Annotated in this window: 39 protein-coding genes (2 of these 39 running past the window's edge); 22 read left to right on the plus strand and 17 right to left on the minus strand. The window is 45.0% G+C overall.

The window, feature by feature from the left end:
* The 8 genes from dusB to JK628_RS20045 form a co-directional block, all read left to right on the plus strand.
* On the plus strand, nucleotides 1–191 hold the final stretch of the coding sequence (gene dusB, locus JK628_RS20010; protein ID WP_202286670.1) for a tRNA dihydrouridine synthase DusB. 778 nt of this gene lie to the left of the window's left edge; the window shows 191 of its 969 coding nt (coding positions 779–969); its start codon lies beyond the left edge, outside the window; its stop codon occupies nucleotides 189–191.
* Between the two features lie 17 nt (nucleotides 192–208).
* Nucleotides 209–514 carry a DNA-binding transcriptional regulator Fis gene (gene fis / locus JK628_RS20015; RefSeq protein ID WP_012153658.1) on the plus strand — a complete coding sequence of 102 codons (306 nt, stop codon included), beginning with the start codon at nucleotides 209–211 and terminating at the stop codon, nucleotides 512–514.
* Between the two features lie 321 nt (nucleotides 515–835).
* Nucleotides 836–1,810 (plus strand): LysR family transcriptional regulator, encoded by a 975-nt coding sequence (locus JK628_RS20020; RefSeq protein WP_202286671.1) that lies wholly within the window; start codon nucleotides 836–838, stop codon nucleotides 1,808–1,810.
* Nucleotides 1,811–2,009: 199 nt separating this feature from the next.
* A complete protein-coding gene (gene eat / locus JK628_RS20025; RefSeq protein WP_202286672.1) occupies nucleotides 2,010–3,470 on the plus strand; it encodes an ethanolamine permease in 1,461 nt (486 codons plus the stop codon).
* A gap of 191 nt (nucleotides 3,471–3,661) precedes the next feature.
* Nucleotides 3,662–5,029, plus strand: coding sequence for a glutamine synthetase family protein (locus JK628_RS20030; protein ID WP_202286673.1), 1,368 nt, complete (start codon nucleotides 3,662–3,664; stop codon nucleotides 5,027–5,029).
* Nucleotides 5,030–5,123: 94 nt separating this feature from the next.
* Nucleotides 5,124–6,539: an aldehyde dehydrogenase family protein gene (locus JK628_RS20035; protein WP_202286674.1), complete on the plus strand. Its 1,416-nt coding sequence runs from the start codon at nucleotides 5,124–5,126 to the stop codon at nucleotides 6,537–6,539.
* Nucleotides 6,540–6,578: 39 nt separating this feature from the next.
* The gene (locus tag JK628_RS20040; protein WP_202286675.1) at nucleotides 6,579–7,763 is read left to right on the plus strand and encodes an iron-containing alcohol dehydrogenase; all 1,185 of its coding nucleotides are present in this window, start codon (nucleotides 6,579–6,581) and stop codon (nucleotides 7,761–7,763) included.
* Between the two features lie 52 nt (nucleotides 7,764–7,815).
* Nucleotides 7,816–8,514, plus strand: coding sequence for a glutamine amidotransferase-related protein (locus JK628_RS20045; protein WP_202286676.1), 699 nt, complete (start codon nucleotides 7,816–7,818; stop codon nucleotides 8,512–8,514).
* A 1,132-nt stretch (nucleotides 8,515–9,646) separates the two neighbouring features.
* On the opposite strand, the gene JK628_RS20050 is transcribed toward JK628_RS20045, so the two are convergent.
* Complete coding sequence (locus JK628_RS20050; protein ID WP_202286677.1) at nucleotides 9,647–12,673, minus strand: UvrD-helicase domain-containing protein; 3,027 nt, start codon at nucleotides 12,671–12,673, stop codon at nucleotides 9,647–9,649.
* A 415-nt stretch (nucleotides 12,674–13,088) separates the two neighbouring features.
* Complete coding sequence (gene uvrB, locus JK628_RS20055; protein WP_202286678.1) at nucleotides 13,089–15,065, minus strand: excinuclease ABC subunit UvrB; 1,977 nt, start codon at nucleotides 15,063–15,065, stop codon at nucleotides 13,089–13,091.
* Between the two features lie 350 nt (nucleotides 15,066–15,415).
* On the opposite strand from uvrB, the gene JK628_RS20060 reads away from it, so the two are divergent.
* The 3 genes from JK628_RS20060 (at nucleotide 15,416) to JK628_RS20070 (ending at nucleotide 17,210) form a co-directional block, all read left to right on the plus strand.
* Nucleotides 15,416–16,033 (plus strand): cytochrome c oxidase subunit 3 family protein, encoded by a 618-nt coding sequence (locus tag JK628_RS20060; RefSeq protein WP_202286679.1) that lies wholly within the window; start codon nucleotides 15,416–15,418, stop codon nucleotides 16,031–16,033.
* A gap of 6 nt (nucleotides 16,034–16,039) precedes the next feature.
* The gene (locus JK628_RS20065; RefSeq protein ID WP_202286680.1) at nucleotides 16,040–16,294 is read left to right on the plus strand and encodes a cytochrome C oxidase subunit IV family protein; all 255 of its coding nucleotides are present in this window, start codon (nucleotides 16,040–16,042) and stop codon (nucleotides 16,292–16,294) included.
* Nucleotides 16,295–16,400: 106 nt separating this feature from the next.
* Nucleotides 16,401–17,210 (plus strand): CbbQ/NirQ/NorQ/GpvN family protein, encoded by an 810-nt coding sequence (locus JK628_RS20070; protein WP_202286681.1) that lies wholly within the window; start codon nucleotides 16,401–16,403, stop codon nucleotides 17,208–17,210.
* 198 nt (nucleotides 17,211–17,408) lie between these two features.
* Here JK628_RS20070 and JK628_RS20075 read toward each other — a convergent pair whose 3' ends face one another.
* The 8 genes from JK628_RS20075 to JK628_RS20105 form a co-directional block, all read right to left on the minus strand.
* Entirely contained in the window at nucleotides 17,409–17,864 is a 456-nt protein-coding gene (locus JK628_RS20075) for a hypothetical protein (RefSeq protein ID WP_237524073.1), read from the minus strand.
* Between the two features lie 199 nt (nucleotides 17,865–18,063).
* Nucleotides 18,064–19,866 carry a nitric oxide reductase activation protein NorD gene (locus JK628_RS20080; protein ID WP_237524074.1) on the minus strand — a complete coding sequence of 601 codons (1,803 nt, stop codon included), beginning with the start codon at nucleotides 19,864–19,866 and terminating at the stop codon, nucleotides 18,064–18,066.
* Nucleotides 19,867–19,885: 19 nt separating this feature from the next.
* Entirely contained in the window at nucleotides 19,886–20,011 is a 126-nt protein-coding gene (locus JK628_RS23495; protein ID WP_272931634.1) for a hypothetical protein, read from the minus strand.
* Complete coding sequence (locus JK628_RS20085) at nucleotides 20,004–21,410, minus strand: cbb3-type cytochrome c oxidase subunit I (protein WP_202286683.1); 1,407 nt, start codon at nucleotides 21,408–21,410, stop codon at nucleotides 20,004–20,006. The genes JK628_RS23495 and JK628_RS20085 overlap by 8 nt, the downstream gene beginning before the upstream one ends.
* Nucleotides 21,411–21,413: 3 nt before the next feature.
* Entirely contained in the window at nucleotides 21,414–21,860 is a 447-nt protein-coding gene (locus tag JK628_RS20090) for a c-type cytochrome (RefSeq protein ID WP_202286684.1), read from the minus strand.
* Between the two features lie 386 nt (nucleotides 21,861–22,246).
* A complete protein-coding gene (locus JK628_RS20095) occupies nucleotides 22,247–23,041 on the minus strand; it encodes a PepSY domain-containing protein (RefSeq protein WP_202286685.1) in 795 nt (264 codons plus the stop codon).
* The gene (locus JK628_RS20100) at nucleotides 23,041–23,703 is read right to left on the minus strand and encodes a peptidase (protein ID WP_202286686.1); all 663 of its coding nucleotides are present in this window, start codon (nucleotides 23,701–23,703) and stop codon (nucleotides 23,041–23,043) included. Before JK628_RS20100 ends, JK628_RS20095 begins: the two co-directional genes overlap by 1 nt.
* 236 nt (nucleotides 23,704–23,939) lie before the next feature.
* Nucleotides 23,940–24,125, minus strand: coding sequence for a TonB-dependent receptor (locus JK628_RS20105; RefSeq protein ID WP_202286687.1), 186 nt, complete (start codon nucleotides 24,123–24,125; stop codon nucleotides 23,940–23,942).
* Nucleotides 24,126–24,336: 211 nt separating this feature from the next.
* Between JK628_RS20105 and ric the strand changes: the two genes are divergently transcribed.
* The gene (gene ric, locus JK628_RS20110) at nucleotides 24,337–25,044 is read left to right on the plus strand and encodes an iron-sulfur cluster repair di-iron protein (RefSeq protein ID WP_237524075.1); all 708 of its coding nucleotides are present in this window, start codon (nucleotides 24,337–24,339) and stop codon (nucleotides 25,042–25,044) included.
* A 16-nt stretch (nucleotides 25,045–25,060) separates the two neighbouring features.
* Here the strand turns inward: ric and JK628_RS20115 are convergent, their stop codons facing one another.
* From JK628_RS20115 to JK628_RS20140, 6 genes are all read right to left on the minus strand, one after another.
* Complete coding sequence (locus tag JK628_RS20115) at nucleotides 25,061–25,792, minus strand: HAD-IA family hydrolase (protein WP_202286689.1); 732 nt, start codon at nucleotides 25,790–25,792, stop codon at nucleotides 25,061–25,063.
* Nucleotides 25,789–26,703 carry a tyrosine recombinase XerC gene (xerC, locus tag JK628_RS20120; RefSeq protein ID WP_202286690.1) on the minus strand — a complete coding sequence of 305 codons (915 nt, stop codon included), beginning with the start codon at nucleotides 26,701–26,703 and terminating at the stop codon, nucleotides 25,789–25,791. The genes JK628_RS20115 and xerC overlap by 4 nt, the downstream gene beginning before the upstream one ends.
* Nucleotides 26,704–26,716: 13 nt before the next feature.
* A complete protein-coding gene (locus JK628_RS20125; RefSeq protein WP_202286691.1) occupies nucleotides 26,717–27,349 on the minus strand; it encodes a DUF484 family protein in 633 nt (210 codons plus the stop codon).
* Nucleotides 27,346–28,173 carry a diaminopimelate epimerase gene (gene dapF, locus JK628_RS20130; protein WP_202286692.1) on the minus strand — a complete coding sequence of 276 codons (828 nt, stop codon included), beginning with the start codon at nucleotides 28,171–28,173 and terminating at the stop codon, nucleotides 27,346–27,348. The genes JK628_RS20125 and dapF overlap by 4 nt, the downstream gene beginning before the upstream one ends.
* Before the next feature lie 66 nt (nucleotides 28,174–28,239).
* Entirely contained in the window at nucleotides 28,240–29,484 is a 1,245-nt protein-coding gene (gene lysA, locus JK628_RS20135) for a diaminopimelate decarboxylase (protein ID WP_202286693.1), read from the minus strand.
* 5 nt (nucleotides 29,485–29,489) lie between these two features.
* Nucleotides 29,490–29,666 carry a hypothetical protein gene (locus JK628_RS20140; protein ID WP_202286694.1) on the minus strand — a complete coding sequence of 59 codons (177 nt, stop codon included), beginning with the start codon at nucleotides 29,664–29,666 and terminating at the stop codon, nucleotides 29,490–29,492.
* Between the two features lie 446 nt (nucleotides 29,667–30,112).
* Here JK628_RS20140 and cyaY point away from each other — a divergent pair, with 446 nt between their 5' ends.
* Nucleotides 30,113–30,445 carry an iron donor protein CyaY gene (gene cyaY / locus JK628_RS20145; protein ID WP_202286695.1) on the plus strand — a complete coding sequence of 111 codons (333 nt, stop codon included), beginning with the start codon at nucleotides 30,113–30,115 and terminating at the stop codon, nucleotides 30,443–30,445.
* 56 nt (nucleotides 30,446–30,501) lie between these two features.
* On the opposite strand, the gene JK628_RS20150 is transcribed toward cyaY, so the two are convergent.
* The gene (locus tag JK628_RS20150; protein WP_202286696.1) at nucleotides 30,502–32,925 is read right to left on the minus strand and encodes a class I adenylate cyclase; all 2,424 of its coding nucleotides are present in this window, start codon (nucleotides 32,923–32,925) and stop codon (nucleotides 30,502–30,504) included.
* A 199-nt stretch (nucleotides 32,926–33,124) separates the two neighbouring features.
* Between JK628_RS20150 and hemC the strand changes: the two genes are divergently transcribed.
* From hemC to JK628_RS20195, 9 genes are all read left to right on the plus strand, one after another.
* A complete protein-coding gene (hemC, locus tag JK628_RS20155) occupies nucleotides 33,125–34,057 on the plus strand; it encodes a hydroxymethylbilane synthase (RefSeq protein WP_202286697.1) in 933 nt (310 codons plus the stop codon).
* Nucleotides 34,058–34,066: 9 nt separating this feature from the next.
* On the plus strand, nucleotides 34,067–34,795 hold the full coding sequence (locus JK628_RS20160; RefSeq protein WP_202286698.1) for a uroporphyrinogen-III synthase: 729 nt from the start codon (nucleotides 34,067–34,069) through the stop codon (nucleotides 34,793–34,795).
* A gap of 66 nt (nucleotides 34,796–34,861) precedes the next feature.
* Nucleotides 34,862–36,013, plus strand: a complete 1,152-nt coding sequence (locus JK628_RS20165; protein ID WP_202286699.1) for a uroporphyrinogen-III C-methyltransferase — start codon at nucleotides 34,862–34,864, stop codon at nucleotides 36,011–36,013.
* Complete coding sequence (locus JK628_RS20170) at nucleotides 36,013–37,179, plus strand: heme biosynthesis HemY N-terminal domain-containing protein (RefSeq protein WP_202286700.1); 1,167 nt, start codon at nucleotides 36,013–36,015, stop codon at nucleotides 37,177–37,179. The genes JK628_RS20165 and JK628_RS20170 overlap by 1 nt, the downstream gene beginning before the upstream one ends.
* A gap of 281 nt (nucleotides 37,180–37,460) precedes the next feature.
* Nucleotides 37,461–43,277, plus strand: a complete 5,817-nt coding sequence (locus JK628_RS20175) for a retention module-containing protein (RefSeq protein WP_202286701.1) — start codon at nucleotides 37,461–37,463, stop codon at nucleotides 43,275–43,277.
* A gap of 255 nt (nucleotides 43,278–43,532) precedes the next feature.
* The gene (locus JK628_RS20180) at nucleotides 43,533–53,705 is read left to right on the plus strand and encodes an Ig-like domain-containing protein (protein ID WP_202286702.1); all 10,173 of its coding nucleotides are present in this window, start codon (nucleotides 43,533–43,535) and stop codon (nucleotides 53,703–53,705) included.
* A gap of 91 nt (nucleotides 53,706–53,796) precedes the next feature.
* Nucleotides 53,797–55,974, plus strand: a complete 2,178-nt coding sequence (locus JK628_RS20185) for a type I secretion system permease/ATPase (RefSeq protein ID WP_202286703.1) — start codon at nucleotides 53,797–53,799, stop codon at nucleotides 55,972–55,974.
* Nucleotides 55,971–57,353 (plus strand): HlyD family type I secretion periplasmic adaptor subunit, encoded by a 1,383-nt coding sequence (locus tag JK628_RS20190; RefSeq protein WP_202286704.1) that lies wholly within the window; start codon nucleotides 55,971–55,973, stop codon nucleotides 57,351–57,353. The genes JK628_RS20185 and JK628_RS20190 overlap by 4 nt, the downstream gene beginning before the upstream one ends.
* 32 nt (nucleotides 57,354–57,385) lie before the next feature.
* Nucleotides 57,386–57,671, plus strand: the beginning of a protein-coding gene (locus tag JK628_RS20195; RefSeq protein WP_202286705.1) for a TolC family outer membrane protein. 1,136 nt of this gene lie beyond the right edge of the window; 286 of the gene's 1,422 nt are visible here — the first part of the coding sequence; the start codon lies at nucleotides 57,386–57,388; its stop codon lies off the right edge, out of view.

Here is a 57,671-nt window from a genome sequence, read left to right on the forward strand (position 1 = left end):
TTGAACACCTTAAAATGCTGTACTCATTGTATGGTGATTATAAGGGCATTCGTTTCGCAAGAAAGCACGTTGGATGGTATCTAAACCAAGAATCACAACGCGCTTTTCGAGCTGAGTTTAATCAGCTCGTGACCGTTGAAGAACAATGTTCCATGGTGGAACACTATTTTGATGAATTTGCAGCAAATTAATAAAGAGCAGAATACGAATGTTTGATCAAACAACTCACACTGAAGTTCACCCACTGACTGTTGGCAAAATTGAAACCGCAAGTGGCGCAATTAAGCCACAGCTATTACGCGATGCCGTAAAACGTGCAGTAACAAACTTTTTCGCTCAAATGGACGGGCAAGAAGCAGAAGAAGTCTATGAAATGGTGTTAAGCGAAGTTGAAGCACCTCTATTAGACATCATCATGCAACACACTCGCGGTAACCAGACTCGTGCTGCAAACATGCTAGGTATCAACCGTGGTACTTTGCGTAAAAAATTGAAAAAATACGGCATGAACTAAGGCTCACGTCTTAAACTGTTGTATTGAAACGGGCTTTCCAGCAATGGAAAGCCCGTTTTTGTTTGTATGCCCCCTCATATGTACCCCCGTTGTCTAGCTGCACTCAATTAAAATAATCAACAACCCCTCTATTGTTTCCCCAAAAATATTTCATGTATCACCTTGCTACTATTTATTAGCGATGCGCAAATTAGTCGCTAGCAATAACTCACTTCGAAGACACTCAATTACTCATTGTGCTCAAAAAAGCTTCTAACCGAGTGATATTCATGCCATATTTTTGTTCTATCTATCATTTTGCAGAGCTAAATAGGGACGTCATTGCGCACATTTGATTTTGACTTGAAAAGCTTACAGGTATTTGTAATTGCAGCTCAAACCGGCAGTATGACTGAAACAGCCAAGCGTTTAGGGCTTACCCAATCTTCAGTATCTCAAACCTTGTCTATGTTGGAAAACAACTTGAAGATAGAGTTATTAGATCGCAGCATGCGGCCGTTAGGTCTCACGATAGCTGGGCGGTATTTCTTCGACCAGTCTAGCCATCTTCTATCCCAAGCAGAGCAAACCCAAAAAGTATTTACCCAAGGCACATTCGAACAACTCCATTTAGTCCGTATTGCTATGGTTGATTCTTTGGCAACTTCCTTAGGCAAGCCGCTGATTGAGGTGGTAAAGAAGCGCACCGAAAACTGGAGCCTAACAACTGGTCGCTCCCATATGCATGCAGATGCACTGGTTTCGCGTCAAGTCGATATTATTATTTCAGATGATGCACTCGAAGACTGTGATGACCTGTGCCGCTACCCAATATTGAGTGAGCCTTTTGTGTTAGTCGCTCCGCTAAATTTTGGCTGGGAACATGGGAAGTTACACTCGATTTCTGACATTGAACGTTTGCTGCAAAGGCTCGACTTTGTGCGCTATACCAATGACTCTCTCATTGGTACCAGCATCGAGAGATATTTAAGACGCGTTGGAATTGAGCCAGCCATGAGATTACAGCTAGATAACACCTTTGCAGTCCTTTCTATGGTGGCCTCTGGTCTAGGCTGGACGATTACAACACCGTTATGCCTGTATCAGAGTGGGATCCCGTTAGAACAAGTAAGCTGTCAACCATTGCCCGCTGACGATGGTTTTAATAGACGATTGACCTTGGTAACACGCAGGCATGAATTGAGCGAGCTTGCTGAGCAGATGGCTGCCGACAGTTGCCAAATCATGTCCCAGAGCTTTCTGCCGGAACTTGAAAAAGATCTGCCTTGGCTGGTATCAGCCATCGATATTGGATAGCCAACGGCATTGGCTTTCTGCTTCAAAAAACTAAAAATCGGGAGTAGTTATTTTCATAGTATTAAAAATATTAATACTACAGCGTTAGTACAAATGATTGTTGTTGTCGTTTAGCCAGGAGGCTATTAGGTTCGGTCAAGGTATTAATTCATAGCGAATTATCCGGGCCATTTCGCAAACCAAGATAAAGGGAAGTGTCATGTCACAAGAATCAAAGCTACAACATGCACCTAAAACAAAAAATAAAAGCATCGAGTATAAAGCCGTTTCCGATGAATACATGAGCCAACGTCAACTCAAAAAAGGAGTTGCAGGCTGGATACTACTCGCCAGTCTAGGGATCTCATATGTGATTTCAGGCGATTTTGCAGGATGGAACTTCGGCCTTGAGCTCGGTGGATTTGGCGGCATGCTTATCGCCACTATGGTGATGGGCTTAATGTATATCTGCCTCGTTCTCAGTTTAGCGGAGATGTCATCTTCACTACCAACTGCCGGCGGTGGGTACAGCTTTGCTAGGCGCACTATGGGGCCCTGGGGCGGATTTCTCACGGGTACCGCAATTTTACTTGAATACGCCATTGCACCAGCTGCTATCGCGATCTTTATTGGCGGTTATGTCAATGAGCTAGTCGGTATTGATGGACCGATTGTTTACGCCGCTTTCTATGTGGTGTTTGTTGGTTTACACCTCTGGGGCGCTGGCGAGGCTCTGAGGATAATGATGGGGATCACCTTGCTTGCCGTGATTGCCATTGGCGTCTTTATGGTCGGTATGGTGCCACATTTTGATTCAGCCAATCTATTTGATATTGCTGCTAACCCCGATGTCGCGGGGTCCAGCAGTTTCCTACCTGAAGGTTATATGGGGATCTGGGCAGCACTGCCATTTGCAATGTGGCTGTTCCTTGCCGTAGAAGGTGTGCCACTGGCCGCAGAAGAAGCGAAAAACCCAGCGAAAGATATGCCTAAGGGGATTATTGCCTCTATGCTGGTCTTAATTGTATTTGCTGCAGCAGTGCTTCTTTTGGTTCCTGGAGGCGCTGGCGCCGAAGCGATGAAAACCCATGGTGCTCCTTTAGTGGGGGCACTGCAGTCTGTTTACGGTCTGGATTCACTTGCCGCCAAATTTGTTAATCTAGTCGGCCTATTTGGCTTAATAGCGAGTTTCTTCTCGATTATTTACGCTTACTCTCGTCAGGTATTTGCTCTATCTCGCGCCGGTTATCTACCGCGCTTTTTGTCGCTTTCAGGAAAACGTAAAGTGCCCGTATGGGCGTTAATCGTTCCCGGCGTATTAGGCTTTCTGTTGTCGCTAACGGGTGAAGGAGACTTGATGATCACCATGGCGGTGTTTGGCGCAACAATCTCCTACGCTATGATGAGTTTATCGCATATTTTACTGCGTAAAAAAGAACCCAGTTTGGAGCGTCCATACAAAACCCCTGGCGGTATTTTTACCTCATCTATTGCGTTAATACTCTCACTTGTTGCACTAGCATCAACCTTTGTCGTCAGCCTGCAAGCTGCCATGTGGTCTGCACTCTTTTATCTAATCATGGTGACTTACTTTGTGCTCTATAGTCGCCATCGATTAGTGGCTTCGGCACCTGAGGAGGAGTTTGACATGATCGCCTCTGCTGAGTCAGAGCTGAATTAGTGTCTATCTTGTTATTCCGACGGAAGCCGGAAAAGGCTGATGGTGAGTCATTTAAATTTGTCCGCCAATATTATCAATAAATTTAGCGACTAAGATTAAAAATATAATAACTGAAATATGATGTCTGACGATGAACAGTAGCGCTAAGCCAAGTTCATCTTATCAAGAGAAGTTAATAAGGAAGCGCGAATATGCAAGCGAGACAAGTTAACAGCATTGCCGATGCCATTGCCATCATCGAAGAACGGGGTTTGTCCCATATTAAGGTCGGTCTATTCGATAATGATGGGGTGATGCGCGGCAAATATATGTCTAAGGCTAAGTTTGTCGCCTCCTTAGAAAAAGGCTTTGCCTTTTGCGATGTGGTACTGGGTTGGGATGTTAAAGATCAGCTGTACGACAATGCCAAATATACCGGTTGGCACACAGGCTACCCCGATGCGCCAGTGAGAATATTACCCCACACCTGCCGTGATGTTGTTGGTGAAGAGGGAATGCTGCTGTTTATCGCTGAGTTTGCCGAAGAAGCAGAAGCAGTTTGCCCACGGGGAACACTAAGACGGGTAATAGAGAAAGCGCAGAGCATGGGCTTTAATCCATTTGCGGCATTGGAGTATGAGTTTTTTCTATTTAAAGAGACGCCACAATCTATCCGCGAAAAGAACTTCCGCAATCTGGAGACGATTACCCCAGACTGGTTCGGCTACTCGATGATCCGTAACTCAGTACACTCTGACCTTTATCAGGACATTTTGTCGATGTCTGAGACCATGGATTTTCCGATTGAAGGGATCCATTCAGAAACGGGTCCAGGAGTCATTGAAGCAGCGATTGCTGTTGATTGTGCAGAGTCCGCCGCCGATAAAGGCGCACTGTTTAAGACCTTTATGAAAGTGTTGGCGCAGAAACGCGACTTGATGGCGACTTTTATGGCGAAGTGGTCCGGTGATTATCCAGGGCAAAGCGGCCATATTCACCTATCACTACAAAACAAAGATGGCACTTCTGCATTTTATGACCCCAGCCAGACTCACTGCATGAGCAAAATACAGCGACACTTTTTGGCAGGTCAACAGGCGTTAATGCCGGAGTTTCTTTGTATGATAGCCCCCACCATTAACAGTTACTCCCGTATGATCCCCGGCTTTTGGGCCCCCACTGATGCTACTTGGGGGGTAGAAAATAGAACGACCGCTCTGCGGGTTATTCCCGGTTCGGCATCATCTCAGCGCGTTGAATATCGATTGGGAGCTGCCGACGCCAACCCTTACCTTGCACTTGCAGCAGCGCTTGCCAGCGGCCTTTATGGCATAGAGCACGAGCTAGAACCAAAAGCACAAGTCAAAGGCAACGCTTATGAGCAAACTCATGACGCTTCACTCGCACTGCCCGCCACATTGTGGGATGCGGCGCAGCGGTTCAAGCAATCAACAGCGGCCAAAAGCTGCTTTGGTGAAACCTTTGTCGAACATTACGCTATTAGTCGCGAATGGGAAGAACGTGAGTTTAGAAAGCACGTGACTGATTGGGAGATGGAGCGTTATTTCGAGATTATTTAGGCCCACAAATCGACTTTATATGATGCAGTCATAGCGAGTTGAGATTGAAAGTGCAGTTGAAAGTGAAATTCAAAGCATTGGAGTTGAGTTATTTATGCAATTACCACCAAAAATAGAGACGCAAGACACCGTATCTCCAATAGATGGCAGTGTGTTTGTTAGCCGTCAGCTCGCCAATGAGCATCAAGTATTGGCCTATGTTGAGCAAGCAGTTGCGGCCTATAATGGTTCCAATAACAGTTGGAAACAGACCCCGCTAGCGCAGCGTAAAGCCTTGTGTCAAAAAGCCATTGAGCAACTATTGAGTCATAAAGATGATATAGCCAAAGAGCTAAGCTGGATGATGGGCCGCCCGATACGTTACGGCGAAGGAGAGCTTGCCGGCGTTGCCGAGCGTAGCGACTATATGGCCAACGTATGTGAGCAAGCCTTAGCGGATATTAATATTGAAGATAAGCCTGGATTTACTCGTTATATAAAACGTGAATCCTTAGGTGTTGTTGTAGTCATCGCCCCGTGGAACTATCCTTTTTTGACCGCGATAAATGCCATTATCCCGGCTTTATTGGCGGGAAATTGCGTGATCCTCAAACACTCAGCGCAAACCCCCTTATGTGCAGAACGCTTATACCAAGCATTTACAGATGCAGGATTACCGGCAGGCGTTTTTCAATATCTGCATATGAGTCACGATAATACCGCCAAGCTTATTGCCAACGAGCAAATCGATTATGTCGCCTTTACTGGCTCGGTTTATGGTGGCGAAATGGTAGAGAAAGCCGCTAGTGGCCGCTTTATTGGTGTCGGTCTAGAGCTTGGTGGCAAAGATCCCGCCTATGTGCGCGAGGATGCTGATATAGACAGCGCTGTTGCAACCTTAGTCGACGGTGCCTTTTTCAATTCAGGCCAATCTTGCTGCGGTATCGAGCGCATCTATGTTCATCACAGTATTTTTGATGAATTTGTCAGTAAGGCCGTGTCCTTAACCAAACAATACCAGCTGGGACGGGCTGATGATCCAACCACCACACTAGGCCCTATGGTGCGCACCTCAGCTGCAGATTTTGTCCGGCAACAGATAGCTGATGCGATTGCTAAAGGTGCCATAGCGCATATAGACGAAACGCTATTTCCCTTGAGTCAACAAGGCACGCCCTATCTTGCCCCTCAAATCCTCACCCAAGTGGATCACTCAATGAGTGTGATGACACAAGAATCATTTGGTCCCGTGGTCGGAATAATGAAAGTCTCAGCAGATGAGCAAGCAATTACCTTGATGAACGACAGTGATTTTGGCTTAACGGCCAGCATTTTCACCCAAGATATCGACCAAGGCATTGCATTAGGCGAGCAATTGCAAACGGGGACTTTTTTCCTCAATCGCTGTGATTACTTAGATCCTGCGTTAGCCTGGACAGGGGTCAAGCAATCTGGACGGGGCTGCACCTTATCTCAATTAGGATTTGAACAGCTAACTCGCCCTAAGTCATTTCATATTAAACATCCTTAACTCAGAACTCGTAAAGGCTAGTTCCAAAAAGGAGTCATCATGGATTTACATGCAAGTTGGAATTTCCCCACGGCAATCACCGTGGGTGCAGGCTGTTTAATGCAGCTGGGGGAGCGCTGCAAATCCCTCAATATGACCAAGGTGTTGTTGATCACCGATCCCGGTTTAGCCGCTCTGCCTATGGTCAAAGAGGCCATTGGATACTGTACAGCTGCTGGGCTTGAAGCTGCTGTTTTTGCTGATATTCAAGGCAATCCAACGGGCAACAATGTTCGCGATGGGGTGCAGTTTTTAAACGCAGGCGATTTTGATGGTGTGGTGGCACTCGGTGGTGGTTCGAGTTTAGATGCTGCTAAAGCCATTGCCATGATAGCCAAGCAAGCAGTCACGCTATGGCAAGCGGAAGATATTGGCAGTAATTGGACCCGTGTCGATGCAAGCTTAATGCTGCCCGTTGTAGCCGTTCCGACCACCGCGGGCACAGGTTCTGAAGTCGGCCGCGCATCGGTCATCACCGATACCGATGGTCAGCACCCAATTAAACGCATTATCTTTCACCCGAACATGCTACCCGCGAGTGTTTTGCTCGACCCGACACTCACCTTAAGTTTGCCAGCTCATATCACCGCGGCAACAGGTTTAGATGCCTTATCCCATAACTTGGAAGCCTATTGCGCGTCTTTTTATCACCCGATGGCAGAGGGCATAGCGATTGAAGGGATACGCTTAGTGAAAGACTATCTACCCAGAGCAGTGTCCAATGGTGAAGACGTTACGGCCAGAACCCAGATGCTAGTAGCCTCAAGCATGGGCGCCACCAGCTTTCAACGAGGGTTAGGCGGCATGCATGCCATCGCGCACTCACTTGGCGCCCTGTATAACAAGCATCATGGATTATTAAATGCGATTTTAATGCCCTACGTGCTGCTCCGAAACCGCAGCGCGATAGAGGAGCGCATCATACGGTTATCCAAATATCTTGAACTTGATGATGCCAGTTTCGATGGTTTTCTAGCTTGGGTGTTAACACTTAGAGCGCAGCTAGATATTCCACACACCTTAGCTGAAATTGGCATAGAGCTAACTGATGAGGTTTTAATTGGCCAAATGGCAGCCAAAAATGCGGCTGCAGCCGGAAACCCCATCATATTAACCGATGTAGAATATTCATTACTGTTTAGCGATGCGGTAAACGGTCGACTGCTAAACACCCTTCCTACCTAAGGATGCTGAATTCAGTGGAATGAAAATAGATTTTGCGACAAGGAGATGTGTGATGAAAATAGGCATTTTACAATGCGATGATGTCACTAGCTCACTGCAAGCTAAACATGGTAATTACCCTATGATGTTTACGCGTCTGTTTGAGGGCTTTGACGCTGAAATGAGCTTTTCAGTGTACCGTGTAATCGATGGTATTTACCCAAGTTCAATGGATGAATGTGACGCCTATATCACCACGGGGAGCCGTTACGGTGTTAATGATGATGAGGCTTGGGTGCGCCAGCTTAAACATTATATTGCTGAACTCTATGCAGCTAAGAAAAAGTTTATTGGGATCTGTTTTGGTCATCAAATGATGGTTAAAGCCTTAGGGGGTCAGGTCATTAAATCTCCAAAAGGTTGGGGGGTTGGCGTGGCAACATCCCAAGTAACTCAGATCAAGCCTTGGATGAATGAAGCTGTGATGGCGATATCCTTGGTCGTGAGCCATCAAGATCAAGTCAGTGAACTGCCCATTGATACCCAGATCATTGCCGCTAGTGATTTTTGCCCCTTTGCTATGATCCAGATAAACGACCACTTTTTAGGTGTCCAAGGACATCCAGAATTTAGCAAGCGTTACTCAAAAGATCTTATGAATGCTCGCCGCGACAGGATCCCCCATCAACGAGTCAAAATCGGTATTGAATCACTGTCGCAGCCAGTTGATGACAAACTCGTGACGCGTTGGATAGTGAACTTTTTGAAATAATAAAGTCTGATTATTTACATGCTAGATCTCAGCATTAACCTTTGTTATTTTTATCGGCCTACACGTCATTTAGTCGGGAGGTGTGGGCCTATTTCGGCACATAAGTGTGTTGGTCGATGTATCCATAATTGCTGCATACAAAGTCTAAGTCTAAATCAAAGTCGTGGCGCTTCGCCCACACCCGAGCAAGAAGGACTGCTCGTCCTATCCTCCTTGCATCCACCATAACGCCCGACGAAGTTACATGCGTTGAGTACAGGCCTCATACTTATGGATAAATCGCTAACGCTTCCGATGGGGCGTCCAGCCCCCCGAAAGCTAGCCAGACATCCATGTCTGGACTTACACGATTGATTCCAACGTACTTCGGCAACTTCGATGGGGAGTGAGTGTTTTCTGTTAGTTTGATTTGCACATTTAATTTTTGAGTTCATATTTTTAACGCAAATGCCAAATAATTGTGCTTTTCACCCCCAGTGCGGATACGGTTGAGGGCTTCGGTTTCATGGATGAAACCGCAGAGCGGCCATGGACGGCGTAAAGCGTCTCTCAGCAGTATCTGCACATACGCCGACCGCAGGTCATTGGAACCACTTAAGGTGGAGGCTAACCCAGTCCTGCCCCATAAGTGAGTTGCTGTCGGTAAGCAGCTCTGATAAATAACAAGCCAGTTGGCCTACCTTTACTAATCCATTAATGGCACTCACTGATTACTTCCGGTAAGACATGCTCGTTATTTCAGCGCCATTTTGATAGGGTGCTTATTAATCAATAGCTTTGATAAAAGTATGCGGAGTATCAATTGCCCCTTTTTGCTGAATATGAAAAACAACAGAAATGGAGAAGTTGGGATAATTACCTTAAGTTTATACCGTTAAGTAAAAGTGACACTGTAGTTGACCTTGGCTGCTCCGTAGGTGATGTATCTCGTACTGATGATGTTAATAGACTACTGCACATCAATCAAAAAATTCATCATACTTTTTTCTTATCTGAGCCACTCACACCAGAGTAAATCCTCTAGTGTGTTTTTATCCAAAAACGATTTACAAACGATCAAACGTTACCAACTCAATACTCAATAGAAGAACTAACCTCTGCCGTTTATGATCAATTCTAGTATCCTCCGCTCCTAACTCGGTAATGCTATCTTAGATTTGTCGACCGCATTACGGCAACTAGGTGCGTTATTACCGCGATAATTTTTACAGCCCCAAAACTCCCCTCGCACACCTTTTCTTAATACCATATCGCCTCCACACACATTGCAAAGCGGTGTGGTATGGCCACAACTGTCATTAAGGCAGACCTTAAAGCCGATAAAACGTTGCCGCGTCATCGGGCTTGCACAACGCTCGCAGCCCTCTTCTTTGTGGTCGCATAGGGGAAAATGGGAGCAAGAATAAAACGAGCTAAACTTACCCTTCCTTGGCTTTAGCGTCCCGGTAGTACAGCGAACACATTTGATCTCCCCAAACAACTTTTGTACTAGTGAGGTACCGAACTCTTGCTGCTCTATTGCATAGTTTTGCTGCAGCAGCTCAACCACAAACGGACTCACATCGGTCATATCAGCTACCACATAGACGCGATGTTTAGCACGGGTTAGCGCCACATAAAACAGTCGACGCTCCTCGGCAAACTCAAAGTCTTCAGCCTGAGGTAAAAAGGCCTCTAACAAGGCTGGCGTTACCTTCTGCGAGGGAAAACCATGCTTACCGGTTTTCATGCCAGTGATCACCACATAATCAGCCTCTTTGCCTTTTGAGGCATGAAAAGACTGGCACTCAATCGTTAGGCTCGGGTATTTCAGCTTAAGTTGTCTTAAGCCATTGCTATCGGGCAGATGAAACCAAAAACGGCCGAGTAAATACACCGTCGGCTTATGTTTCACGCCATCAGCGCCTTGCCCTACTCTGACAGTGATAGCACTCAATGCTTGCTCCAGTGCATTAGCGCTGGGTTCCTCTATTGTCGCCGCTTGATGTTCTCCACGTTGTATCAATGAAATAGCGGGCTGAGTCACAGTGACGTTGGAGCGAATATCCTTTTTAAGCTGCTGTGGGTTCATACTGACAAACTGGCTGGCGACATCGCCAATACTGCTATTAAATCTAAAAGTGCGATCGAGGTAAGTCTTAGCTGTAGCGCCAAAATATTTTGTGAATTTAGTGGTTAAGCTAACATCTGCGCCACTAAAACGATAAATAGCCTGCCAGTCATCACCTACGCAAAACAGTGATGCACTGGTTATAGAGCTTGCTGAACATGAGTCTCGCAATGCCCGCACTAACCGTGCCCTTGGCTCTGAAATATCTTGAAACTCATCAACCATAATATAACGCCAAGGGCTGATGAATTGACCAGCTTGAATGTAACTTAGGGCTTTAGCAATCATGTCCTCAAAGTCAATAACACCGGCAGTCGATAAACGTTGCTGATAGCGGCGCAATATGGGCGCTAATAGATTGAATGCACTACGCACCTGCTTAGGATCCGCGGCATTTTTAAATACGGCTTCCAGCCCTTTATCATCAACACATGCGGCTTTATACAGTCCAATGAGTTGGCTGAAGAGTTTTGCCAGTTCAGTCACCCGTCCGAGCTCATGTAATGTTTCGAGTATGGCTTCATCAGGTAGTGGCGAGTATTGAACTTGAAAGGCAGATAGAGCCTGCTTAAGCTCAGCGATTAACTGACCTTTCTTGTGCTGATAATAGAACAACTCAACACAAGTGGTACCGCGCTGTTGATGTAACTGACGCTTCCACGCCATCGACTCAAGATAGGCATTATTATCAATGAAAGGCGCTGTATCACCTGCTGCGTCTACACCGTAATACTCGATATAAATACCGTACTCAGGTAGATAAAAATCCGGTTGATACTGACGAAAATCGATACTACTGACATCGTGCTCATACTTAGCTTCGTATTGATATTCGATACCGTTGCTAAACAGCCAGTTAGCGATATACAGCTCACCGAAACTCTTTACCCGCTCACCTTTGAGTGTGCGGATATCGTTGTCAGTTAAATATGTAAAATACTCCCCCTCAGACTCAAACTCGAACGGACTTTTTTCAACGTAGTAATATTGGCTGAAGTACTCAAACAGCGACTTTCTGTAGCCCACATCCTCAATCAAATGCTCAAGCGTCTGTTGTACCCACTTATCTTTGGCTTTTTCATCATCAACCCAAGGCGACAAACTCGGCTGCGCGCCTTCAGCCTCAGCAATGACCTTTAGCCCTAGGCTGTGGAAAGTACTGGCCTTAATGTCATCAGTACCAAGCTTATCTTTGATGCGTTGATCCATCTCGTCAGCGGCCTTTCGGCCATAAGCCAACAGCAGAATTTCACTCGCTTGCGCCTTGCCACTCTCGATTAAATACCCAGCGCGCCCCACCATGACACTGGTTTTACCGGTTCCAGCGCCCGCGAGCAGCAAGTTGTTATCATCATCAATAACACAAGCCAGACGCTGTTTATTCGTTAGCGGGTTAGTTTCAACATGGTCAAAAAAATCAGCATGCTTTAATAATTGCGATTGAATATAGTCTTCTCGCAGCTGCGTTATGGTCGCTTTATTCCAGCGATAAAACTGCTGCAATTTCGCTAACGCGGCCTTAGTGTGCGTCGATAAATTCAATGACTGACATAAAGGCTCGCACGCTGGCTCACACAGGGACTGGCACCAAGGAAACCAGCGCATATATTCTCGCGCTATGCGTAACTGCATCTTATCGAGTAACGATGCACGTAGGTAGTTATTGGCGAGAGTAGCTTCGATACGCGCTATTAGCCGACATAGCTGCTGCTCATGAGCTTGCGCCCACAGCACTTCAACTTGTTGTTTAAATTTTGATTTGGCCAGATAACTAAGAAAGGCAATCTGTTGCGGCTTACCTTCAACTTGAAAGCTCAGCAAGGTACCAAAAAAGCTCGATGAGAAAACAGGCGGCGATGTTAGCTGCTGCCAAGGTATATGCACCTTATCAACCGCTGTTTGAGGTTTACGGTAGAGCCCTAAAAACTGACCTTTAGCACAGCTAAATTCAATACCCTCAGCGGTTAAAGTCACTGCATTAGATTTGCCTAGGTACAGTCGGCCAAACCAACTATGGCTAATACTTTTTTCGATATTTTGTGGTAACAATTAAAAACCTACGACTAAATGGCTTTACGCGTTAAATATTAATTGGTCGTCACTATATCGCAATTTTGAGCGACTAATCGTTATCTTTATAAGCTTAGTGAGCAAGGACGTGGATTAAACTTTTCTATTTGGCATATGGGGCTTAGGAGGCGGTATTTGATAAAGTGCCAAAGAAAACGGGCTTTCCTGCAATATACCCATCCGACCTGAAGATGCATGATTCAGTGGGAGTTTAATGGGCTTTAATTAAGGTCAGTTATTGCTCCTGCTAAACTGACATTCGCACCATCCTTGGTGCTTGTATTGATTGCCACTAATGGTAGCTTCTTTAGTAAAATCAATAACACGGAGTAGAGCCCACTTTATAAATAACAGGATGACGCAAACACCGATTACCTGTATTGCGTATAGCCTTTTACATATAAATAAATTGACGATAAAGCCCGTCTAACTGAAGGCGGATAGCCTCAATTTGAGGTTCATCCCTATTTTCTACAGCCGTCAGCAAGTATTGCTCTTTAGCGGTAATTTGTTGACAAAGTGATGCTAAGTTTTCGCAAAACTCTGGCGAATGAATCGCAGTTGATCTCGAGTCATCTTTATCTTGTGCCTGTTTCCTCTTTGACGACATAGGACTGATCCCATGAGCTTGATTGAATGCGATTTGACGCTGGCGACGACGACTCGATTGTTCCATTGCTTGCTTCATCGCGGGAGTTATCTTGTCAGCGTACAGAATCGCCTTGCCATTGAGGTTACGTGCTGCGCGACCAATCATCTGGATCAACGCCTGAACGGATCGTAAAAAACCCGCATGGTCAGCTTCGAGGATAGCAATTAAGGACGCCTCTGGTATATCTAACCCTTCTCGCAATAAGTTAATACCAATCAGCACATCAAAATCACCCGCTCGCAAACCATTAATAATATCTACTCTATCTGCCGTTTTGACATCGGAGTGGAGATAGCGCACTCGTATACCTTTTTTGTCCATCAAACCATTCAATGCTTCAGCACTGACCTTAGTCAAAGTGGTCACTAACACCCGTTCGTCATTTGCCACCCGCTGAGAGATTTCGGCCAGTAGATCATCTATATGATCTGCCGACGGTCTCACTTCAACCTCGGGATCAAGTAAACCTGTTGGTCGCATAATTTGCTCCACAGCCCTACCTTGCGAGCGTTTAAGCTCGTAATCACCCGGTGTCGCAGAGACAAAAATAGTCTGAGGTTTAATTTTTTCAAACTCTTTAAAGCTCAGTGGCCGGTTATTTTTAGCTGAAGGTAGGCGGAATCCATAGTCAATGAGCGTCTCTTTTCGACTCTGATCACTCTTATACATCGCTGATATTTGCGGGATCATCACGTGTGATTCATCAATGAATAACAAACCATCCTTGGGCAAGTAATTGAGCAAGGTCGTTGGCGGAAGGGCGGAATCGCGATCGTTTAGGTAGCTAGCGTAGTTTTCGATCCCAGAGCAATAACCCAGCTGTCGCATCATCTCTACATCATTGATGGTGCGCTCATATAATCGCGCAGCTTCAATCACACGATTATTTGCATTGAGCTCTGCAACCCGTTCCTCCATTTCAGCAAGAATTTTCACACTGGCAGATTGCAGCTGCTCTTTTGGCGTCGCATAAAGGGTTTTCGGCGAAACGAAATACTGGTCGATATCACCCAGTGTTTTACCTGTGATTGGGTCAATCCATTGTAGCCGCTCTATCTTGTCGTCAAATAGCTCCACCCGTATCGCTTTATGCTCAGAATCTGCGGGATAAATATCAATCACATCACCATGAGCTCGAAATGTGGCTCGCTCAATAGTGCGCTCACAACGGCTATATTGCAGCTGAGTTAATCGGTGCAGAAAGCTATTCCGTTCAAGATCCTTTCCCACTGATAAGTGGATCTGTAATGCTCGATAATCGTCTGGATCACCTAAGCCATATACCGATGAGACTGACGCAACAACAATGACATCCCGCCTTTCAATTAGCGATTTAGTCGTGGATAAACGTAGGCGCTCAAGCTGTGCATTGACCGCTGAGTCCTTACGAATAAAGTGATCACTCCCCGGAATATAAACTTCGGGTTGGTAATAGTCGTAATAAGAGACAAAGTATTCCACTGCGTTTTCAGGAAAGAAGGATTTCATTTCACTATACAGTTGGGCTGCTAAGGTTTTGTTATGGGCAAGGATCAACGTTGGACGCTGCAAGCGATGGATCACATTGGCCATGGTGAAGGTTTTACCTGAACCCGTGATGCCTTGCAAAGTTTGGTGCGTAGCGCCAGCCTCTATGCCAGAGATCAATCTCGCTATCGCTTCAGGCTGGTCGCCAGACGGTGAATAGTTTGAATGTAATATAAAAGAATCTTTGTCCATGATTACCCCTAACACTATAACTGTTTACATAGCGTATTGACTAAAAAGACCTAACGTCAGAATAGTTAAAGCTTGCTGTTAATGTTAGTCGTTATCCGTGCCGTATTGGTTTTATGCTTGTTATTCGTCATTTTCGATACAAAACAAACACTCAGTTTATAGTGTTATCTTTGCCGCGGTTTCCGAATCTATCATAAGTTCTAGTGGCATCAGAGGCACTTAAGACGACCAAAATGGCAACCTTTCGAATGGATATAATGGCAACAACCTACGATGGGTTAGGATTATTCAACTAACCTTAAACTAACAAGAATAAGCTCAAGTGAAGCCTCGATGCAGATAGTCACAGTGTGAACGATGAACATTCCAAGCAACCCTTAGGTATCTTTCCTCGTTCCTGGAGTGAGTCGAATGCCGGAAGAGTGCCCGGTAATATTCCTATCTGGGTGGGTATTTTGTCTGAGCTGACCGAATTCGGCATTTTTTTTGTAGCTTATTTTATTGCCAAATATAACTACCCAGAAGCGTTCTCACTTGGCCCCAAAAGCGTTAGCACCACTGCGGGTGTGCTCAATACGCTTATATTACTGACCAGCAGTTACTTTATGGCAAAAGCCATTATCAATATTCGTTTGGATAATCGACTCAAGTCGGAGCGTTACCTTTGGTTAACGTTTAGCTGCGGTTGCTGGTATTTAGTGGTAAAAACGGCCGAATTTTATTGGAATCATCAGCAGGGTTTTAGCACCAATACCAGTGAGTTTTTCACCATATATTACTACATGACATTTAACCACTTTCTTCATGTGGGTTGGGCTGCTTGCGCTATATTGTGGGTAATTTTCCGCTTACGTAAAGGCGCTTATTCAGCAAAACAACACTCTGGTTTGGAGGCGTTGGCGATGTATTGGCATATGATTGATCTCATGTGGATCCTTATTTTTCCCTTGCTGTACGTATTGAGGTAAGCCCTGATGAAGTCACTTGGGAAAATTGAATTTTATTGGGGCGCATTAATTGCCATAACTCTGTTTAATACGCTTTTGGGGGAACAGTTTGAATCATCTGCACTGGTCAGTGTTTTGGTGGCACTCACCGTAATGTATAAAGGCTTAACTGTTATTGACCACTTTATGGAACTGCGCCACGCCCATAAATACCTGCGTTTAATGATGCGTTTCTATCTTATTTTGTTTCCGTCACTCATTATAATGACCGCCTTTTTTTAACGAAAAACAGCTCAAGTTAAGTTGACTACTTTTATAGCCAAACATTTGCTAATTGCTATATTTATACAGCGTTACTTTCAAGTTGCACCGAATATTAGGGAGCATTATGACCTCTTCAACTAACTCAGCGATTGCCATTAAGGGTGATATTTTTTATCAGCCACAAGATAATGAAGTGCAACTGTTTGAGTATGCATTCTCCCATCAGTTACCCTTATTAATTAAAGGCCCTACAGGGTGTGGTAAAACGCGCTTCGTTGCACATATGGCCGAAAAGCTCGCTAGGCCCTTATACACAGTCGCATGCCATGATGATTTAACCGCAGCAGATCTGGTAGGGCGTCATTTAATTGGCCCTAATGGCACCTATTGGCAGGATGGGCCGCTAACCAGGGCGGTACGAGAAGGAGGGATCTGCTATCTTGATGAAATCGTCGAGGCGCGAAAAGATACGACTGTCGTCCTCCACCCTCTTGCTGATGATCGACGCATACTCCCCATAGAACGAACGGGGGAGGAGCTTGCCGCTGCAGAAGGCTTTATGTTGGTGGTGTCCTATAACCCGGGTTATCAAAATATTCTCAAAGGCATGAAGGCGAGCACCCGTCAGCGCTTTGTCGCATTGCGTCTCAACTATCCCGACCCTCTGCTCGAGAGCCAAATTCTGCTCGCTGAAAGTAAAATAGAGCAAGACTTGGCAGTCAAGTTAATTGAACTGGCCGGTTCACTGCGTAGGCTAGACTGTGACTTGGATGAAGTGGTGTCTACCCGCTTGTTGATTTATGCGGCACGAATGATGTCCAGCGGCATGGCGCCGCTTGCTGTGTGTCGCTGCTGTCTTGCTGAGCCTCTATCCGATGATATCGCTACCGTTGAAGCCTTGATGGACGTCGCACGCCTATACTTTGATTATTGATGTATATATAGAATTGAAACGAGCTCCTGCATTGTGGCGTAATCTATTGCGGGGCTATGTCGTATTACTTCCCTTGATTATTGGTTTCATTTATCTTGTTTTCTAACTAGCTCTCTAGCAATATACATCCAGCTAATACTCTCTCACACTCTCTATAACACGCCATACAACACTCTCTATAGCTCTTTCAATAATTCTCTAGACTTGCTTGTAGCCCATTTTATTCCCCGCCCAGGCGCGGACTAACATCCATACGGCAGTAAGAATAAAAGCGGTATGAATAGAGATAAAATAGGTAATAACAAATACCCACGTCATCCCAGAGTTGAAGCCGCCGAAATATAGCATTAGCCCACTGACCAATATTAGTGCCACTGCAGCGGCCAAGTTCAGCTTGATGGCAAAATTTAGGTGATAAGCAGCAAAAGACTCAGCGGTAAATTTGTTGATTTTAGTTAGCAATACAAAAAATGAGATCACAGGTAAAAAGGTTAGATTCAGTAAGGACCACAGGGCAATTATTGATGCCTGCTCTATTTGCTTTCTATCGTATTTTCTTACATTCATGGTTATAGACCCATCTGCAAAATCGGTTATCTGGGCAAATAGATGACCATCACTAAACAAAATAGCGCGATGAAAACAAAGGCCCATAAAAACAGCTTACTCTTATACAATCGGCTACTCGGGTGGGCGGTAGGTAAAGCCATACCGCAGTGTTGGCAAACTTGAGGAGGCACTTTGTCACCTATCTTTTGCTCAAGCTCATTTTCAGTCTGACAATATAAACAGGGCACTTTTTCAACCATACCTCCTCCTGTTGTTGATAGTAAATAGCATTTAGCTCCCCTCTCTAACACGATGAATGGGTTAGCTGATGGTAAAGCTGCGGCAACTTTGTCGGTAGCTGGCTTGGGTTAACAATCACACTGAAGCCGTTACTGCCGAAAATATAGGGCAGATACTGGTCAGCTTTTTGATCTATGGTGATGCAAAATGGTACGAGTCCGAGGCGCCGGGCGGCGATGATGGCTTGGCGGGTATCTTCAATGCCATATCTGCCGTCGTAATTATCGATATCGTTGGGTTTACCATCAGTCAAAATCAGTAACAGTTTCCGATGCTGAGTCTGTTCGGCTAAAATGCGGCTGGCTTGGCGAATTGCCGCCCCCATACGGGTGTAGAACCCCGGGCGTAAACTAAGTATGCGCCCACGAGTATGGTCATTATAAGGTTCGGCAAAATTCTTCAATAATGTAAACCGAACATGATGGCGTTTTACCGACGAAAAACCATAAATCGCAAAAGGATCTCCCACAGCCGATAATGCCTCACTAAATAGCAACATGCTGTCCTTAATAACATCTATGACCCTGTGCTCATTATTGATATAGGCATCTGTGGACATTGAAAGATCTGATAATAAAAGAGTACTGATATCGCGCTGACGGCTCTGAAACCTAAGGTAGAGACCAGTATCATGCGCCAGCGATGTTTTGCTTTCAATATGGAAATCCAGCCAAGCACTTAAATCAACCTCGTCGCCTGTAGACTGAGATTTTTGCCAATTTTTAATACTTTGTAACTGCTGGAATTGTTGGCGGATTTTGTTTGCGGCTGACGCTAATGATACCGGTAGGGCAAGTGGCTGGCTATCTTTAGGTAGCATAGGCTGCAACAAGCAGCGCTCGGGGATTAATTGATTAGATCTAAAATCCCACTCTGGCAAGATGATACCTTTTCCCAGGGGCTGATCATCTTCAATGGCAGCGGGCAGATCGAGATCAATCTTCAGTTTGGCGGTTTTCTGCCGTGAGCCTTTTGCCACCGTAATAATATCAAGATCCTCTGCGACTCTTTGAGCGTCGTCATCTTCAGTGTCGTCTTCGGCACGGTTCACTCGCGAAAACTCACTCCAAGAAAACAGGTTCTCTAAACGAAATACCATCAAGCTATCTTTGCTGTCATCCTCTTCAACTCGCTGTGATTTTTTCCTTGCTTGCAGGCTTTCTTGTGGTGTCATCAACGATGATTCTTGTTCCTCTTCACAATCGATATCTGACGCATTAAATGGGTTAGCCTTAATATTTTCATTGGGATATAGCCACAGATAAATCGCTTGAGGAGCATAGCTAGCCACAGGGAAATCAATGGGAGTTTCAGGGTAAAGAATCGCCTGTATGACAGCGTGTTCGAGCGGTTGCAGGGACTTAGGTAACGACGCTAATGGCGTGCGTAGCTTGAGCATCGCAGCTGCAAGTCGTGCATAGCGCGGCCTCAATGTCGGAAAGATAGCTAATACTTTCGTCACTGCCGCCTGATTGTCTCTAGCCCAGTGATTAAAATGAGTTGGACTATGAGCAGCAAGCGCCACCAGCCACAAGTAAAGTTCTTTATTAAGTTGCTGCGTATCAAAAATGGCAATCGATAGCGGTAGTCTTAGGCTAGTTTCATCCTGCCACGCAAGGCTGATTTGCTGCTTAGCACCCGAAATTTTATCGAGCAGTTTTCTGCGAGCATAATAGTCACGCGGTACGGCGGCTTCGACACGTTTTGTCGGCGCGCCGCCTAATGCTCGAAAGACCACCCCTGCAGATTTTTTTATCTCATCAAACTCAACTCGGGCATGATCAAACTCTGTGTGGCTCTTTTGCACAATATACCTGTGCCAGATACTACCAACCCATTCTTCCATAAGAGGTTAAATTATCTCCCTTGTGCAGTAGATTGAGCTCAAGCTGACGCCAATCAATGGGGGCGGCTTCAATTACAGTGCAGCAATTAGATACACTTTCACTCAACTTCGCCCCTTTTTTCTACCGCTTTCCTATCAACCAAAAAGTTGCACAAATAGGTGATCAGACCAACTAAGAATACCACTCCTGCAGCTTCTCTTGCCCAGTAGAAAATAGAGAGTTTATCTTGGGTGGCCATAAAGTTCAGTGCCTCACCGTTTTCAGGAATACGCTGTAACCAGACTTGCAAAATTCCGGCCCCGGTTAAAAATAGAGTAATAAAGACCATTGCGACAGTCATCAACCAGAATCCCCACATCTCAATCACCTGCGCCTTATTACTCGACGCCTCGCCAACACCTCTTAGCTTAGGCATAGCGTAGGAAATGATAGTGAGTACTATCATGGCATAAGCACCATAAAAGGCCATGTGGCCATGGGCAGCGGTGATTTGGGTGCCATGAGTATAATAATTAACAGGTGCCAAGGTGTGTAAGAATCCCCAAACGCCTGCGCCTAAAAATGCCATTACTGCGGTGCCCAATGCCCAAAGAGTAGCTGCCTTATTAGGATGCTCACGGCGACGATTATTGACCATATTGAATGCGTACAGCACCATAGCAAAGAAAGGCAACGGTTCAATGGCTGAGAATACCGAGCCTACCCACTGCCAATATCCCGGAGTTGCTAACCAGAAAAAGTGGTGTCCAGTCCCCAACAGCCCGGAAATCAACGCCATGGCTATAATCACGTAGAGCCACTTTTCAATGATCTCTCTGTCTACTCCGGTAATTTTGATCAGAATAAAGGCCAAGATGGCTCCCATAATCAATTCCCATACCCCTTCAACCCACAGGTGAACTACAAACCACCAAAAAAGTTTATCCAAGGCAATATTGGCAGGGTTATAGAATGAGAATAGGAAGAATACCGCGAGACCAATGAGACCAGTTATCAGCACCATATTTATGACGGTCTTTCGGCCTCGAAGTATTGTCATTCCAATGTTAAACAGAAAGCCAAGACAGACAATAACAATGCCGATTTTAGTGATGGTCGGTTGCTCTAAGAACTCGCGCCCCATCGTGGGGAAGTATTCATTACCGGTGATATGGGCAAGAGTCGAGTATGGCACCAATAGGTAACCTAATATGGTTAGTGTGCCGGCCACCGCGAATACCCAAAATAGCACTATGGCTAACTTGGGGCTGTATAACTCGGTTTCAGACTCTTCCGGTACGAGGAAGTAAGCCGCTCCCATAAAGCCAAATAACAACCAAACAATGAGCAAGTTTGTATGAACCATACGAGCTACATTGAAAGGAATTGCACCGGCAAGAAAGTCACCGACGACATATTGCAGTCCCATGATGAGGCCAAAAACTATTTGACCTGCAAACAAGACTAACGCAAAAACAAAATAAGGTGTCGCCACTGATTGCGATTGAAATTTTAAAGTACTCATTGCTTACCCCTCAATATTCGGTGGCCAACTGTTAACATCCATTTCGGCGGTGAATTTTAAGAACTCCGCCAAATCATCAACTTGTTGCTCAGTCAAATTAAATTGAGGCATCTGACGCCGCCCCGGTACACCAAGAGGTTGAATCTTCATCCAGCCCTGCATAAAGCCTTTAAATGCATCTAGATTGCCACCGCCACGACGAAAGTAAACATTACCCAGCTCTGGAGCATAATAGGCACCCTCTCCGATGAGCGTATGGCAACCGATACAATTATTGTCTTCCCATACCACCTTGCCTCTAGCAACTGATTCAGTGAGGTTTTCACGGTGGTCTGATTTAGGCATTTCTTTAGTGGTATGCAAGGTGAGTGCGGCAAACAACAGTAAGAAAAAAACACTGCCGCCATAGTAGATATTTCGAGCCATACCTTTCGTAAAAGTGTCTGACATATTGCTACCCTATATTCTGGTGACTTTAATTTTTTGATTAAAGATTTTCTCAGTATAGGACAACAGAGTTTATTTGCTGGATTTCAACAATTGAGTCTTTAGGGTGCTGACTTTAAGACATAGGTGTCCCAAGCGTTTTACGGCTGATGAGCTTCAGATTGCTCGCCTGACGGTGAATAGTTAGAATGTGAGATAAATAAATCTTTTACCATGGTAACCATTACTTGATCACGGTGAAATTGGCATAACCACCAAAGTGTAGTTCAAGTAAGGGTAACGATACCCATCCTAGCTGAAGATATAAAATTCAGTAGGATAGGTATGCATTTTGGCAATAAAACCTTCTATCTATGGATTGTTCGGCCCAACTGCGCAACCTTGCTCATTTATCTTAATTTGAATCTATAGCGCTTCAACATTAAATTCTCAATCACCCAATACAGGCCTGATAGTGATAACAACAGAGTAAGGAGTGCGAATAACCAACTGAAAGGATTGTTGAAACTACCTTGATTGAGGTAATCCATAAAATGCAGTTTAAACATAAAATCTGCAATATCAGTTTGGTCATTTTTGTGGCCAACCAACTCGCCATTAACCGTATTGATATAGACTCGGGTCGACAGGTCATCTTGCATATTCACCAGCCACAAAGGGTTGCACTGCTTTGGCCAATCATTATGGGGTGGCGTCACCTGCTCAATACTACTGATGCTGCCAGGTCCCATATAACTATCGATGGCGAGTTGCATCGCCAGTGGCTCATCAATATCTAAGGTTTTACCTGAGTATGCGTCGATTAACTCCTGTTGCTGGCATTGATGGCTATAACGCTGCACTTTAGCTTCGAGTCGATAAACAGGCAGCCCTGCTAGAGTGACTAAGCTAACTGATTCAGTCTCAGGCCGAGCTTGAAGTAATGGGGCGATTTCGAGCAGCCGCTGAGACTCAAATTTATGTTGATTTTGCTCGGTGTGATGGCTGTGATTGTACGCCATACCTTTAAGCTCATCATGGGGGGTAAGATTGAAATAGAGCCCGCTAGTGAGCCATAACAGTAACTGAACGCTAACCAAGGCGCCTATCCAATAGTGACCCACTTTGATCCAGCGCTTCATCCGCTTACTGAGCTGATTTGTGGATCTGGTTTGTCTACTAGACTGCCGTTTTTTAATTGTCATTACAGGTACCTCCGGCGACGCTGCCAAGTGAGCAGTAGCCCGGCGATAACGGAAATAATGGCAAGGATAGCCGTGAACAATAGCAGCTTATTGTCAATGGATTCTCCATCGTCATAATCCATGATGTGCCACTTCCAAAATAGATCGAACAAGCGCCAGTAGTCATGCCTACGCGTAACCAACTCCCCTGTAGTAGCAGACAAATACAAGGTCGTGGCAGCGCTATCATCAAAGTCCATTTGCCACACAGGTAGATGCCGCGCAGCCAACTCTGCAGGTCCTTTCTCTCGCAGCAGCACGACTTTGATGAGCTTTGCTTCTAGAGGAATTGATTGTTGATGCTGAAAGCCTTTGGCGATTTCTCTCGCTTGCGGCTCTGTTATTTCTGCTGACAGCTGACCTGAATTAGCATTAAGTAAAAAGACTTTCCCCTTGAGTTCTATGCGGTAGTAATGCTGGCTTGCCAATCGCTTTAAACTGATCTCATCGGCATCTGGATAGCGCTGATACACGGCTGATATCGGGTATTTAATCTGCTTTGCATCGATATGAACAACACTCTGCTTGCCAATATAGTCGCCCCGTATAAAATTAATATCCATCAATACAAAGTAGCTGCCGGTAACCGACCAGATCACGATAGGTATGACAAGTGCCAACATCAGCCATCTATGGAGGAAGTGCGCGGAAAACACCCGCTTAATTTTTTTTATTAGGCTCAAAATAATTACTGACCTTTTATTATTGTTATTGTTTTAAGTAAGTCTATTGCCGACCTTTTGTGCGACCCTATCTTTAATCCTATGCTTAACTCTGGCTACCAAGGCTTTAAGCAAGTAGCGAACTTGCGCTATAAACTCCATTTCAGCGCAATATAATAGCGACGCCCGACTAAGTATTAGGTCTTACCGTCGGTATAACTTTGATGATATGGCGCATCTTTATCAAATAGATTATCAACTCCCCCAGTTAACGCAATGCTGTCATCCATTTGATAGCGAACCTGCACATTATGGTAAGTCACAGCATCAACTGAAACAGGATAGCTTTCGTTATGTCTGTAGGGTTGCGAAACTGAAACCATAGATGCATCGTGAGGTGATTATCTAAACCAATTCAAATTTACTGCACGTTCTGCCACTAGACAGTCACAATCAAATTATCTGCATACCTCTAAAGTAATGTTTTGACTCAAAAGTGTGATTACCCGAGCATTTAACTCAAGTAATGTTTGCGACCAACAAAAGATACAAATAATATGCATGTTATATTATTGCAGTTTTTGGAGTGCCATCATGTCTCAATCAAAAGAAGTGTTACTTAATACTCGTGTCGGAGAATTGGTCGCTAGTGACTTCCGTACAGCCCATATTTTTAGTCAGTTTGGTATCGATTTTTGTTGCGGTGGTGGGATATCTTTAGAACGCGCGATTACACGCTTTGAAGCAGATGAAGACCAACTTATCAATGCCCTACTAGCGTTAGACGAAAACGCAGAACAGGGTCAAGGGCTTGCAGAGTTACCACTGCCCGATCTGCTTAACTATATTGAAGCAACACATCACACTTATGTGAGAGAAAAGACACCTTTACTCATTGAATACAGTCAAAAAATGGTGCGTGCACATGGTGAGAATCATAGCGAGATAAAGCCATTAGCGGGCTGGATCAATGCGCTTGTCAATGACTTAATGCCGCACTTAATGAAAGAGGAACAGATCCTGTTTCCAGCCATTCTAGGGCTGCATAACCAGGTGCAAACTCAAACTTGTTTTGGTCATATCAGTAATCCAATTAATGCCATGCTACATGAGCATGATGAAGCGTTGCAGATTATGGAAAGGATCAGTGAACTCACCAATGGCTTCGAGCCACCAGAGTATGCCTGTACCACATGGAGAGTTTGTTATGCCACCCTAGCTGAATTTCAAGCGGATCTAAAGCAACACATCTATATTGAAAACAACGTATTATTCCCGCAAGCGGTTGCGTTAACGGCTTAAAGAAATAGAGCCAGCTTTAGCTAACAGCTGGCTCATTTAGTCGCGCTAAACATTGAATATCATCAATTTCTATATTGGGTAAGTGGGACTGCGAAGTCGCTTTTCTTATCGCACCAAATCCTGGGTTGAGCCACACCGTCTGGCACCCTGCACGCCTTGCACCATCAACATCGCTACCCGCATTGTCGCCAACGTGAAGCATATTTACCGGTGGAATAGCTAACCTCTGTGCAGCCTGTACAAACATATCTTTTGCCGGTTTTTGCTTTACCCCTTGGCCAGGGTGCAGCACAAATTCAAATATTCCGTCGAGTCCAATACGTTGATGATCTACATTACCATTGGTGATCCCAACTAAGCGATAGCGTTGTTTTAATGCATACAGTAACTCCACCACCTCTTTCGATACTGCAAACTGACTTCGATATAAAATAAACTGCTCAAGCACGGCATTAGCACCCTCTTTGGCAACTTCAGCATCATAACCTAGCATCAGTAATCCACGCTCCAGCATCACCACACGCGCTAAGCTAGTGTCATGGCGAAGATCCGGTGCATGCTTTAGCAGATCAAACTTCAATCTATGCCAATCGCGTAACTGCCACTGTTTAGATTTAGGATAGTGTTGCTGTAGAAACTGCTGCGAGGCTGCTTCAGCTTTTTGAATAATCGGCCGATTGTCATACAGCGTATCATCTAAATCAAAGCTAATAGCGCTAAAGCTTTGCGGCCTAATAAACACCTTCATGATTTATTGCCTCTGCTCTTTGCTCTTGGGTGTGCGCCATCGTATACCTTGGCTAGATGTTGAAAGTCCAGACTAGTATAAACCTGAGTCGTTGATAAATTCGCATGACCAAGCAGCTCCTGCACCGCACGTAAGTCAGCACTGGATTCCAACATATGGGTTGCAAATGAGTGCCGAAGTTTATGTGGGTGCACTTTCACATTAAGCGCTTGCTCCTGACCCCACTTAGCCAACCTTGCTTGAATGCTACGGTGAGCTAAGCGGCGACCTTTGGCCGTTACAAATAACGCGTCATCTTCACATGCTATATCACGTCTAATATCAAGCCACTGCGTTATGGCAGCCAGAGCCAATTTTCCGATAGGCACGATTCGTTCTTTGCTGCCCTTGCCCATGACTTTAACTTGCGCTTGGGAGAATTTAATATCAGTAATATCGACAGCTGCCAGTTCCGCCAATCGTAACCCGGAGGAGTAAAACAGCTCCATTATCGCCTTATCTCGGTAGCTCAATGGATCGTTAGCATCGATTTCAAGCAGGTGGGTAACTGAATCAACATCCATATTTTTGGGCAGGGGTTTGGCTTGTTTGGGTGCGCTAAGATTCAGTGCGGGGTTAGCCGAAATTTGTTGCTCTCTTAGCAGAAACTCGAAGAATTGTTTAATCGATGACAACGTCAGTGACAATGAGCGCGGGCTTAATCCCTTACGATGTAGCTTGGCAAGCATGGCTTGCAATGACTCATGTTGCATTGCTAGCCAGCAATCGCCTTCAGCAAACTGTGCTTCAACCCGCTTTAGTTCAAATAGGTAATTTCTTACCGTATAGCCTGAGACTTGTCGTTCAGTTTTAAGGTAGCGCTCAAAATTGACAAGCCAGGGTGACGTGCCCGAAGATCTATTGTCGGCCATAAAAGCCTCGCTGTTAAATTTTCGGCAACTGATGATCCAGTAACTGCTTAAGTTGAGAGAGTAATAGATGATCCATCTCTGGATGAAAGTGCATTGGATCTGAGCTTGCGATAGCAAAGATCACTTGTCCACACTCTTGCGATAATCGAGATAACGCCACAGAGCCGACCTCAGAACCAAACAAACGTTTCGACTCTTCGATGGTTAGGCGACCAAAGTAATAACCTGAATCTAAGCGCTTCCGCCAAATATGCGACAGTTCACTATCGATGTCATGTACTGTTATTAGACGAACATGGCTAAACTGAAACTGCTCTTTTAAGCCGCTTGATAATATCTGCCGCAACTCGCCCATATCTTCACACTTTAGCATCTTCATCGACAATGCACTGTTAAACATGTAGATCTGCTCGTTCCGTGATGCCATCGATAGTAAGGCTGTTATCTCCTCTTCAAGCTGCGAAACTCGTTGGCGTAACGATTCCTGCTGGCGCTCAACCAGTGAAACCGCTCCACGCTCAGCGTGTGGAATACGCATCGCCAGCAGTAACTCAGGGTAACGACTGAAAAAATCTGGGTTATCCAGCAGATACTCTCGGATCAAGATCTCATCAAACGGTGGTTGCTTCATGCTGTTTTCTGTCATTGAGGAATTTGTCCATCATAAACGTGCTCTGCAGGTCCAGTCATCCATAGCGGCTTACCTTCTCCATCCCAGTTAATCGATAATGTGCCACCGGGCAGATCAACTCGTACATTTCGTTCGAGCTTACCTTGCAAAATACCGACAACAACCGCTGCACATGCACCTGTGCCACAAGCTAGTGTTTCTGCCGCGCCGCGCTCATAGACACGCAATTTGATATAACCACTGTTAACCACTTCCATAAAGCCAACGTTCACCCCTTTAGGAAAACGTTCATGCTGGGTCAGTTCACTACCAATAGTATCGACATCAGTATTGGCCACATCATCAACCTCGATGACACAGTGTGGGTTACCCATCGATACAGCACCACAAAGATAAGTGCCGCTGGAGGCCATCAATAAGTAAGTCTTTTCCACTTTCTTAGCATTAAAAGGAATTTTAGCAGGTTCAAGCATGGGTACGCCCATATTGACTGTAACCTTGCCATCGCGCTCGAGTCTCAGGGTGATCTTGCCTGATGAGGTACTCACTCGAATCTTATGCTTTTGCGTTAAGCCTTTGTTGCGAACAAATCGCGCAAAACAACGAGCCCCATTACCACATTGCTCCACTTCACTACCGTCGGCATTAAAGATCCGATAGTGAAAATCAAGATCGGGATCGTACGGGGGTTCTACCAATAACAGTTGGTCGAAGCCGATGCCAAAGTTTCGATCGGCTAGACGTTTGATCTGATCTGGCGAGAAAAACACATTTTGTGTAACCCCATCAACAACCATGAAGTCATTGCCTAAACCGTGCATCTTCGTGAATTGAATCAAGATGGACTTCCTTAAAAGGTAACCGTAGCGGATAGTGTCTATCACGCTACATTCTATATATTGAGTTTACGGCAGTAGCTGCTCACCTTGCCACAATTGGGCAAGCTTTTCTCTTTCGCGGATCACGTAAGCATTATCACCATCAACCATCAATTCTGCCGCTCGAGGACGTGAATTATAGTTCGAAGCCATGGTAAAGCCATAAGCGCCAGATGAACGAATCGCTAAGTAATCACCCGCTTGCACATTAAGCTGACGATCTTTACCTAAGAAATCGCCAGTTTCACACACAGGTCCAACAACATCGTAGCTCAAGGTTTCGCCGCCACGATCAATCGCTGGAATGATTTTCTGCCATGCGCTGTAAAGCGAAGGTCTAATCAAATCATTCATCGCACCATCAACTAAGGCAAAACGCTTCTCGCTGTTCTCTTTGAGGTATAGCACTTGCGTGACGAAGATACCGGCGTTAGCAGCAATCGCTCTGCCAGGTTCAAAGATAAGTTTAAGATCACGACCGCCTAAACGTTCTAGTAATGCCGCAGCATAGACATCCGGTTGTGGTGGTAATTCATCATCATAAGTAACCCCTAAACCGCCGCCTACATCAAAATGCTTGATCTCGATGCCCTGCCCCGCTAAACGATCGATTAAGGCCAACATGCGATCCATTGCATCTAGAAACGGCTTAATCTCAGTAAGCTGAGAACCGATATGGCAATCAACACCTTTCACTTCTAATCCAGGAAGCGCCTTAGCACGTAGGAAAATAGATTCAGCATCTTCCATCGCAATACCAAACTTATTTTCTTTAAGCCCTGTTGAGATGTAAGGGTGCGTGCCCGCATCGACATCAGGGTTAATACGCAAAGAAACAGGTGCCACCTTGCCCAAACGTTGTGCAACAATGCTTAATTGTTCCAGCTCCGCCGCAGATTCTACGTTAAAACAGTAGATGCCAATCTCTAACGCCATCTCCATTTCGGCAACCGTTTTACCCACGCCTGAAAAGACCACTTTAGCAGGATCACCGCCAGCTTCGATGACCCTAGCTAGCTCACCGCCTGAGACAATATCAAAGCCACTGCCCAAACGTGCCAGTACATTTAATACTGCAATATTTGAATTCGCCTTAACCGCATAACAGATAAGGTGAGGATGGTTAGCAACAGCATTATCAAACGCATGCCAATGCCGCTCTAATGTCGCTCGCGAATAGATATAAAGAGGCGTGCCATGTTGCTGAGCTAATTCGGCAACTTGACATTGTTCGGCGTAAAGCTCTTCTGCTTGATATATAAAATGATCCAACGTCTTTAATCCTTCTGACTTTCTTCGCTTTGCTTTGGCTCTGCGTCGGGCGACTTTTCATCGGTCGCTTGTTGATTAACATCTTGCGGAGGCGCTCTAAATAAAGCACTTTTTTGCCCACAACCTAAAAGTACTAGGCTACCAAGCCCTATCAACAAAAACAGTCTCATTTTTTTCAACATCGGTTGACCCTTTAGCGCAATGACCGAGAACATGAGCAATCTATGTCAACGTCTTGCTGTGCGGCAAAAATAGTTATTGTTGATGTTTGCAGACAAGGCCATTATCAGTCAACCCTATAACGCATTTATATCCGTCGTTTCTAGCACTTATTTAGTACTAAGTAATATGTGTTTTACTAAGGTTTACAGGTAATAAACAATAATTTGGCCAGTTAATCACCGCTAGCGTGCTAGCTACCTATATTTAACGACATCAATGATACGCTATCCCCTTGAAATAAGATTAAAACAAACCCTTTCAAAACAGATAGATATAAGCCGTTAATAGCATTTTGTAATAGTAACACTGAATAACCCCAAAATTAATGTGATTGGTAAACACAGGTTGGATTGGTAGTATTAGCTTCATTAACGCTGCAATCTTAAAAATCTGAGGAATAATTAGCATGGCTATAACAGATTTCGAATTTCATCAACTTGTCGATGAAATGTTTCAAGCAATTGATAATGCGATCGAGGTGCTTATTGATGAGCAAGATGCTGACGTCGATGTCGATGGTTCAGGTAATGTTTTACAATTAGAATTTAACGGCAACTCTAAAATAGTGATCAACAAACAAGAGCCGATGCATGAAATTTGGTTAGCGACACAGTTTGGTGGTTATCACTTTGCCTATATTGACGGTAGATGGTTAGATCAGCGTAATAACAATGAGTTTATGCCATTTGTTGTCGAATCTATTTTTAAGCAAAGTGGACTAAAACTAGATATCAAATAGCTCATTATAAAAAAGAGGGGAACTAACACTCCTCTTTTTTCTGTTAAAAATTTAGTTTAAAACTCCACCTCATTAGCGTCTTTTGATACACCAAAAGGCAATGCTATTAGCTTTCCTTGCAAGCGCTCTAACTTAAAGAACTGCGGCATGTTAAATTGCTCTTTTTCTAATATTGAATCATTAAATGCGTGGTGATGACTGACCTGGCTTACCAGCCCTTCAACATCAGCTCCCTGCTGCACATAATGATTTAACGCATTATTTTCATCTAAAATAAACACATCTAACCCCTCTACACGTTGGCGTAAAAAGTACTGAATGGCTCCTCTTGCCGCATAATCTTGAATAACTGACGGGATCTTTGAAAAAGGCTCATTACCGAGTTCAGGCCGAGGTATTTCAACCAATTTTCTTTTTGAAAGCTGCTGGTAAAATGACTTGGCATCGCTGAGGTTCTCAAAGTGCATGCCGCGATTATTAAAGAAAATACCGTAACGAATAGGGCCCACTTTAAGTGGATAAACCAAAGTTGATGAATCTTGTGTTTGACGGCTTAAACGTACCGATCTATCGAGAAGATTCTTAACGCCACGTTCAGTTTGCGAGCTAAGCTTGTTCGAACAACTAATCACCTCCATTGATACCTGTTCAGATGCTCTTTTCATACCAGGAGTGACTGAAGATAGTGCTTCTAAAATCGCTTTCTCGCCTTCAAAGTGATTACAATGCCACTCTCCCCAGCTGTTTAAGCTAATAACATCAATCGAGCCCAGCATATTGGTTTTATGTTTGCCCATTGAAAACACATTACTATTCATATAATCAGCCATTATCTCTTGCCCAGCCCACTGCTCTGTCGGATCACTATTAAAGTTAAGCAGCAAAATCAATTTCTTAAAATGCCATGGCTGACAAAGCGCCATTTTTGATACCTTCATCGAGCCAACGTCAATCAAACCATCAAGACGACTGGCCGCCTGAGTTAAAAATGCCGCGTTACGCCTGCTCTTTTTAACTTCATGCCAACGAGTACCTTGCACTGAAATGCCATTGAGTGAGGCCCATACCAACAACTTTGCTTTGCTCTTTGAATGATAAACAGCGCTGTGATGTAAAAAATTTTTCGGATCTGGCCCACACCTATATAGATAGTATTTATTGTCCTGTTCGCTATAGATAATCGAAAGGTTTTCCTCGGTAATCGAGCGACTCCAGAGTTGATTGAGCGTCATGATTTGATGCTCATCTTCACTAAAGTAAGTATGCAGCTTACGGGTCAACAGACCTAGTTCTGAAATCCTCAAGCTTTCACTCAAACGGTGCGCTGACGCGAAGTGCAACAGAGTTTGATAACTCCCTAGCATCAACACATTAAGTTGTTCATTAAACCACTGCAGCTGGCCGCAATGCCAATGCTCACAGTTATCGAGTGTTGCAACCAAGCTGGGCGCCCACCCCCAATCTTCAACCAACTGATGAATTTTGTAATAACGCCAATCTCTTGCTTGGTCAGGCAGGCTCAACCTCACGCCGCATTTAAGGTAAAAACAGCGCCGAGTGATCTCAAGTCTTCTGGCGTCACCCAGCTTTAATAGATATGTTTCAATCGACTCATACAGTAAATAATAAGCATCGTTGCCTGCTGAAAAATCGCCTTCTAAAGTGCGTTGCCAAATACATTCACTTACTAAACGCGTATTAGGATATTCACTTGCGTAAGCTTCTAAAAGTAGAACTTTTAACAATGCCTTATGCGGTTTCTCTACGCCTTTATATAACTGCCACAATGACGCACCAAAATATTCACTCGCAGGTAACGCCCGAGCATCACCAAGAGAAAGTAAGTGGGTGTTCTTTTTAGCATCTGGCCACCAAGCTATGACCTTACCTGCCAGCCTAAAGTGGCTACGGTAAAATTCTTCCAGTAACAGCCAATGTTGCGCACTGCCGCTGTGTTCGTGACCCATACTATTATGGGGTTCTTTCTGGCCCTCTTGAGCCATAACGAACTGTTCAGGATGAACTAAATAGATATTAACTTCGAAATCGAATTGCGCGAACCATTGGGTCAGCAAGGTCGCTTTTTGTGCCAATAGCTCACATTGATTTTGGCTGACCGACCTATTGTGAATAAGCCAAACATCAATATCACTTTGATTATTTTGGCCAAAGCTGGCCGTGCTTCCCATGCTATAAACCCCCTCGATAAGGGAGCTAGACTTCCCTGCATTAGGCGGCACTGTAATGTTAAGCGTATCGCAGGCTTCAAAACCTTCCCGGGTTATGTGGAAATCAAAGATCCCGTGTGGGGTAAACGGGCCATTATAACCAGGTAGTTTGTCTGAATGATGGTGTAATAAAATAGGAATTAATCTTAGCAAATACCGTTTAAGTGGCGACAATAAAGCACTCGCTCTCGCATATCGAATACAATCCAATCTTTCGGCAGCACATTCGAGAACATTGGTCCCTTCAGTCAATTTCCATTAACTCCTATATAGATATCGCAGACTCTAATGTATACGCCAAAATGTTTAGCGGCAAGCAAATGTGACGTCGATCACACTTTTTAGTAAGCTATAACTGGGTATACTTCAAAGAATCAGCAGCAGAATGTTACATCTGTTTTCGAGCAATGTTAGCATTGGTGCAACTAAGTTCTAAGATGGAATATTCTGCATGTCTCAAAATGTAATCCGTATCGCAACACGTAAGAGCCCTCTTGCCATGTGGCAAGCTGAATTTGTAAAAGCTGAACTGGAAAAAATCCATGCAGGCCTCACCGTTGAATTGCTGCCAATGAGCACTAAAGGTGACATCATCTTAGACACGCCTCTTGCTAAAGTGGGTGGTAAAGGCTTGTTCGTTAAAGAACTTGAAGTTGCCATGTTAGAAGACAGAGCCGATATCGCGGTTCACTCAATGAAAGATGTTCCGGTCGACTTTCCTGAAGGCTTAGGTCTTGAAGTGATTTGTGAGCGTGAAGATCCACGTGACGCATTTGTTTCAAATGACTTTACTAGCATTAATGAGCTGCCTCAAGGTGCAGTAGTTGGCACTTCTAGCTTACGTCGTCAATGTCAAATTCGTGCAGCACGTCCCGATCTTCAAATCAAAGATCTACGTGGTAACGTCGGCACTCGCTTAGCTAAGCTAGATGCGGGTAACTATGATGCAATTATTCTTGCCGCTGCAGGACTTAAGCGCTTAAAGCTTGAAGAGAGAATCACTAGCTTTATCTCTGCAGAAACATCTTTACCAGCCAATGGCCAAGGCGCCGTAGGTATTGAGTGTCGTACTGCTGATGCTCGCGTAAAAGCATTGCTTGCTCCGCTTGAGCATTTAGAAACACGCCTTCGAGTGACTGCTGAGCGCGCAATGAATACTCGCCTTGAAGGTGGTTGTCAGGTGCCAATTGGTGCTTATGCTGAGATTGACGGCGACACATTAAGCCTTCGTGGTTTAGTCGGTAATCCAGATGGTAGCCAAATTATCGAAGCTGCATCATCAGGTCATAAAAACGATGCTGAAAAACTAGGTGTCGCATTGGCTGAAGAGTTACTCGCCAAAGGTGCTAAAACCATTCTTGATGCCGTATATGCAAAAGCGTAAATCGTATTAATGAAAGTATTACTGACACGCCCAGCTGGGCGTAATCAGTTAATGGAGGAGGCGTTGTCTTTTAGAAACGTCTCTTACCTTACGACGCCTTTATTACAGGTAACTCCCACTTCAAACCTCGATGCCCAACAGATAGATAGTACGTTACAACAAACCGATATCTTCATCTTCATCAGTACCAACGCTGTCAAGTTTGCTTCAACTGCGATTGCCGATAAATGGCCCGCATCGGCACGATACTTTGCCGTGGGCGAAGCCACCTATTTAGCCTTAAAAGCACTTGGCATTCACGCCGAAAAAGCCCCTGATGATTGCCAGCAAACGGAAGGATTACTCAGTTTATTGGCACTACAACATGTCGATAATAAGAATATCATCATTGTTCGTGGCGTTGGCGGCCGAGAAGACTTGGCGCTCGAGCTTATCAAACGAAAAGCTAATTTGAGTTACTGGGAGGTCTATCAACGAGGCTGTCCTGAACTCGATATTTCCAATATCAACCAGCAATGGCAATCCTTCGGTATAGACACTATCATCATAACCAGTGGCGAAATACTCGATAACCTAGTCAAATCTGTTCCAAATGAACTATTTGCATGGCTGCAAACTTGTCATATTATAGTCCCAAGCTCCCGAGTATATGAAAAAGCTATCGCATACGGCCTAAAGACCGTAACCAATGCTAAAGCTGCCAATACTAATGCGATGTTGACTGCGCTATCGCTATAGCCTTGTCACGTTAACGTTAGTGAGTACTCGTTTTACTGCAGCATCATCGCTTTCAAGGACTGTTTAATGGAAAACAAGCACACTGACGCAAGCTCTAACGAGCCAAGCCCTGAAACAACCATTGCGGCGCAGTCTATTATCGACGCTCAGTCAAAATCTCAAACCAGTACCGCCCAACCAGCTGTAACCGACACGGCTCCAGCAGCTAATAAATCTGCACCTTGGGGGATTATCATTACCCTATTTATTTTGCTGATTGTCACTTTTGCCGCAGCGGCTGGCGGTTACTATCTTTATCAACAGCTTGAAGCTCAAAAAGCACAGTCCGCGGCATTAGAACAAAAAATACAAGCTGAATTAGTTAAGCCAAATCAACGTATCGCTTTTTTGGAGCAACAGCAAAGCCAGTTCAAATCGAATGTGGATTTAGCCCTTTCAACCGCTCAAAGCGAGCAAGAGCAGCTACAAGAACGCGTATCGATTATTGCCCAGCGCAACCCCAACCACTGGCGAGCAGAAGAAGCCAAATACCTAGTCCGCCTAGCTGGACAGAAGTTATGGCTTGAGCAAGACCCAAGCACTGCAACCAGCCTATTAAAGGCGGCTGACGAACGTATTAAGTCCATGCGCGACCCCTCTTTAATGCCAATAAGAAAAGCACTAGCAAATGATATAGCAGCAACCGCATCGATAAAAAATACCGATATTGCCGGCACAGTGCTCACCCTAGACACCCTTATTGAAGGGTTAGAAACCCTGCCGTTAAACCGCGCCGAAACTCACTTTTCAGCAGCAGAGTTAAAAGATACCGAAGTCAGCGATTCAATTGACGACTGGCAAGCAAACCTAGCCAAATCTTGGCAAGCACTGATTGATGACTTTGTCATTATTAGAAAGCGAACCACTGATGCAGCGCCCTTACTAGAGCCTGACCAACAATGGTATCTGGTTGAAAATACTCGCAATAAGTTACTACAAGCGCAGCTTGCTCTGTACAGACAAGATCAAGTCAACTATCGCAACTCGGTTAGATTAGCGAGAAAGTGGCTTTATCAATATTTTGATCTAAAAGACCAACATGTCACTGATGCGTTAGCCACCTTAGATGCATTGGAAACCTTAAAGATCCAAACAGCTTCTATAGAGCGCTTCGATTCCTCTAACTTACTAAATCAATTAGTGACGTACGGTAACTTGATGACAGAGGAGACACAATAATGGTTCGTGTTCTCGTCTATCTTGGCATTATTTTACTTGGATTATGCCTAAGCCCTTTTCTCGCAGGCAATAAAGGCTACCTTTATATCGCCGTTGGAGATTACCAGGCTGAAACCAGCATTGTATTTGCGGTTCTCGCACTCATTATATTCTATAGCCTGCTGCAACTATTTGAGTTTGTAGTTGTTTGGCTGCTTAACCTTATTCTAGGCAGTCGACTTTTACCCGAAAAATGGCGCAAAAAGGCGGCAAGAAAGCATACCCTTATGGGAGCGCTTGCATTAGCAGAGGAGGATTGGTTGGCTGCAGAGAAAGCCATGGTTAAAGGCGCTGAAAAAGGCGAAATACCCGCGTTGAATTTACTCGCTGCAGCCCGCGCGGCACAGCACCAAAATAACACTGTTGCTCGAGATGAATATTTGGCAAAAGCAGCACTCGAGCCGTTAGCAGTCAAAGCTGTAAGCACCACGCGTACTCGTTATCTATTACAGCAAGGTGAGCTTGAATTAGCCCGAGAAGAGCTTGAAAAATTAAACCCTACCAGTAAAAGCAAAAACCCTGTTTTAAAACTTGCAGTTGATCTATACCAAGCACAAGAAGACTGGCAAGCACTTAAGCTCATCTTACCTATTGTCAGTAAAAAGCAGCTCCTCAGCGAAGATGACTTTAAGGCATTGTCGCTCAATACCAATCTTGCTTTGCTAAAAAGCGCTGCCAATATCAACGCGCAAGAGTTAGAAAAATGTTGGCATTGGTTATCTCGCGCGGAAAGAAAACAAGCAGACTATATTGCAGAGTACGCGACGGGATTAAACCGCATTGGCGAAAGAGAGCAAGCGATAAAGTTACTGCAAAAACAATTGAAAGCTGGCACCGCAAAGCCTATCTTCGAAGCATTACCACAAGTGCTGACTCCGGCAGATGTTGACGCTAAAAAACAGCTGATTGCACTTGAATCTCACTTTGAAGACAATGTCGATTATCAGATCTGTTTAGCCAAGCTATACCAACAAAATCACGACTACCACAATGCCAAAATATGGTGGCAAAAAGCCTGTTACCTGCAGGATAATATCAATAACTTGCATGCACTAGCCGATGCGCAAGAGCATCAAGGCGAGCTGAACAGAGCGCTGCAAACCAGACGGAATGCCGCTAAGCTGTAACTTATTGTTATATCTATTTTGTCTATGAAAGCCACTGTATAGTGGCTTTTTGACTTTCAGAAGATGTTGTCGAATCCTCCTCTCAAGCTAGTTAACTGATAAGACTAGTCTTTAAAATCCAACCAAAAAAACCATCAATATATTGTCTGTTCTCCTTGACTTTAGCCGACTTGACAACATTTGAACCGCGTACAAAATTTGTACTGTTAGTGCAACAATTAAAAATGACTAAGTACTGACTATCCTTCATTTCGCTCATGGACGAGGCAGTAGAGTAAATCATGATGGGTACATATATTTCAAAGCAGGATGCCACCATTGTTGAGCTTTCTGGCACCATTCGCAGCCAAAATAGTCAAGGTGAGATGGCCCCCCTAAAAGTGGGTGATACCTTACGTCAAAATACTATGTTTAGTGTCGCTGCAGACGCAACATTCAAACTCCAATACAGCGACGGCACCATAGTCACTCACGCGGACTTTAATGACAGCAATGATGTAACAAGTTCCGCGGTTGAAGCGACAGAGGAAATAACCGAAACGATAGATCCAGAAATCGCAGCATTACAAGCGATGATTTTAAGCGGTGAAGATCCGACCGAAAGCCTTCCAGATACCGCCGCCGGCGATGCAAGTCCAACAGGGAATGAAGGTGGAGGATTTATATCAGTCAGCCGTGCTGGTGATGAGACCATTGCCGATGCTGGGCATGACACCGACGGTTTTCTGCAAGCACAAGCCGCTATTATAGATGAGGTCCCAAACTTCTTAGCACAGCTTGCTCTGCCTACAGTTGCGACCAGTTCTGTTACGCTGTTCGAGAAAAACCTATCTGAAGGATCAGAACCCCAAATATCAGCATTATCACAAGCCGAAAGTGTTTCTGTAACGGTTCAAGCCGGAATACATACATTAACGATTAATGGTGTCCAAGTATTTGTCGACGGTAATTTTATTGGACCAGTAACTATCCCCAGTGAACATGGTTCATTTGTTATCTCTAGCTATGATGCAATTAACTCTATTCTCACCTACAGCTACACACTTAATAGCGCGATAGATCACAGTGAATCAGACATATTGTCTGAGCTATTTTTAGTACAATTAACTGATAGCCAAGGCGTTACAACGACAGCAATTGTCACTGCCAATGTAGTCGATGATGCTCCATCAGGTCTTGACGATGTCAATGCCATCAATGAAGACAACCTTGATGGGGTCCTTGGTAATGTTTTAGCTAACGACACATTGGGCGCTGATTTAGCCCTGGTGACTCAGATCTCTACCACTACAAACTCAGTAGACTTAGCTGTAGAAAACTCGATATCAGGAAGTTATGGCTCATTAACCATAGCAGCCGATGGTAGCTACATCTATATCCTCAATAATCAATCTGCCGATATACAATCTCTCGCTCTTGGTGAACAAGTATTTGAGTCGTTTAATTACCTGCTCGTTGATGCCGATGGTGATGAAGTTTCGCTAACCTTAGTCATTACTATAACCGGAGAAAACGACGCGCCAGAAGTGACCTCCTCATTTGAAGATGCCGTCGGTAACGTGATTGAGGCGGGTGTCTTAGTCGGTGGTAATATCGAAACAGCGGGTATTGCTCAAACAAGTGGAACGTTAACAGCAATTGATGTTGATGATGGAGCAGAGCTTACATGGAGTTTAGACAGTTCAGCTCAAACCCCATACGGACTGTTCACTCTAGACGCTGCCACAGGAGACTGGTCTTTCACGCTAAGCAATGAACTCGCTGATAGCTTAGCCTTTGGCGATATTCGAACAGAGATCTTTAACGTTATAGTGACTGATGAGTATGGTTTAACCGCTACTCAAGAGGTCACCATCACCATTGAAGGAACCAACGATATTCCGCTGCTGAGCTTCGAGCAAGGGGCCGACAGCGGCATGGTCAAAGAAGCGGGCGTGGTCGATATCAACGATGAGGGTAACACCCCCGTCGACGGCATTAGCATGGTCTCTGGTCAGTTTAACGCCGATGATGTCGATACTGGCGATGGCGAGACTTGGACAGTGGAAGGCACGCCGAACACCGACTATGGCAGCTTCGCGGTCGATGGCACTGGTTTGTGGACCTACAGCTTAAACGATGCGTTAGCCGACAGCCTCTATGAAGGCCAAATCGTCGAGCTCACTTACACCGTGCGCGTCACCGATAACTACGGCGCCTATGTCGATCAAGAGGTCACCATCACCATAGAAGGCACCAACGATATTCCTGTGCTGAGCTTCGAGCAAGGGGCCGACAGCGGCATGGTCAAAGAAGCCGGTGTGGTCGATATCAACGATGAGGGTAACACCCCGGTTGCTGGCATTAGCATGGTCTCTGGTCAGTTTAATGCCGATGATGTCGATACTGGCGATGGCGAGACTTGGACAGTGGAAGGCACGCCGAACACTGACTATGGTAGCTTCGCGGTCGATGGCACCGGTTTGTGGACCTACAGCTTAAACGATGCGTTAGCCGACAGTCTCTATGAAGGCCAAATCGTCGAGCTCACCTACACCGTGCGCGTCACCGATAACTACGGCGCCTATGTCGATCAAGAGGTCACCATCACCATAGAGGGTACCAACGATATTCCTGTGCTTAGCTTCGAGCAAGGGGCCGACAGCGGCATGGTCAAAGAAGCCGGTGTGGTCGATATCAACGATGAGGGTAACACCCCGGTTGCTGGTATTAGCATGGTCTCTGGTCAGTTTAACGCCGATGATGTCGATACTGGCGATGGCGAAACTTGGACAGTGGAAGGCACACCAAACACTGACTACGGTAGCTTCTCGGTCGATGGCACCGGTTTGTGGACCTACAGCTTAAACGATGCGTTAGCCGACAGTCTCTATGAAGGCCAAATCGTCGAGCTCACCTACACCGTGCGCGTCACCGATAACTACGGCGCCTATGTCGATCAAGAGGTCACCATCACCATAGAGGGTACCAACGATATTCCTGTGCTTAGCTTCGAGCAAGGGGCCGACAGCGGCATGGTCAAAGAAGCCGGTGTGGTCGATATCAACGATGAGGGTAACACCCCGGTTACTGGTATTAGCATGGTCTCAGGTCAGTTTAACGCCGATGATGTCGATACTGGCGATGGCGAGACTTGGACAGTGGAAGGCACGCCGAACACTGACTACGGCAGCTTCGCGGTCGATGGCACCGGTTTGTGGACCTACAGCTTAAACGATGCGTTAGCCGATAGCCTCTATGAAGGCCAAATCGTTGAGCTCACTTACACCGTGCGCGTCACCGATAACTACGGCGCCTATGTCGATCAAGAGGTCACCATCACCATAGAGGGTACCAACGATATTCCTGTGCTTAGCTTCGAGCAAGGGGCCGACAGCGGCATGGTCAAAGAAGCCGGTGTGGTCGATATCAACGATGAGGGTAACACCCCGGTTGCTGGTATTAGCATGGTCTCTGGTCAGTTTAACGCCGATGATGTCGATACTGGCGATGGCGAAACTTGGACAGTGGAAGGCACGCCAAACACTGACTACGGTAGCTTCGCAGTCGATGGCACTGGTTTGTGGACCTACAGCTTAAACGATGCGTTAGCCGACAGTCTCTATGAAGGCCAAATCGTTGAGCTCACCTACACCGTGCGCGTCACCGATAACTACGGCGCCTATGTCGATCAAGAGGTCACCATCACCATAGAGGGCACCAACGATATTCCTGTGCTTAGCTTCGAGCAAGGAGCCGACAGCGGCATGGTCAAAGAAGCCGGTGTAGTCGATATCAACGATGAGGGTAACACCCCGGTTGCTGGTATTAGCATGGTCTCAGGTCAATTTAACGCTGATGATGTCGATACTGGCGATGGCGAGACTTGGACAGTTGAAGGCACACCAAACACTGACTACGGTAGCTTCTCGGTCGATGGCACTGGTTTGTGGACCTACAGCCTCAATGATGCGCTAGCCGACAGCCTCTATGAAGGCCAAATCATCGAGCTCACTTACACCGTGCGCGTCACCGATAACTACGGCGCCTATGTCGATCAAGAGGTCACCATCACCATAGAGGGTACTAACGATATTCCTGTGCTCACTGTGGATACATCTGGCGGGGTAACCGAAGATCAGGATGTTGTAAACCAATTGATAAGTGATACCGGAGCATTAAGTTTCACAGATGTGGATACTGGCGATACCGCAAGTGTTTCCTCTCTCTACAATAGTGATATCACCTGGAGCGGCGGAACGCTAACAGAAGTGTTAACTCAAGATCAGATAGATCAGTTAATAGCAGGTTTCAGTGCTGATGAAGATAGTTGGGACTTTAGTATTTCCAATGAATTGATCCAATTTTTGGGGGTGACGGAATCAATTACACTCAGCTTTAATGTCACCGTTACCGACAATAATGGCGCATATGACACAGAAGTAGTCACCATAACCATTGATGGTGTCAATGATGTGATTGAGGGTGAGTTTGCCAAAGAAGTTTGGGTTCCCGCTGCGATGAGTCAAATAACAGACCCATACTTAAGCGGTTACCCATTATTGGTGACAAAACCATCAGATGTCGATGTGAATGATATGCTTACCATCACCAACTTAGCCTTTGTACTGTTAACGCCAAACTTAGATCCCGATGTCGAATTAGGTAGTATTTATTATATGGAGGATGGTGGGAATATCCTTACATTGATTGACTTTGATAACCCACCAGTACTAAGCGCAAGTGAACTGGAAACATTAGTCTACGTCCCAGGAGACAATGGTGAAGTCGATTACCAAATGGACCTATCTTTCACTTTCACAGTGAACTCAGGAAGCGACTCTGTTGATGGTGAGTTTATCATCCACTCTGTGCCAGCCAATGGCTTGGCGGGGCAAACTGTGCAGATAGGTGATGGTTCTAGCCCGTTAACCTCCGGTAATGATCAGGATGCTGATCTGGTTATTACTGAACAGTTTGCCAATGCAATGAACTCAGATCCTCAAAGTGGCTCATTGCAACTGTTTACAGACTTCCAGAAAGCACCTTTTGATATTCCTGTTCCCCTAAATGAACAAGATGAAAATACTCCGGCTGGAGCCGCGAGGGAATCCGAGGTGTCAGTACGGTTAACGATTGGCGGTGCTGTATTTGAGGTCATTCCAGAGAACGATGCCGATGGTATTATTACTTGGACTTTTGATGCTGATTCAGGCCTTATGAAAGCCGAAATTGATTACAGTGCCATTTTCCTACTGGATGGTAATGGCGACCCTACCGCAACTTCATTAGCTGACTATATTCTGGCGAACCCATTGTCAGCCAACGATACCTGGACAATCACTTATCTAGATGACAATGGTGGTAACTTCCAAGCACGATTTGTTGAAGCGGTCTTTACTCATGACCAGATTGCTGATGATTCAATTACTATCGTTGGTACCGACAATGTTAACAATCTCATTTTTGGTAGTACCAACTCTGATTCATTAACTGGCGCCAACTTAGACGACAGAATTTTTGGTCGAGAAGGCAATGACATAATGAAAGGCCTAGCCGGAAATGACGAGCTTATTGGTGGCGCAGGCAATGACGATATAGAAGGTGGTGAAGGTAATGACATCCTTATTGGTGGCACAGGCAGTGACACTTTAGCTGGAGGGATAGGTAGAGATTACCTCTCAGGAGGCCAAGGTGGTGACAGTTTGGACGGTGGCGCACTCAATGGCGTTGATGATGGTGAGCGAGATTTCTTCGTTTGGGAAGTCGATAGTGCTGACGATAGCATCGATAACGTTTATAACTTTAACAATGAAATCGATGTACTCGACCTAAGCGGATTATTAGTTGGTGAGGAAAATGGTAATTTGGAAGACTTCTTCTCCTTTGATTTTAGTGGCGGCAATACCACCATATTTATAGATGCCGATGGTTTAGGCATTGGATTAGACGGAGTAACTATCGTCTTGGATGGCATCGATTTATCTATTGTTTACGGCAGTAACAATGAATCAGACATTATTGCCGGTCTAATCGCTGACGATGCGTTAATTGTCGACCCCAATGGCACGTTTATTCCTCCCTATGAACAAATTGAGCAAGGAAATATCATCCCTTAACCAATTCAATCTAAAGTTGTACAAACATGATGTAATGACTAATACAGTTTAAAGGCCACTAGATATAGTGGTCTTTTTTTATGCACAAGACTATTGCACGGCAAATGTTTACTTTAGTGCTAAATGTCTAAATATGATTAAAGCGTCAAAAAATTGACCAATATTTTCTTCTCCTATAAGATATGTTAATAATGGGTTAACTATATAGTATTCACGCTACAAACGTTCAATTATGTAGCCGCAGGGAGCTAGGCAATGAAATCAATATTAACAACACAGACAGGCCATATTCAGAAGATAACCGGTACGGTTACAGCTAACATTAATGGCAATGTTAACAATGTAGTAAATGGCGAATTCATTCCTGCGGGAACCAACTTATCAATCGACGACAACAGTTTTGTAGAGCTCCGTCTTGAAGATGGCAGCATAATGTCTTCAGATAGCGAAAACACAGCCACTCCAGTCGATGAGTCCTTAGCTAACAATCAAGATATCCTAAGTGAAATAGAAGAAATACAAGCACTTATTGCATCAGATGATGACCCAACGGAAGGCCCAGATACAGCAGCGGGCACTCAAGCTGGCAGTGAAGGAACCTCTGGTCATGTTTCAATCGCTCGAGGTGGTTCAGAAACTCTGGCAAATTCAGGTTTTGATACCGCAGGGCAAAATAGCGACACTCAAATTGCCAGCCTAGCGATTGATAATGAAACCCAAAACACTGACATTGAAAACAACTTTTTGGTGGCTCAGTTTACCGATAATTTTGTTAACGGCGTAGCGTACACCACATCATCTGGTATCTCAGGTTTTACCGGAGATATGGGCGCACCAGGTTCATTCGCTTATCTTCCTGGCGACACCATTACTTTTAGCGTTGGTAATGTCACTGTAGCAACATTTAGTGCCGACGCTATTCAAGGAACAATCCTCTTTCTGCAAGATATTGCCGGCACTTCTCTTGCCGATAGTAATCTAAACTATGTAGAAAATATGGCGATATTTCTACAAGCGTTAGACAGTGATTTGTCGGACGGAAATAACGACGGCTTGCTGCAAACCAATAGCGGTTCGTTAAATTTAGATACTAGCTACGCGACCAATATCAATATCGTGTTAGCTGTTCATCAAGCCTTAGCAAATTATATCGATCCGACGACTGGTGAGCCGCTAAATATTGCTACCGCGGGTAAAGAGATGCTGTCCTTGGTGCTTGCCGAATTGGGTATTGTATTTACCAGAGATAGTGAACGCTCTCCTGATGAACAGAACGTATTTGAAAGTTTAGCAATGGAACATGTTGCTGATACTATTGCTGACCTGGCTGGTGACCGCGCACCCGATGCTACCGACGAAAGAACCGCTGATATTCTTGATGTTCCCGGCGGGTTAGTGACTTATAACTACAATGAACTTGAAGGCCGTATTACGTTTTCGGCTGACGATTTACTTGCTGGGGCCACTGGTCACCAGGTGACGACTGATAACCTAGTCGTTAAAAATGTGCAACTCAATGCTGAGTTTGCAGACATTGGGACTTTAGTCGATTTAGGTGACGGTAATTATGCCATCATCTTAAATGAAGGTATTACTCAATATGACCTAGAGGGTCTATCGTTAGATTATCGCGTAGAAGATTGGACCGCTTTTAGAGAGATAACATCCCAGACTCAAGATCAATATAAATCCCATTTATCTGCAGATATCCCAGACGTCTTTGAGCATGACGGTTTTAACCAGTTTACCTTAGACAGCGAATTGGTATTTGACCAAGACTCTGCGCTTGAAATTACCTTTACCAGTGAATTATTGAGTGAACAGTTCGGGATCCCGATTGCCGAATATGCCGATGACTATATCGTACCCATTGAATATTCCAATGACGGTGGTGTCACCTGGCAAACTATGACGGTTACCTCTGTCGATTATAGTGGCAGTATTCCGCGCCCTGTATTTGGCTTTGTTCTTGGCGCTGGTGATTCAAGCGTAATGATCCGCATCCCTATTTTTGATGATGCCCAAATTGAACCGACTGAATATTTCAGAGCTGTAGTCTCAGGTGACAATGTTTACGACGAAACTTTGCAGTTTGCTATTTTCGACAACGACACTGCAGCAAGTGACTTGCCGCTTATTAATATCGATTATGCTATTGCAGTAGAAGGAATGGAAAGCGCCGTCTTTACGCTGAGCTTAAGTGAAGCTAGCACTGAAACCATTACCGTTAACTACTCAAGCGAAGAACTGTCAGCATTATTTGGTGAAGACTTTATCAACGTATCCGGCACGGTAACGTTTTTACCCGGTCAAACCACAGCTTATATAACGGTTCCTATTGTAGATGATCTGATTGTTGAGAATAATCCCAATCCTGAATTTGCATTAATTAACCTTACAGATCCTGTCAATGCGGCACTTGCCGACTCTCAAGGTACTTTACGTATCTTTGATAATGACAGTCCAATCAATGCAAACGCGACTATCGATCTGAACCCCATCACGGGCGACAATGTAGTCACAAATGATGAAGGCCAACAAACTGTCACTATTACAGGAACAGTTACAGCCGATGCAGCTATCACCATTGGCATAGTGGTTATTACGATAAACGGCACTAACTATCAGACTCTGATGAATGCTGATGGCACCTTCTCAATCACGGTTGCTGGTTCTGAACTTATATTAGATGCTGATACTATTGTTGATGCCATCGTTTACGGGTTTGGGGATAATGGAGAACGAGCCGAAGCAACCACAACAGAGAATTATGATTTAGAGACTGTGCTCCAAAACGACAGCCAAACAATAGCCGAAGACGCCGTAGCAATCGGTAATGTACTTGATAACGATACCGATCTTGATGACCAGCTCAGCGTTATCAGCTTTGAAGTCGATGGTGAAATAGTTGATGCGGGCACCACGGTTGAATTGGATGGCGGGACACTGATCATCAATGAAGATGGCTCTTACATCTTCACGCCAAATGACAACTGGAACGGCGATGTTCCTATTATAACTTACACCACTAATACGGGCTCTAGCGCCACATTAACCCTTGAAGTCACCCCTGTAGATGATCCTTCAATTGTTAACAACGACAGCAACACCATCGATGAAAATGAAGTCGCCATTGGTAATGTTTTAGACAACGATTCAGATATCGACAACGACCTTACCGTTACTCGTTTTGAGGTTAACGGCGAAAGCTATACAGCCGGTACAAGTGTAGAGCTTGAAGGTGGCTTATTGGTCATCAATGAAGATGGCTCATACACCTTCACGCCAAATGACAACTGGAACGGCGACGTTCCTGTTATCACCTACACCACTAATACGGGATCTAGCGCAACATTAATTTTAAGCGTTAATCCAGTTGATGATACTGCACCGATTGGGAAAGACGATAACGCCGAAGTCGATGAAGGCGCTCAAGTATTAATTAACGTCGCCAGCAATGACTCTGACAGTGAAAGTGGACTGGACTTAACCAGTATCGTCATCGTTAGCCAACCGGCTAACGGCACAATTACCGTCAATGATGATGGCACCGTCACTTATAACCATGATGGCAGCGATACCACTGATGATGTCTTCACTTACACCATCAACGATGCTGAAGGCAACGTCTCCGAGCCGATCACCGTCAACGTCGATGTGAATGCCATCGATGATACTGCGCCGATTGGGAAAGACGATAACGCCGAAGTCGATGAAGGCGCTCAAGTATTAATTAACGTCGCCAGCAATGACTCTGACAGTGAAAGTGGACTGGACTTAACCAGTATCGTCATCGTTAGCCAACCGGCTAACGGCACAATTACCGTCAATGATGACGGCACCGTCACTTATAACCATGATGGCAGCGAAACCACTGATGATGTCTTCACTTACACCATCAACGATGCTGAAGGCAACGTCTCCGAACCGATCACCGTCAACGTCGATGTGAATGCCATCGATGATACTGCACCGATTGGGAAAGACGATAACGCCGAAGTCGATGAAGGCGCTCAAGTATTAATTAACGTCGCCAGCAATGACTCTGACAGTGAAAGTGGACTGGACTTAACCAGTATCGTCATCGTTAGCCAACCGGCTAACGGCACAATTACCGTCAATGATGATGGCACCGTCACTTATAACCATGATGGCAGCGATACCACTGATGATGTCTTCACTTACACCATCAACGATGCTGAAGGCAACGTCTCCGAGCCGATCACCGTCAACGTCGATGTGAATGCCATCGATGATACTGCGCCGATTGGGAAAGACGATAACGCCGAAGTCGATGAAGGCGCTCAAGTATTAATTAACGTCGCCAGCAATGACTCTGACAGTGAAAGTGGACTGGACTTAACCAGTATCGTCATCGTTAGCCAACCGGCTAACGGCACAATTACCGTCAATGATGACGGCACCGTCACTTATAACCATGATGGCAGCGAAACCACTGATGATGTCTTCACTTACACCATCAACGATGCTGAAGGCAACGTCTCCGAACCGATCACCGTCAACGTCGATGTGAATGCCATCGATGATACTGCGCCGATTGGGAAAGACGATAACGCCGAAGTCGATGAAGGCGCTCAAGTATTAATTAACGTCGCCAGCAATGACTCTGACAGTGAAAGTGGACTGGACTTAACCAGTATCGTCATCGTTAGCCAACCGGCTAACGGCACAATTACCGTCAATGATGATGGCACCGTCACTTATAACCATGACGGCAGCGATACCACTGATGATGTCTTCACTTACACCATCAACGATGCTGAAGGCAACGTCTCCGAACCGATCACCGTCAACGTCGATGTGAATGCCATCGATGATACTGCACCGATTGGGAAAGACGATAACGCCGAAGTCGATGAAGGCGCTCAAGTATTAATTAACGTCGCCAGCAATGACTCTGACAGTGAAAGTGGACTGGACTTAACCAGTATCGTCATCGTTAGCCAACCGGCTAACGGCACTATTACCGTCAATGATGATGGCACCGTCACTTATAACCATGATGGCAGCGATACCACTGATGATGTCTTCACTTACACCATCAACGATGCTGAAGGCAACGTCTCCGAGCCGATCACCGTCAACGTCGATGTGAATGCCATCGATGATACTGCACCGATTGGGAAAGACGATAACGCCGAAGTCGATGAAGGCGCTCAAGTATTAATTAACGTCGCCAGCAATGACTCTGACAGTGAAAGTGGACTGGACTTAACCAGTATCGTCATCGTTAGCCAACCGGCTAACGGCACAATTACCGTCAATGATGATGGCACCGTCACTTATAACCATGATGGCAGCGATACCACTGATGATGTCTTCACTTACACCATCAACGATGCTGAAGGCAACGTCTCCGAGCCGATCACCGTCAACGTCGATGTGAATGCCATCGATGATACTGCGCCGATTGGCAAAGACGATAACGCCGAAGTCGATGAAGGCGCTCAAGTAGTAATTAACGTCGCCAGCAATGACTCTGACAGCGAAAGTGGACTGAACTTAGCCAGTATCGTCATCGTGAGCCAACCGGCTAACGGCACGATTACCGTCAATGATGACGGCACCGTCACTTATCACCATGATGGCAGCGAAACCACTGATGATGTCTTCACTTACACCATTAAAGATGCTGAAGGCAACGTCTCCGAGGAGATCACCGTCACCATTACGGTTAATGGGACCAATGACGATCCAACGATTACATCAACTACCAACATTCGAGTCTCTGAAGAAGGCCTTACCGATGGCCTCATTGACGACGATGGCAATACAGATACAACAGACTCTGTGACTGCTAGCGGTACAATCACTATCGAAGATGTTGACAGTGATGCACTCACTGTTGCTCTTAGCGGTCCAGCGGGTCTTACCTCTGGTGGAGAAACCGTGCACTGGTCATGGGATATTCCAGCAGCAGGAACCTTAACCGGATACATAGGCACTCCAGGCACTGATTCTTATCAAGCAGTGATGACAGTGCTACTTTCACCTCCTGATGGAGGAGACTCTGGAGACTGGAGTTACGATGTCACCTTGCTCGCTCCTGTCGACCACACGGATACAACGAGTGAAGACAACCTATCTTTGAACTTCGGGATAGATGTTGATGATGGCAATGGTGGCACAACCGATGGCAACTTCAATGTCATTATTGAAGATGATGCGCCGGAAGCACAGATTGATAATCTTGTAACTCTGAATACTAGCGGTAACTACACAGGTCACCTTACTGTTCAAGGTGCAGACAGCGACTACTCGGCAGATTTAACTGTCAATGTCACAGGCTGGAGTGATGTTACTGGTAGCGAAATGTATTTCGCTGACTCCGGTATTACTACTGGTGGCGATACTATTTATTACTATGTCAATCCAGACAATCCTGATGTGATGATTGCTTATACCAGTAATACCTTCGCTGAGTATGGAGCTGACGGTGCAGAGCAGTCTTTAGTGTTTACTCTGTCTATTGATCCAAACTCTGGTGAATACACACTCGATCTTCAACAGCCTATCACTAACGTTATTGCTACAGATGCAGATTTAACAGGAACTATACCTGGCGGTAACGATGAAGATCTATTTATCCTCTTGCAGGGTAGCGTCGTTAGCGAAGTCGATGCTGATGATGTCGTTCATTGCTCTATTACCGCCAGAGATCAAAATGGCGAAGGAGCTCCCGTCAATACCAGCCCTAATGGGATCGGAGTAGGAACAGGCAAAGATATTGGCGACGGTGAGGCATTAATTTTAACATTTAGCGAACCAGTAACTAATAGTTTAAACCTTACACTTAGTACTAATAACGGTAATGAATATACAGGCACTGCAACATTCGATGTTTCAGGGTTAGATGCGAATGGCGTCATAACTGAATTTACCTTTACAGGTACCAGTGCAGAGTTTGCAGATCATCTATCAAGCCACCCATCAATGGTTGAAATAAACCTTATCGAGCTCTCAACAGCAAGTGACGGTTCTGATTTCAACCTTAAATCAATAAATACCGAAACAATTATTACCGATGAGTTGGGCACAACACTTGATTTTAATGTCGATATCATCGACCGCGATGGTGATATAGATAGTGATAATGAGTTTAGCATTACTTTAAATGCTCCATCGGCCCTAAATGCTGTAACGCCTTATGCTTACGCTAGCTTAAATGAAGCAAGCCTTCTTTCCGGTGCTGCCGACAATGACACTGAAACATTGTTGTTTAAAGCGGGCGAGAATGAGCTTAATAACTTTAATTTTGGCGATGTTAATAACATTTCAGTACAAGGCATTCGCCAACCAATGGAATGGCGTATTGAGGACGGTAAGCTTATTGGTTATATGAAGGGCCGCGGGGATCTTCTAAAGTTAGCATTAGATTGGGATTCGATTGCCGCTGGTCAACAAGGTGCTGTCGTTCTCGATGCTGAATTGCTTGGTAAGCTGCCTCATAACATTGACGTTGATAATCTATTGATTACTGGCATCGAAGTCATTGCTACCGATAGCTCTGGTCAAGCTGTACAGTCTAGCGTGACTGTAAATGTTGCCGATCATAACTTTACTCCTGAGTTTTTATCTGGAACGGACACCGAAAGCTCTGCTATCAATCAAGATATTTATACATTCTCAGTTAGTGAAGACAACTTAAGCTCAGGCACCATAGTCGGCGCTGTAGTCGCACATGATGCCGACACTGGAGGCTCCCTTAGCTATAGTTTTGCAGATGGCTCTCTAGTCAATGGCCAGTTTACGATCGATGCTACCACGGGCGAAATAACACTCAACCAGGACATTAGCTCCGCAGGAACGAGTCACCACACAGTTAATGTTTTAGTCACAGATGAAAGTAACCTAACCGATACTGCTGTTGTTAATATCGAGCTGACCAATGTAAACGAGCCACCCGTTGCAACAGATGATTACTTTGGTATTGGTCTTAATAGTCAATATTACAGTTACAACGAAGATACAGACGGTGGCAATCTTTCGACAGTCACTCAAGTACGAAATTTCATTAATAGCAATGCAGCTGATGCGACATTCGTAGCGACTACACTTAGCTATGCTTTGGGGGGCGGAAACCTCGGGACGGGAACAAGCCTGCAAGACTTCTTAGGTGACGATGCCGCCAGCCTAAGTAACGACCCAGATGACAGCTCTGACGCCATCTTGCACATGCAAGGTACAGTGCTACTTAATGTTGGAACTTATGGCCTAAAAGTAACGGCTGATGATGGCTACTCTGTTATTATTGATGGGGTAGTGGTTGCAGAGGTCTCCTATAATCAATCTTCAAATATCCGTTATCCTGGTGAAAGTGGTCATATTTATTTCGATATTACTGACGCTGGCGCTCACTCTATAGAAATTATCTATTGGGATCAGGGGGGAGCCTACAAACTTGATATTGAACTAGGTGAATTTGATCAAAGTAATCAGCAGATTGGTGGCTACACACCTTTAGGTGAGCACATTACAACCAACGGTATTGTCGTACTAGAGGATACACCATTCACCTTCAACGCTGACGCTATTCTTTCAAATGATACAGACCCAGATGGCGATATATTATCAATTATAAGCGTAGGTAACGCTCAGAACGGCACCGTTACTCTAGACGCTGATGGTAACGTACTGTTTACGCCTGATATTGGCTATACCGGTTCTGCGAGCTATGAGTATACAATTCAAGATCCTGCTGGCTTGACTGACACAGCCACTGTCTACTTTGATATATTGCCTACTCGAGATTATAGCTTTGTATCAGGAACCGACGGTGATAATGACATCCAAGGCGGTGACGATCATGACATCATTGTCAGCGATACAGCTGGCCTACAAATTATTCCAGGTGAAGACTATAATCTAGCCTTTATTCTTGATTCATCTGGCAGTATGAGCGGTCAAATTGCAGAAGCTAAACTACAATTAGCCAGTGTGTTTAATACGCTGTTTAACAGTGCTAACGGTGAGCAAGCAGGCACGGTTAATGTACTATTCGTTGATTTTGCACACAATACAAAAACCAGTATTTCAGTTGACCTGTCAAACGGCGACACACAGGCTGCACTCGATCAACTGCTAGCGGCTTTAGCCAATGTTACTGCTAACTATACAACTAACTATGAAGCCTCTTTCGAAAGTGCTATCGAGTGGTTTGATAGCGCTGGAATTGCGGGTAACGGCGCGACAAATCAAACCTTCTTCATTACTGACGGTCAACCAACTACTAACACCAATAATGAAATAGACACGCTTTACGTGGGATACGATAGCGTAACAGGTAACTTTATGACTTTAAATGAGGTGCTTGCAGCTAAGTCATATAGCTACGGTGATGAAGTTACGCTCAACGGAAAAGTCCTCATTGATACTGATGGTAACGTCTATTCAGTCTATACCGATGTCCATGAAGCTATTGGTCAGCTCGTTATGCGAGGTGGTAACTTGTCATATAACGATAATGACAATGATTCAGCTCTACATCAATTTAGCCTGCTTAATGCGGTTTCAATTGTCAACGCTATCGGTATCGGTAATGGCGTAACCACTGAAGTCTTAGAACTATACGATACCGATGGCAATGTTCAAGCCGCTATCGACGTAAGCGATTTGGCCAGCGTAATTTTAGGCTCTGAAGTATTACTTAACCAAGGTCAAGATGACTCTTTGGGCGAAGAAGGTAATGACATTATCTTCGGAGATTTAGTTCAACTAGAAAACACCAGCGGCCAAGGATTTACTGCACTGCAAAATTACGTTTCAGCTAAAACTGGAGTTGAGACAGGCAACATTTCACTGCAAGATATTCACAGCTATATTTCCACTCATGTTGATGAATTTGATAATGCTGATGTTAATGATGGTGCAGATACGCTCTCCGGCGGTGAAGGCAATGACATCCTCTTTGGCCAAGGCGGCAACGACACACTGATTGGTGGCACAGGTGAAGACACCATGATTGGCGGCCTTGGCGAAGACACTATGACGGGTGGAGAAGGTGAAGATACATTTGTTTGGAGTGCAGGTTCCGTCGATGGTGCAGATACAACCGACCACATTACCGACTTCGATATCGCAGAAGATAAACTAGATCTCAGTGATATTCTGCAAGGCGATAACGCTAATGAACTGAGTCAATATATCAATTTCACTGATATAGGAGGCTCTACCAGCATAAATATCGATACCGACCAAAATGGCAGTTTTGATCAACACATAGTACTAGATGGTGTAGACCTTTCTCTGCTTGGCGACACATCTGAAGAGATTATTAGCAGTCTATTAGGCGACAATGGCGATGGGCCACTCATTGTAAGCAATACTCAAGGGGAGACCTTAATTATTGATTCAAGTGACCAGTCCCCCCACGATTTAGATATCAATGGAGTATTGAATTCGCTGTAGTGAATAGGGCTAAATCTTAAGGGGCGTGGCAAACACGCCCCTCATGTCCGATACTAATATAATAATAAAATCTAAAGGATAGCTATCCCACGTGACCGTTTCAGCTTCTAAGAAAACTGAGCAATGGACTATTTCGGCTTCTCAGCGCGTAATTGTTGACCCATTGTTAGACAGTTTAGTTTTACTTACTGAACATTTCGGCAGCCCTTGCTCCTGCGATTCTTTGGCGGCAGGCCTTCCCATGCAAGGCCATGTAATGACACCTGAGCTGCTACCTCAAGCAGCTGCCCGAGCGGGATTAGCAGCAAAGCTGTCTCGTAAGGGGCTGAATGAAATAACACCAATCTTACTGCCTTGCATATTGCTCCTTAAAGATAAAAAGGCCTGCCTACTTCGAGAGCTTGATATTGAGCAAGATAGAGCCATCATTCAGCTGCCGGAGACTGGTGGTGAAGAAATACTATCCATTGAAGAGCTCGAAGCCATTTATGTGGGTTACCTGTTTCTGGTTAAACAGGAGTATCGTGGTGACATGGGCTTTGATGTCCATCTTCATGAGAACAAATCTCACTGGTTATTGCAGACACTCAAAGACTCAGCTCCCATCTATCGCGACGCCTTAATCGCATCGGTATTAGTCAATTTGTTTGCACTTGTGTCGCCATTATTCATCATGAATGTGTACGACAAGGTCGTGCCAAACCTAGCATTTGACTCTTTATGGGTATTAGCGATCGGTGCCGGAATAGCCTACATATTTGACTTAGTGATGCGTCAATTGCGTAGTTACCTGATAGATGTCGCCGGCAAGAAAGTCGATATTATCGTCTCCTCGCAGCTGTTCGAAAAAGCCGTTGGTATCCCATTGGAAAAGCGCTCGCCTAGTGTTGGTGGCATGGCCAAGCAGCTTGGCGAATTTGACAGCATTCGAGATATCCTGACGTCTGCAACCATCACCACCTTAGTAGATCTTCCTTTTGCCCTGTTCTTTTTAACGATTATCTATCTAGTCGCTGGCGATCTGGCACTTATCCCTCTAGTAGGTGGTTTTATTATCATAGTTTATACCTTGATTATGCAGCCAAAACTAAAAGCTGCAATAGAGGAAAGTAATAAGTTTTCAGGTTTAAAACATGGTCACTTAATCGAGTCACTTTCTTCATTAGAGTCGATCAAATCTAGCGGTGCCGAAGGGTTAGTGCAAAAAAGCTGGCAGCAGATGATTGGCCATACCGCTAGCTGGCAGTTGAAATCGAAAAAGATCTCGACGTCAGTGACTAATGTTGCGACATTTGTGGTGCAATCATCTGTAATTTTTGTCGTAATATTAGGTGTTTACCGTGTCGCTGACAATGAGATATCCATGGGTGGTATCATTGCGGCCGTTATCTTATCTAGTCGCGCAATATCCCCGATGGCGCAGTTAGCAGGATTAATGACACGAGGTAACCAAACTGCCAGTGCACTGCGTCAACTTAATGAAATAATGGCTCAAGAGAGTGAGTTTGAGAACAAAGGGCATCTAGTCAGCAGGCAGCGACTACAAGGTCAGATTAATGCGGATCACTTAGCGTTTAGCTATCCAAATTCAGAACGGCCAATACTTCATCCATTATCAATAAAAATTGAACCTGGCGAACGAGTTGCGATAATAGGTCGTAATGGTTCAGGAAAGAGCACCTTAGCTAAAGTACTTGTCGGACTTTTTCAGCCGAGCAAAGGCAGCCTAACCTATGATGGTCTCGATTCTGCGCAAATACACCCAAGTGATCTTAGACGTAATTTTGGTTATCTGCCGCAGGATATTACCCTGTTTCACGGCACTATCCGCGACAACATCCTCTTTGGAACGCGACAAGTAACCGAGCATCAACTGATCAGGGCCGTACAGTTATCAGGGGTTAACTTGTTTACCAATCTAGAATCCGAAGGGCTCGATCAACAAGTGGGAGAAGGAGGACGAGAGCTCTCTCGTGGCCAACGACAGACCATCGCCTTAGCACGCGCAACACTAAATGATCCCCCGGTATTACTAATGGATGAGCCGACAGCCAGTTTGGATGCTAGAGCCGAAAAGCAGTTCATTCAATCGATGCACAATGTCAGTAAAGATCGCACCTTACTACTGATTACTCACAAGATGCACTTATTGAATTTAGTAGACCGCATCATCGTATTAGATCGCGGCCGCATTGTTGCCGATGGCGCCAAGGCAGATGTACTGAAAAAGCTTAATGAAGGTTTGCTTGCAGGAGCTGTAAATAAATGAGTAAGCATTTAACCTCACAAGACTTAGATATGGTTGACGATGTCTATGGCGCCATGATGACCGATGCTCCCACGAGTCATCGATTAACGATATGGGCACTGAGCTCGCTCGCGGTGACATTTTTAATTTGGGCCTACTTTGCTGAATTAGATCAAGTCACCACCGGAATGGGAAAGGTCATTCCCTCTTCACAAATTCAGATAATACAGAGTTTAGATGGCGGCATATTGCAAGATATGTATGTACAAGAGGGGCTAATTGTCACTAAAGGACAAGCATTGGCTCGTATTGATGCAACCCGCTTCCAATCTGACTTTGCCCAGCAGGAACAGGAAGTGAATAGCTTGCAGTCCAATGTTATCCGCTTAAAAAATGAATTAAATAGCATCACTATTTCTAATATCGGCACTGACTGGAGAGAGCAAGTAAAAATACAAGCTCAAGCGCTGGTCTTTCCAGAGACTTTAGAAGCTAACGAGCCTGAACTCACCAAGAGGCAACGAGAAGAGTATCAGGGACGGATTGATAATCTCAGTAACCAGTTGGAGATCCAAGCAAGACAGATCCAACAACGCAACCAAGAGATCCAAGAGTTAGCCTCTAAAATAAAAACACTCACAACCAGCTTTCAATTGATCTCTAGAGAGTTAGAACTCACCAGACCATTAGCAGACAAAGGGATTGTGCCCGAAGTTGAACTGCTCAAGCTTCAACGTGTCGTAAACGACATTCAAGGTGAGCTGTCCTCATTAAGGTTATTGCGTCCAAAAGTGAAGTCGACAATGGATGAAGCGATTTTGAAGCGTCGAGAAACGGTACTTATGTTTGCAGCTGATACTCGGGCGCAGTTAAATGAGATGCAAACCAAGCTCTCACGCATGAATGAAGCACAAGTGGGCGCGCAAGACAAAGTGAGTAAAGCTGAGATAGTCTCTCCCGTGAACGGGACCATTAAAACAGTTCATATCAATACGCTCGGCGGCGTGGTGCAGCCAGGCGTTGATATTATCGAAATTGTTCCGTCAGAAGACAAACTACTTATCGAAACTAAAATTGTGCCCAAAGATATCGCCTTCCTGCATCCTGGGCTGCCTGCCGTTGTCAAAGTCACCGCTTATGACTTCACTCGATATGGTGGTCTAAATGGGGTCGTAGAGCATATTAGTGCCGATACCACCCAAGATGAAGAGGGAAATAGTTTCTATATTGTAAAAGTTAGAACGGAGTTTTCTAGCCTAACGAAGGACGATGGCACGGAAATGCCTATCATACCAGGGATGTTGACCTCGGTTGATGTAATTACTGGGCAGAAATCCGTTTTAGAGTACATACTTAATCCAATCTTACGGGCTAAAGATACCGCGCTCAGAGAGCGTTGAAGCCTTATAAAAAACGACCTGGAGGGGTTAACATGGACAGCAGCACAATGCGGCAGGTAAGACGTAGTGCAATTGCACTCGCCGTTGGCGCGCTGATATTGCCCGCGTCGGCTTATAGCCAAACGTTAGAGCAAGCAGTTGCGCACACATTAGATACTAATCCTGAAATACGGATCGCATTTAACCGTTTTAAAGCACGCGAAGAGCAAGTTAACCAAGCGGTCGCAGGCTATATGCCGACGGTCGATATTTCAGGTGGATACGGCTGGGAGCAAACCAATAGCCCGTCGACTCGTCGTCGCGCCGGTGTTGGCGAAG

The organism is Shewanella sp. KX20019, from assembly GCF_016757755.1.
In the GTDB taxonomy this organism is placed as follows: domain Bacteria; phylum Pseudomonadota; class Gammaproteobacteria; order Enterobacterales; family Shewanellaceae; genus Shewanella.

Bases quoted from the DNA above. Each gene is read 5' to 3' on its own strand.
- fis (WP_012153658.1), top strand. From the start codon at position 209: ATGTTTGATCAAACAACTCACACTGAAGTTCACCCACTGACTGTTGGC.
- eat (WP_202286672.1), top strand. From the start codon at position 2,010: ATGTCACAAGAATCAAAGCTACAACATGCACCTAAAACAAAAAATAAA.
- JK628_RS20030 (WP_202286673.1), top strand. From the start codon at position 3,662: ATGCAAGCGAGACAAGTTAACAGCATTGCCGATGCCATTGCCATCATC.
- JK628_RS20035 (WP_202286674.1), top strand. From the start codon at position 5,124: ATGCAATTACCACCAAAAATAGAGACGCAAGACACCGTATCTCCAATA.
- JK628_RS20040 (WP_202286675.1), top strand. From the start codon at position 6,579: ATGGATTTACATGCAAGTTGGAATTTCCCCACGGCAATCACCGTGGGT.
- JK628_RS20045 (WP_202286676.1), top strand. From the start codon at position 7,816: ATGAAAATAGGCATTTTACAATGCGATGATGTCACTAGCTCACTGCAA.
- uvrB (WP_202286678.1), bottom strand. From the start codon at position 15,065: ATGGACAAAGATTCTTTTATATTACATTCAAACTATTCACCGTCTGGC.
- JK628_RS20065 (WP_202286680.1), top strand. From the start codon at position 16,040: ATGAAGTCACTTGGGAAAATTGAATTTTATTGGGGCGCATTAATTGCC.
- JK628_RS20070 (WP_202286681.1), top strand. From the start codon at position 16,401: ATGACCTCTTCAACTAACTCAGCGATTGCCATTAAGGGTGATATTTTT.
- JK628_RS20075 (WP_237524073.1), bottom strand. From the start codon at position 17,864: ATGGGCCTTTGTTTTCATCGCGCTATTTTGTTTAGTGATGGTCATCTA.
- JK628_RS20085 (WP_202286683.1), bottom strand. From the start codon at position 21,410: ATGAGTACTTTAAAATTTCAATCGCAATCAGTGGCGACACCTTATTTT.
- JK628_RS20090 (WP_202286684.1), bottom strand. From the start codon at position 21,860: ATGTCAGACACTTTTACGAAAGGTATGGCTCGAAATATCTACTATGGC.
- JK628_RS20095 (WP_202286685.1), bottom strand. From the start codon at position 23,041: ATGACAATTAAAAAACGGCAGTCTAGTAGACAAACCAGATCCACAAAT.
- JK628_RS20100 (WP_202286686.1), bottom strand. From the start codon at position 23,703: ATGTTGGCACTTGTCATACCTATCGTGATCTGGTCGGTTACCGGCAGC.
- JK628_RS20105 (WP_202286687.1), bottom strand. From the start codon at position 24,125: ATGGTTTCAGTTTCGCAACCCTACAGACATAACGAAAGCTATCCTGTT.
- ric (WP_237524075.1), top strand. From the start codon at position 24,337: ATGTCTCAATCAAAAGAAGTGTTACTTAATACTCGTGTCGGAGAATTG.
- JK628_RS20115 (WP_202286689.1), bottom strand. From the start codon at position 25,792: ATGAAGGTGTTTATTAGGCCGCAAAGCTTTAGCGCTATTAGCTTTGAT.
- xerC (WP_202286690.1), bottom strand. From the start codon at position 26,703: ATGGCCGACAATAGATCTTCGGGCACGTCACCCTGGCTTGTCAATTTT.
- JK628_RS20125 (WP_202286691.1), bottom strand. From the start codon at position 27,349: ATGACAGAAAACAGCATGAAGCAACCACCGTTTGATGAGATCTTGATC.
- JK628_RS20140 (WP_202286694.1), bottom strand. From the start codon at position 29,666: ATGTTGAAAAAAATGAGACTGTTTTTGTTGATAGGGCTTGGTAGCCTA.
- cyaY (WP_202286695.1), top strand. From the start codon at position 30,113: ATGGCTATAACAGATTTCGAATTTCATCAACTTGTCGATGAAATGTTT.
- hemC (WP_202286697.1), top strand. From the start codon at position 33,125: ATGTCTCAAAATGTAATCCGTATCGCAACACGTAAGAGCCCTCTTGCC.
- JK628_RS20160 (WP_202286698.1), top strand. From the start codon at position 34,067: ATGAAAGTATTACTGACACGCCCAGCTGGGCGTAATCAGTTAATGGAG.
- JK628_RS20165 (WP_202286699.1), top strand. From the start codon at position 34,862: ATGGAAAACAAGCACACTGACGCAAGCTCTAACGAGCCAAGCCCTGAA.
- JK628_RS20170 (WP_202286700.1), top strand. From the start codon at position 36,013: ATGGTTCGTGTTCTCGTCTATCTTGGCATTATTTTACTTGGATTATGC.
- JK628_RS20175 (WP_202286701.1), top strand. From the start codon at position 37,461: ATGATGGGTACATATATTTCAAAGCAGGATGCCACCATTGTTGAGCTT.
- JK628_RS20180 (WP_202286702.1), top strand. From the start codon at position 43,533: ATGAAATCAATATTAACAACACAGACAGGCCATATTCAGAAGATAACC.
- JK628_RS20190 (WP_202286704.1), top strand. From the start codon at position 55,971: ATGAGTAAGCATTTAACCTCACAAGACTTAGATATGGTTGACGATGTC.